Genomic DNA, 57,671 nt, shown 5'->3' with positions numbered 1-57,671 from the left:
TCGTCAGCAATCTCGGGCTTATCGATACGCCGTGGGCGATGATTATTCCCGGGGCCGTCAACACGTGGAACTTGATCATTATGCGCACGGCGTTCCAGGCCGTCCCGGTCAGTCTGGAGGAATCGGCGAAAATAGACGGAGCGAGCGAATGGACCGTGTTGTGGCGGATTATACTGCCGCTGTCGGTGCCGGTCATGGCCGTGATGGTGCTGTTCTACGCCGTTGCCCACTGGAACGCATGGTTTAATGCGATGCTTTATTTGCGCAACCGGGAATTGTATCCGCTGCAGCTCATTTTGCGGGAAATTCTCATTACGAACAGCACGGACAACATGACGACGGACGCGTCCGGCGTAGATAAAATGCCGATCGGCGAAGCGATCAAATACGCGACGATCATGGTCGCAACCGTTCCGATACTGGTGCTGTATCCGTTCCTGCAAAAATATTTTGTCAAAGGCATCATGATCGGCGCGCTGAAGGAATAAATGAAGAGAAGCAGGAAGACGGGCCGGGCTTCCAGAATTAGTAGTGAGGCAGAACGAACCCGTAAGAGGTGAGAGATCATGCGAATGAAAAGCGGCTCTCTTGGAAGCGCATTCACGACGCTTGTGTTGTCTTATTTGGCTGTCTTCCTGCTTCCGATCGTTCTCGGATCGATTCTATATACGAAAACGAACACGATTATGACCGATAATGCGAACCGGGCGAATCTGGCTATGCTCGAGCAGCTCCGCCAGGTGATGGACGGCAAGCTGAAGGATATTACGCTGATGTCGCAGCAGATCGCCTTGAATCCCAGGCTGCGGTGGCTCATGAACAGCACGGACGCGTCAGACGCCGCGAATGCTTACAAGTACGTGGAGTTTGTAACGGAGCATATGCCTCCCTACCAAAATGTAAGCGATCTCATTCAAGGCTATTACGTATATCTCGGCACGAACGATACCGTCCTGATGCCGAGAGCCAAAACGACGGCCGATATGTTTTATCAGCGTCTGTACCATCCGGCGGGAACCGGCTTCGAAGCATGGCGGGGCCAGCTGTTAAGCAGCCCGCATTATCAGGACTATTTTCCCGTCACCTATGAGACGCCGGGCGGCAGGCTCGATACGATAACCTTCGTCCAAACCTTGCCCCTGGGGGAAACGAGCGATATCCGCGGAGCGCTCGTGATTTTGCTGGATATGAACCAGATTCGAAGCATGCTGGCGAAGATCGACTCCGCCTACCGGAGCTCCGTCTATATTCTCGACCGGAAAGACCGTCTGCTGGCTTCCGATGGGCGGCTGTCTCTCCCTTGGGATCAGATCGGGCCTGACGTTCAGACGAAAGGAATCCCTTACGAATACAAGGACCACGGCAAGGAAATGATGCTGTCTTATACCGTATCCGATCAAAACGGATGGAAGTATATTCACGTCATGCCGAAGCAGGTCTATTTGGAACGGGTATATACGATGAAAAACTGGATGATCACGCTGCTATTGATTTGCCTGGCCGGCGGCGGCGCGGCGATCGCCTTCTGGGTGCATCGCAATTACGCTCCGCTTCAGGGCGTGGTGCGGGCTTTGCAGAATAAGAGGCCGGCGCGCGCCGGGCGGCCGTCCAACGAATACGAATTTATCCGGGGAGCGATTCAAATGACGATGCATGAAGAACGGGAGCTTCGCCATATTTTATCCCGGCAGGCCCCGGTCATTCAGGCAAGCTTTCTGTCGCGTATCGTCCGCGGACATGTGGATGTATCCCGGCTGACCGAGGAATCGCTTCAGTTTATGGATATCCGGCTGATCTCCGACCGGTTTGCCGTCATTTTAATCGACATCGCCGATTTCAGCCGGTTTAGCGCCGATCAATCCGAACGGCAGTGGGCTTTGCTTCGGTTCATCATTTCCAATATAGGCAGCGAATTGATTCGCGAGCGGCATTGGGGATATGCGGTAGAGCTGGACCGGCAGCGCGTGGCCCTGCTCGTCAACTTCTCTGAAGAACGAATCGTTGAAGCGGATCAGGAGCTTGGCGCCATTGTCGTTCAGCTTAAACAAATGGTGGAGGAACGGTTCAAGACGTATGTCACGCTAGCGATCGGAGGGATGTACGAGGGGGTGGAGCGGGCGTGCGAATCGTATTTCGAAGCGCTCCATGCGCTGGATTACAAAATGTACAGAGGGCACAGCAGCATCATTCGTTACAGTGAAATCGCGTTGTCGGATCGATATTACTTTTACCCGATTGAAACGGAAATTCAGCTGATCAACTTCGTCAAAAGCGGCGATGAGGACAACGTCGGCAGGCTCATCGGCAATCTGTTTCACGCGCATTTCAGCCAGCGGGTAATGACGCCCGATTTGGGGCGCAGCTTTTTTACGAACATGGTCAGCACGTTATGGAAAATCATGAACCCGATGGATCCGCTGTATAAGGAGCTGTTCGGCGAAGGGTTCGATCCGCTTAAGGAGCTGACCGATTGTCCGACGGCGGAGGAGATGAAGGTCAAAATCCGCGAGTGGTTTCTCGCCATGACCCATTATCGCGGCGCGGGGCTCAGCAGCCACGGAAGGAAGCTGTTCGAACGAATCATCCGGTATATCGAACAGCATTACGGCGACGACAGGCTCAGCTTGACCAGCATCGCCGATCAGTTTGAATTAACCCCGCAATATTTGTCGGCCTTTTTCAAGAAGCAATCGGGGATGAATTTGACCGACTATATGACGAGAGTCCGGATTGACGAAGCGAAGAAATTGATGCGGGACAAAAAAATGACGTTCATGCAAATCGCCAAAAAGGTCGGCTACGCCAACGATATCGGATTTATTCGGGTTTTTAAAAAGTACGAGGGAACGACCCCGGGCAAATACCGCGCATCGCTGTAAGAACGTTTTAACAGAAAGTAAAGAAGGAGCTGCGCCGCCCAGCTCCTCTTTCCATGCCAAACCTGTTAAACGACTGCCGGTATCGTAATGGATTCCAATTGACAAGAAACTTCGAATGTATCCGATATTTCCACCGTATAGTTGACATCCAGAGATATAAAGACGTGGTATCCCTCTTCGTCGACAATCGGAGTCGTTGAAGCGCAGTAATCGCAGCTGACGGATTGTCTTACGGCTGCTCCGGTTATGACGTCCAGAACAAGCTCAAGACATACTTGACGTGTCGCCGTTGATACACAGGACATGGCTTCTTCACCTCCTCTTATTCTAGTAAATGAAAGAAGGACAAGTTTTGAACCGGACAAATGATCAAATGATCGTGAAACCCATCCCCCGGCGGGTGCAAGTCGTGGCGTAATTTTTACTAAGGACCGGTATATTGTAATTGGAGAGATGAATACATATACGGCGCTCCCGGTATGCTGCAGTTTGTCACAGGAGGCATTGAGAGAAGCGATTTCCAGGGGAATGCTGTGAATCTGTTGGGAAGCTTGTCAAGGGAAGCTAAGGAGGAAATTGGAATTGATTTGACCGACTCGAAGCTGGTGTCCAGGGTAATGCCGAAATATATGGTGCAATGGGGATCCATAGCCCTTGTTTATTTGATTGAGTTGGCGATTGAATCGCACGAGCTGAAATTACATTACGGTCTTTTCGAAAGCACGCTCCTCCATAAGGGCATCACGCCGGAATTTGCATCCCTTATTTTGGTTCACACAAGTCAAATGTCCGATTTCCTGAAAAACGACCTGCGGAGTAAACTCGATTTCCTTCCTGTTGTTCTTGAAGAAATATGTAAAGAAGGCCATCGATGAAAAATGGAGGGGGGAAAGTTAAAAAAGGCCGCCGATATCATTCGGCAGCCTGCTGAGCGATCATGTATTTAGCGGGCGGGAACTTGTCCCCCAAAAAAAGTTTCCTTTAGCTTGGGCCTTCTATCGCTAAGCAACCGGCGATTAATCTACGATGGTGGTAACCACGACGAGGTCAATCCCAACACCTTGAAGAGTAGCTTCATCTCCGCCCAGCAGGACGAAGCGGATCCGGGCCTGCAGCGCTTCCGCCGGCTTCGGGGCGGTAGTGGTAATATACGTATTCCAGTTGTCATCCGTCAATTGACTGGTGTTGACAATGATCAGTGTTTCCTCTGAAATCGTGGAATAACCGTCTGCAACTCCTCTTTGCCACCGGATTCTCGCCTGCAGGGGAGCTTCGTTAAGTCCGACCAAAGCTCTTGCTGCGAAGCTTACCTGCAGTCCTACGCTATCCAAAGCGACCGGGAAGGCTTGGCTCAGAACGGCATTGGGTGCCGGTACCCCTTCACTTCCAGGAAGAGGGCCATTGCAGCATAGAAAGTCCCATCAAAAACGGGTGCTCCGGATCCTGCCGTCTGCCAAGGTGGATCCAAGACGCCGGATTCGAAACTAGGATTTTGGATCAGATTGATCGACATGTTCTCTCACCTCCTTTCGGATCGCTCATAATAGAGTATGAAATCAAATTTTATTCGCTTTGTATGTTTGTCCAAATGGGGCCATTTGGAAAAATAAAACGAGAATCGCGTGCAGTGCAGCGGCGAGCAGAAAGACAATCCTCTCGGCGCATCCTTTTTACTGTATCTATTACCTATGAAAGAAAGAAGTCGTCGGGGAGTGAGGCATCGTGGCCGCGTCCAAACGGGTTCGGATTACCGCTTATGCAGCATCAAAACTGATGGCTGCAGGGCTCGTATTTATGGGGTTCCTGGTTATAGCAGCCGATTTTGACGGCTACCGGATGTCCGAGCTGACACGGGAGCTCCCGCTGTGGGAGTATATCTATGGTTACGCCGTCCTATTCTCTGCCTCAGTGGACGCGGCGCTCTGCAAGCTTAAGGCCGGAGCCTCCAAAATTGCGCTTATCGTCCTGCTTTATATGCTCGGCGGTTATGTCCCTTTTCTGATCTGGTTTCCGGGCCAATGGGCGTTAAGCATGATTGCCGGCGGCTGCGGCGCGGTCTGCGCACTTGTTTTTCTCGCCGTGGACCGTCTGTTCCACTTCAGGTGGCCTTACAGCGCTGCCGCAGCCATACTGCTGTTTGCCGGGGCCGTCTGCGTTTCCACCGTCGATTTCACCGTCACGAAACAGTGGAAAGAGAACAGAACCGCTGAGGGCTATCACGCGGAATTCGGTTATTTTAACGGGAAGAAAGAGATACCGGTCGAGCTCGAAGCGGGTCAGACGTTATCCTATCGGATCGACTGGCAGATCAGCAGCGGCGGCTACGGCACGTACCTGGACGCCAAAGACGGAACGTATACGGATGCCGAACAAGGCAGCATCACCTACCGGGTGAAGAAACCGTCCGCCGTACGAATCGTCGTTACCGGCGACCATGCGCAGGGGGCGTTGACGATTGCATGGGAAATAAACAATTGAGGAGGCAGGAATGTTTAGCATAAAAGTTGGAATAAGGGGCGTGCTTCATTCGTTTGGGGATGGGCACGCCCATTTTAATGGCCGCTTTCGCGTTTCGGGACATACTACTTTTCGGCGTTGAGGCGGTTGGGAAATGATTTTTCTTGAAATCCGCCGTCCGATGTCCAAAAATGAAGATCAAGAGCATCAAACCGGATAGGCGGATGATAAGGAGGGTTGTTTCGTGCAGGAGCAGGAGCCGTTCTTCGGCAATTACGACGACTCGGCTGCGCTGAAATCGCTGGCGGATCGCGCACGCCTTGGCGATTCGGAAGCGTTCGGCGAGCTGGTGACCCTGCATCGGGCAAGAATGCTCGGCGTGGCCAAGCGTATCGTCCATGACCGGTCTGATGCCGAGGATGTCGTGCAGGAAGCGCTGGTTCAGGCGTTCCTGTATATGAACAGGCTGTCGGATCCCGGCCGGTTCCTCCCTTGGTTAAACCGGATCGTTCGAAATCAGGCGCTGATGAAACGCAGGAAAGACGTGCGGTTGTCGCGAGAATCGACGTTTACCGCCATCGCCGGCCAAACAGGAGCTTACGGGGATACGGGGCTCGATTGGAGCGGTCTCGATGACCTCTTATTTCGTTTGACTCCTGCGCGGAACCGTAATGAAAAGGCCGCGCCGGAAGCCGAGCTGATGAAAAAAGAATTTTATGAAGCGCTGCGGAGCATGCTCCACACCCTCTCGCAGCGGGAGAGGGACCTGTTCGAGGCTCACTTTCTAAGCCAGCTGACACCGCACGAAATCGCGGGACTGCTCGGCATGACCGAAGGAAATGTGTACAAATCGTTATCCAGATTGAAAACAAAAATGAAAAGGGAGCGGGTGCGCAGCGATTTGCGGGATCGGCTGGACGACGCGGGCGGCGGTGGCGAACGCCGGGCAAAGGTGATGCTGCCGCTGCGTACCGGGGCGGACGCCCGGCAGTCAACGGCTTGTTCGATCGCGACCTGCATCCACCGGATTTTACAGTTCAAGGGGCATGCCGCCTGCAGCCTTTCGGATGTGATGGGCTGGACCGGATATGCTTTCCGGATCAGCCTGGAGCGTGAACGAATCGATGTATCCGGGCCTTCCATGTATTTCTGGGAGCCTGTTCTGGAAGCGGGACTGAAGCGCCTGGGCTTGCAAATGACGCATGCCGGCGATGGGGGCATCGAACCTTCCGCCCATGCTTTGGGCGAGGCCGTCATGCTCGCCAGGAGGTCGATCGCTGCAGGTACACCGGTCGCAGCCTGGGATTTGAACGGACCGGAATTCGGGTTGCTGTACGGCTATGACGACGAGCAGCTTTCGTTTTCCGCTGACGCGCCGAACGCGGGTGCCATAAAGCTGGCGTACGACAAGCTTGGCCGCGGTAAGGACGGGGGACTGTTCGTAATGGCTGTGAACCCTCTCGCACAAAACGCAAAGTCGCCTCAGGATGCGGTGCCGGATTTATTCGCCGGCGTGTTGGCCGCGGCTTATGGCGAGCGGACTTTTCCGGGATACGTGACGGGGCTGACCGCTTATGAGGCGTGGCGCGATTCCATCCGAAACGGGGCCGTCGACCCGATCGGCCAGGCATACTCCCTTCGCGTCGTCCTGCATGCGCGGGAGCATGCGGTCCGATTTTTAAGGGGCTTGAGCAGGAAGCTGGAGGTCGAACGAGCAAGGCTCGCTTTCGAAGCGGAAGGGCACTACTATGCCGCGGTACATGCACTGGCCAAGCTTGCCGTAAAGTTTCCTTTTCCTTCCGGAGGAGACCCGTTGAACCGCAAGAACCGGCTGGAGGCCGAAACGCTGCTCCTGGAAATCAAAAATTGTGAGGAGGCGGGTCTCGAAACGCTGGAACGTCTGGCCCGCCGGTCCTGAAGGAGAAATCGGAAATGAGCCTCTCGGAGCTCTCAAACCATACGGAACAGGTGATCTCGATCCCGGTTTACAGCCATGGGAGAATCGTCGATCGATTGGTTGCCATTCCCGGAAGCAGGCCCGTGCAAATACCGGAAGGAATGCAGTTCACGGATTCATTCGGCATCCACCCGGCAAGAACGGAAGGCGAATACCGGACGCCGCTGTCCGTGGAAGCAATCGTCATGACCGACAGCACCAATATTGTACTGGAGTATGCCAAGGGGGAAGTTATACTTAACTGGGACCGCAGGGAAGATCTGCTTCATGTGCGTCACCCCGCGACGGGGCAAGCCTTCGAATTGACCGGAAAAGGCGACGTTCCTGCCGGCCGCTGGCACCGCCTCGAATGGATGATTGCGGAAGATCGGATGCGCCTGCTGGTTAATGGGGAGGAGCGGTTTTCGCTGGATGGCAATTATCGCGGGCTGCAGGGAAAAATAGGCGTTCGGACCGGCTGGCGCGCCAATCTTTCGGTCGGATCGCTCCACATCGCGGAACATCGCGGGACGGATGAAGCCCCGGGAACGGGTTATCGCGCGATTTCACATCCGGACGCTCTTATCGGGTGTTTACTGGGCGCAATGCGATATTGCAACCGGTATGCAGACGAAATAGGATTCTTGGGAGGCATCGGCTATTGGTTCCAGTCCCTTTCCCCCCGCGAGGCTGAACATGGCGAAGCAGGAGGAGAGATTTGGGGACGGATCAAGGCTTTCGGTTTGGAATGCCGGCGGTTGGTGCCCGCAGAAGGCGGCGGAAGGGATATATTCGGCTTGATCGGGGAAGCGCTTGACGCGCAGGATGCCGTGTTCGGCCGGTTCGGCGGGGAAGACGGTTACGCGGCCGTAATCGGCATGGATGAAGACCGGCTGCAGCTTTCGTTCGCGGACGGGACCGTACGAGCGACAGTCCCCGGCGAGGCGGATCGTGTATTTGCCGTCAGCCCGGGAGCCGAGGAGTCTTTGCGAACGAGAACGATGCAGTCGTTTCAATTCGCTGCGGAGAGCGGAAGGATGCACGGTCCAACCTTTCATTCCGAATGGCTGTCTGAGCCTCGGGAATCGGAAGCGGCAGCGTTTTACCGGCGGGCAGGAGAGCTGGCGGAACGCAGGAAGAGGGCCGCCCGATATGTGCGGGACTGCCGGGATGCCGCCGGATTCGCGCTTTCCGCAAAGCTTGAAGCGGCTGTGTCTTCCTATGATGAGGCCGGAGCCTTGTGGGAACAAGCTGCCGAACGTTTTGACCGTCACGATAGCGAAGCGGGTTCTTTTGCGGCAAAAGCGATTGCGGCGGAAACGGAAGGATCGCGGGTATTGGGCGAAATCGCAGAAGCGCTTGCCGGTGCGAAGCGGCTGGAAGGGCTTCGATACTGGGGAACCAGCTGTATTTCGCAGCACAATACGTTGAAAGGTGTAGCCGATTATTACCGGATTCCAGGTTCGGAGGCGTGGCTGCTTGGGGCGAGCGGCCGTCCGTTCGCCTTCGCGGTTCATGAACGAATCAACGTCCACGATATTTGTTTGCCGATTCCGGACGATCGGTTTGTTCAGTTGTTCGCGAATGTCGGCCTGGATATTGGCAGCGTGGAAGGGAGCGGAACAGAAAACGAATATCGAAATCTGCTGCAAACGGCCTGGAATGAAGCGCGAAAGGCGATAAACGAAGGCTGGGCGTGCTTTGGCCGCTCGATCGACTTCGACCGCGGCGAATACGCATTGATTATTGGGTATGATCAGGACGGGTATTACACGCATGGCTGGCATGGCCCTTCCCGGAAAGCCATCCCATGGAATATGTACGGTTTGGGGCAGTGCATGTGTTATCTATGTACGACGCGTCGTGAAGACAGATTGGAAAGTCCCGTCAAGTCGGTATGCCTTTGCGATGCCTGTCAAAGAACGGCTGCGAACGGACCGGCAATGGAGCCCCAGCGGGAAGGCGAGGTCCGGTTGTATTGGGCCAAACCTGCCGCCCCGGCCGATGACCGGACGATTATCCGCGACACGCTGCAGTTTGCCGTCGCGTTTGCCGACCCGGAGGGTCCGTGGGCGCAGCCCGGTTTATACACGGGAATTCAGGCTTACGACCACTTCATCCGCGCCCTTGAAAAGGGTACGGTGGACGGCTGGTATTTGGGATTGTATGCAAACGGCTGGCAGGAGTGCCGCAAGCTGGCGCTGGAATTTCTTCGCGAAGGAAAACGCAAAATCGGAAACGCGCGGCTGAACGAAACGTTCGATACGGCCATCCGCGAAGCGGAACGGCTGCAAAGCGTTTATGCGAAGCTGTATGAGATGTTCCCTTGGATGCAGCCGTTTGGCCCGATTCCCGATACGGAAAGGCGTTATGCAGGAGCCGATCTGCTGCGCCTAGCGCGGAAGCATGAAATCGCCGCCATCGAGTCTTACCGCGCGCTGTTGAATCGTTTGGAATAGGCGGAATTGCGGCGAGCGCGTCAGTGATGAAAAAAAGTTAACTTTTGAGAGGGGCATTTCCAATGAGAGAACAAACCGCAGAACGGAATGTAAAGGAATGTCGGTGGTTCTGCTGGCTGCCGATGTACAGGAATCCGTAGCGTTTTATGAAACATTAGGTTTCGCATCGGAGGAAATCGGCGGGCATGTCCACATGTCTCTAGGGGCCGCGACATTCATTCTGCATCCGGCAAAACAACCACACGATGTACGCCCCTATTCATCCGTTGGAGGCGGGCTATATTTTGATGCCTTTTGCTACATGACCCCCGAGGGACTGAAACAATTATATGAGCTGGTCCGGTCCAGCGGCATAACAATCGTGAAAGGTCCTCATTGGTCCGATACCTGGAGCGAAATGACCATTCTCGACAATAACGGTTACCGCATTGCATTTGGCGCCTAAAGGAAGCCGCAGAACCGAGAGAGCGGTACAATCAAATGGAGCGGAGGCCGCGGCAGCTGCTCCCAATCGCCTTTTATTTTGGGAAAAACGTATAATCGCTACTGACGAATGGTTTACACACAGTGAACATTTGACCGGGATAGTTTCCGGCAAACTGAAGCAGACTGATTTTTCTTGTAAACGGATGCAAAAGAACATTAAAATGGAAGAAGGCTGGCTGCTGACGGGATGGAAGGACCTTTGGCGGAATGTGGCAGCATAAAATGAAAACGCTTAAGCGAAAGGAGAGAAACGAACCATGAGCACCGCTTACCCGGTAAAAAAGTTTTATACGATAACGCCTCGCATGTCCGAGGTGTTTGCACGGGAGAAGAGGCAATCGGGCTGGCGCGCCGACAATCCGGAGCAATTCGAAGCGTGGAGGAGGGAGGCGCGCAGCACGCTCCGTCAGGTGGCGGGGATCGATAAGCTGGAGGCGTGCGAGCTGCTGCCGGAGCTGCTTGAATCCGAGCAGCTGGACGGCTATCGGCGGGACAAGGTGATCATCCAAACCGAGCCGGACGTCTGGATGCCGATGTTTATCCTTGTTCCGGACGGAACGGTTCCCGGTTCCGACCGCCGTCCCGCCTTTATCGTGCCGCACGGCCATGGGTCGGGCGGCAAATACGGCACCGCCGGGGCGGATGAGATTCCCCCGATTCGCGAGCGGCTGGCCAGATTCGGCGGACGGACGCCGTTTGCCGTTCAGCTCGTCCGCGAGGGATATATCGTCTTTTGCCCGGATGCGCGCGGAGCCGGCGAACGCCGGGAATGGATGCGGCAGTCGGAGAGCGACGAAGATTTTACCGGCAATACGTGCAGGGAGATCAATCATATGGCCATCTCGCTCGGCCGTTCGCTGGCCGGTATGATGGCCTGGGATCTGATGCGGCTGACGGATTATATCGGGACGCGAGACGACTGCGATCCGGCTCGCATCGGCTGCGGCGGCATGTCCGGCGGAGGCATGCAGACGCTTTGGCTGGCCGCGCTCGACGATCGGATCCGCTGCGCCGTCGTAAGCGGTTACTTTTACGGCTTTCACGATTCGCTGCTGAAGCTGCCGCATAATTGCGGCTGCAACTTCGTGCCGAACCTGTGGCGCCACTTCGACGCCGCCGATTTCGCCGCCCTGATCGCGCCTCGGCCGCTGCTGATCGAAAGCGGTACGAGCGACCCGCTAAACGGGGAGAACGGGCTGTCGAACGTGTACCCGCAGGTTGAATCGGCCCGCGCCGCTTACCGTCTGCTCGGGGAGGAAGATCGGCTGGTTCATCACGTATTCGAAGGCGGACACCAATGGAACGGAGAGCCGGTACCGGCTTTTATCGCCCGGTGGCTGTAATTCGAAATCATCTTTTTTTTGTGCGACCACTCTCTCCAGTCAGGGAGTGGTTTTTTAATTCAACGTTAAATAGACCCTTGATTTAGATGCAGATACCAGGTTGAAATTAAGCATGAGACCGCCGGCTGCTTTGCATCGCTATACGCTCCAGCTCGTCCGCCACTTCATCAAGAGGCTTCCGGGTGTCAATTTCAAACATCGCGCCGGCACGCAGGAGAGGTTCGACCGTTTCAACATAATGTATAATCTCTTCACGTTCTTCGGCCGATTTCCCATAATCGTTCGTTGTGCGGGCGGCTATACGCTCAAGGATGACGTCCAGAGGAGCGCTTAACAGCACGATTGCATCAAACCTCGGGTAAAATTCACCTTGATTGGATACCGTACCCGAAAGGAATAAAGCGCCTTCGGTATGTTCATGGAGCAGCGAATCGATCCGGTCCTCGCGCCACAACCACCCGGAGCCATCCGGGTTCTCGCTCCACCCGCCATAATCCGTGTCGATGACGCGATGCCCTCTGCGGCCAAGCTCGGCCAAAACCGTTGATTTGCCCGTACCCGACATTCCGGTCACAAAGACGATCGACCTTTTATTCGATACCGCTTGCGAAGCTCCTGTCATCTTTTTTCTCCTCTCATAACCGATCTCGATGAAAAGTAACGAAACAAAACAAGGAAAGAGGCGTATAAATTTCCAGATGGAGTAAAATCGGGAGGTTTATTGATGTTATCATTCGGCTCTCCGTTCGGCGGCCCCGGTATTCTGTTTACGATCGTCCCCATTATCATTATAATCGTTTTCGCTATTGTAATCGGCGGTATTGTTGTCAACGGAGCGCGCCATTTGAAAAATGCGCGTTCTCCGCGCCAGACCGTGTTCGCCCACGTCGTCGCCAAGCGGATGGAGGTGCGCAGCCATACGAGCCAATCGAGCAATTTCGGCGACACGTCGCGATCCTCCAGAACCTATTATTATATCACGCTTGAATTCGATAGCAGGGAGCGGAAAGAGTACCTCGACGTGAAGAGGCTGTACGGTCTTGTTGTGGAGGGAGACGCAGGCTATGCCGCCGTTCAGGGCGATTGGATCGTCGGCTTTGAACGGGATGCATAGCAATCGCGAATTCAGACGTCCATCGCATTAAAGATGAGTCTTCGTCCGGCAGCCGCGTCGGTGGAATTGTGCTAGGATGAGAGGGATACCTTTTAATGTCTGGATGAAGCGCGCGTCTAATTTCGGTACGATAACGGAACGTAAAGGAGCACGTCGATTTGATTTCAAGTTATCTGGTAAAAGGGGCTGGATCATAAATGTGGAAAGGCGCGGCGGCGGTATGCATCAATTCGGAATTCAAGCTGCTCATGGTTTTGCAGGGGAAGCCGGAAGAGGAGAAAACGTGGTCGGTTCCATCGGGCGGCATGGAAAAGGGGGAAACGTTCGAACAGTGCTGCTATCGGGAAGTCTGGGAAGAAACCGGCTATCGGGTTAACGTACGGCAGCAGCTTCACGAGAAAAACGGCGAGGTTTTCGGTAGCGGGTTCATCGTTCGTTATTTTCGATGCGACGTCATCGGCGGTGAACCGGTCCTCCAGGACCCGGACGGGTTAATCTACGACATTGCGTGGAAATCGGCCGACGAATTGCACGCATTGCCGCTGACCTTTCCGGAAGACCTGCCGTTTCTAAGCAGCATGCTCTCCTCTCGGCAATCGGCCGGCTGATCGGGAGGGCTTCCAAACGTTTCATGATGATGGCACGCACATAAGGTCATGTTGATCGAAACGAGCCAGTCCCTGCAAGGGCTGGTTTTTTCCATGCTCCATGCGGCGGCCCGGGTTCATGCAAAGGCGGCTCTGATGGAGGATACAGGGTTTATTTATCGGTCAAATTCGGGAAAGGAGCATTTTAGGATGAAAAGGGTTTGTTATGCCGTGGTATTCTTGCTGCTGCTCATTTCGTGTACCGGAACGCCGGCGATGAACACGGAGACTCCGGCTCCTTTAGCCGCCGCATTCGCAGCTTCTTCGTCTGCACCGAACACGATCCGTATCACGGGGCCATTCACATTGTCCCGAAACGATCTATTCCCGTTTACAAACAAGCAGGAATACTTGAGTGTGGTCCTGATGAGCGGGAAGTATTCCGAGGATTGGAATCCAGGTCCATTAATGGGCCGAAATTGGGAAGGGGAATTCCAGCTTCAGCTTACGGACGAGGACGGTAAAGTGATAAGCTCCGCCGATTTAAACCGTTTTTTTAAAGAAGGGTTAGTGTTTAATTCCTTTTTCGACATCGATTTCGATGATTATAACGGGGACGGGAATGTCGATTTTACAATCGGCCAATATGCATCGAGCAACGGTAATCTATTTAAGCTGTTTACGCTGGAGAAATCGGGAAAGATCGAAGAGCTGCCCATAAAGGGACATCAGGAATTACTCGTCAGCGCTGCGGAGCGTTACTCCGTGAAGTTAACCAAAACCAAAACCGGATTTTCGAGTACCTATTATGATAATCGCATCGAAAAACACGTGAAACAATCCTTCGTATGGAATGGGAAATCATTCATCGGCACTTCATAAAAACGCAAACGACTTTACCGCGCAGCAAACGGTGAATTAATGGCGCGGGCGGGTATGCTGGGAGGCCGTTTCGAGACGTTCAACGACAACGGAACAAAAGCCTCATGACTCGTCTGGTCATGAGGCTTTAATGCGTTGCATCGATTGCAAATTCCCGATTCCGGGTATTTCGTTACGCCTGCTTCACCACATGATCAGCCGTGCGCAAAGCTAAAGCCAAAATCGTCAGCACAGGGTTGACGCCGCCGTTGGTCACATGCAGGGACCCGTCGCTTACCCACAAATTGCTGTACCCGTGCACGCGGCCCAAGGGATCGGTGACGGATGTCGCAGGGTCGTCGCCCATGCGCAGCGTTCCCGCCTGATGCTGGCCGGCGCTGAGACCTCCGCCGGGCCGGGTTCGCCAAACCCTGCTCGCTCCGGCCGCCCAAAGCCATGTCTCCGCCTGCTCGGCCAGCATTTCGGCGGCGCGAATCGATTCGGGATGTACGCTTCCGGAGAGCTGGACAACGGGAATGCCGAACCGGTCATTGACCGTCGGAGAGAGCCGCACTCTTGAATCCGGCGTCGGGATCTCTTGAATCGGCCCCTGCACATGACCGGTGCGCAAGTAGCTCTCGCGCATCGTTTCTTTGCCCGCGCTCCCCCAGCGCGGCGCATCCGGCGCAAGCGCCCGGTACCAGTGAATGAGCGGCAGCCGGGTAAACTCGTTGGCCAGCATCCCGCCCCCTATAATTCCGCTGCCGTTGCCATGGGCAAATTGACAGGTGGCAATGCTCACCCCGGGTCCGAGACCGTCTTGAACCGGCTCGTCATAGAGGGCATATGCGCCAACATAGACATGACCTTGAAGATTTCGGCCGACCTGCCCGTTCCGGTTGCCTATCCCGTGCGGTTCCGCATCGCTTGCCGATAGGAGGAGCAGTCGCGCGCTTTCGATGGCTCCGGCCGCAACCACCACATGCCCTGCCTGCACCTGCCGGCGCCGGATCGAACCGGCTGTCTCCTGTACCAGGCGAACACCGGTGGCGCGATTGCCCGCCTCGGTGTCGATACGTTCCACTTGGGTATCGCAAATCAGATCGCAGTTCCCGGTCGCGAGAGCCCGCACCAGCATCGTGTTGTGCCCCCCGTTCTTGCTGTCGGTCGGGCAGGCAAAACCGACGCATTGGCCGCACCGCCCGCAGGCCGGCCGGCCGCCGCGTTCGACGGAGTTGATGAGGAGCGGAACCGGACCTGCATCCCATCCCAGCTTCGCCGCAGCCCGAGCCAATCGTTCCGCTTCCAGCGTGTTCGGCAGCGGCGGCATCGGATAAGGGAGCCGCCGCTCCCCGCGCCCTGGGTGCGCATCACCGTTGCCGGACACGCCGACCTCCCATTCCGCCCGTTCATAATACGGTTCGAGGTCTTTATAGCTGATCGGCCAATCGACGAGCGAGCTTCCGTCCGGAATCCCGTAGCGAGTCGCCATGCGGAAGTCGTCCGAATGAAACCGCCATGCCTGTGCCCCGTATACCCGGGTGCCGCCGCCAGCTGTCATGGCGTTATTGTGATAGTCGCCTTCAAAAGGGGCCGTAATCCGTTCCGCGCCGCCGGGCAGCAGGATCGTGCGAGGATTTCCTTCCGGATCAGGTCCCGTGTTGTGTCCGTATTTGCTGAAACGATGATTGCGAACGTGATCGCGGCCGACCTGATCGTACCGAAGCCAGCTTCCGCGCTCGACGACGAGAACCCGAAGACCCGCTTCGGCCAAAACCGCCGCCGCTGCGGAACCGCCGGCTCCCGCACCTATGACGACCGCATCGTACCGGTCGCGGAGCTGATCGAAAGCCCGCTGCGGCAGATCGGTTTCTTGGACCGGAGCGCGGGTTCCCGCAATGGGACCCGCGCGAAACCCGAGCATGTCCCACGACTTGGCTTCCCGATTCCCGCCCGCCTCGGGACTTCCATAATAGCCTTCGATCACCAGGCTCAAGAGGGCGGCAAAAAATCCTTTTGGCGAAACGGGCCAGTCCCGAAAGCGGTCATGTTCAAGATCGTTCAACAAACCGTCCTGCTCGCCAGCCGCCAGCTCCGCAAATGGACGGCTATGCAAAGCGGTCGCCGTCACATCCAATGCGCGGAGTCCGGGTTCGATCAAATCCGCCCAGACGGCGGCTTCCTCGGCGGCGCGGCGTTCCAGGTAGCCCATAACCCCTCCGTCAACTGCCGACGGCCATGCATCACCCGGAATCATCCGGTCGGCTGCCGCCGCCAGGATCGGCCGTATCCCGCTCCAATCATACGTTCCCTCACCGGAATTCATCTGCAGCCACCGCCCTGTAACCGCCGATTTTTTTCGTTCTTACTCATCCTCATGATTGATCGCTCCTTTTGCCCGTCACATCGTGCGTCGGGCGGATGTAATCGCTTACAGTCTCCCGCCAGCTTTTCCGTAAAAAGCGCGAGGAGCCAAGAATACGGATAACTTCTAACGTCTAGTCTATCATGCACATCGGGAGATTCGCTATAGATTTGGTCAACGCATCCATAAAGTTAAACCGGCGGATCCTTGCACGGTTCAACGCGCAGGCCGGCGTTTATCATCTTGATGCCGACCGATAGGGAGAAAGCAAAACAACAGAGGAAGCCGAAACAGGGAGCGATTCTAATGGCGAACGAATGGCATAAAATTGAAAAATAGGGATTGACATCACCTGGAAAATTGACTATTCTTATGTTGACTGAACCAGTCAATCTAAAAATTAGCTTTGATGATGACGAAAAGACAGCTTCGTTTGACACAATATTGACTGGATTATTCAATCAATATAAAATGAGGAGTGTTCAATGTGGAGCAATTACGCGATTTGGGAAAAGCGATCGTTATCGGCGGCGGGATAGCAGGCTTAATGACGGCAAGGGTGTTTTCGGTTTTCTTTGAAGAGGTGCTTATCGTCGACAAGGATGAATTTCCGCTTCATCCGGCCGACAGGCCCGGCTTGCCGCATGGTTTTCATCCCCACCGGTTTACGTTTCGAGGCAAGATGATCACGGAACAGCTGTTCCCCGGTTACGAGGAAGCGTTAAAGGCACTCGGTTCACCATCGTCGTTTAATAAATCCGTTTATATGATGAATCAGCACGGAGTCGTGTCGGGAACCTACGAAAGGAACGACATCAAGTTCAGCCGCGCGGCGCTGGAATACGTCATTCGCGAACGGGTAAAGGCCATTCCTCATGTGCGGATTCTTCCGGCACACGATGTGCTTCATCTGATGATGAACGCGGATCGAACCGCCGTAACGGGGGTTCAAATCCGCAATCGGATGACGAAATCGCATGTCGAGATCAAGGCGGATTTTGTGGCGGATACAAGCGGACGCGGCTCCAAGCTGCCGCAATGGCTGAAAGATGCGGGATATGAGGTGCCGAGTCCCGACCGCTTGAAAGCCGCGATTGGGTACAGCACCCGCCGTTATCAGGTGCCTGCCCATTTGAACCATATCATCGAAAAATGGGATGTCATCAATATTATGGGCCAACCGCAAAACAATACGTTCACAGGCGTTTTTTCCTTCATCGAGAATCAAGTCGCGGAGCTGCTGCTTTACCGTCCCGGCGGCCATTTTCCGCCGACGGATGCGGAAGGGTTCGAACAGGCGGTCGGCGGGCTTCCCACCCCGATGATCGCAGAAATTGTGCGGGACCTGGAGCCGATCACGTCTCCGCGAGGCTTCCGCGTGCCTGAATTATACCGCCATCATTATGAGCAAATGGAAAAATGGCCATCCGGATTGCTGGTGTTAGGCGATGCCTTCTGCATCTACGATCCGATCTTCGGCCAAGGGATGACCGTCGCGGCGGCCGAAGCGGATATATTAAATGCCTGCCTGCAAGAGCATCGGAACAATCCCCAGCCGCAATTCGAGCAGCGGCTGCTCCGAAAAATGCAGGACGAGGTGATCACGCCTGCCTGGTGGCTCAATTGCGCAGCGGACCTGCAGTGGAAAAACGTCGAATACGAGGCGGCGGCCGAGCCGCTTAAAGGGGTCGATTTTGCCCGGAGATTCATGGATCTGGTGCTTAAAGAGGGAACAGCGAATTCGAACGGCGAGCTCTTCGGCCTGTACTGGGCTGTGAATTCGCTATCGGCCCCCCTGCAGCAGCTGTTTAATCCTCAAACGGTCAGGACGGTTCTTGAGGCGTCGGAGGAAGGACGGCAGCTGCTCGAGGAGCTGCTGGATGAACATCAATTGCCGCTTGAAGACGTATTAAATCACATCATACCCGGTTGAAGGAGTGAAGGATCGAGTGGCGCCATTAAACGAGGAGCAGCTGCACCAGATTCGAGATGAACGCAAGGAACAGATTATGAAAGCTGCACTCAAGGTTTTTGCCCGGCGGGGCATTATCAACACGAAGATGAGCATGATCGCCGCCGAAGCGGATATCAGCCACGGCCTGCTGTACCATTACTTCAAATCCAAGGAAGAGCTGTTCACGACGCTGGTCGAAATCGCCATGACCGAAGCGGAAGACGCCATGCGGCAGATTCATGAGCTGCCCGGTTCGCCGATCGACAGGATCAAGGCGTTTTCCCGGGAAATGCTCGATGAAGGCGGGGCGGAATTTTTTCTGCTGATTCATCAGGCGCGAACGTCGGACGGCGTCCCCGACAAGGTGAAACAGCTCCTGGAGCACCATTCCATGGAGCGGTTCGTCCGGCATCTCCTGCCATTATTTCAGGAGGGACAGCAGGCGGGGCAAATTGTCGATGGAGACCCGCAGGTCATGATCGCTTCCTATTTGTCGGTTCTGTCCGGACTTATGATCCTGAACGGTCAGGAGGCGGGAGGCTACAGGATTCCGGAGATCGAAATGTTATTAAGGATGATCGCCCGTCCCTAGCCTTTTCTTCACCTTAACTGAGCCAGCCCTGAGGGGCTGGTTTTTTGTTTGATCGCTCTTGCCCGGATCCTATTACAAATCGGTTACGAAAATATGTACCGGGCGAGCCCGATGTCGTGAATCAATCATTTAAAATTAAGAAATTGTTGATGGTTCGTTAAGCCGTTCTCAATAATGCCCATGCTATACTGAATCCATTCCAAAAACAAAAGCGAATGGAGAGGATTTAAATGAAAAAAATGCTGTTTTCTTTAACGGGCCTGATTGTCGTTTTGTCGATAGTTCTAGCCGCCTGCGGGCAATCGGAAACACCCGCAAGCAATGCCGCATCGGGCAATTCCGCTTCCGCCACGACCGCATCCAACAGTACCGGATCCGATAACGCTTCATCCGGCGATAATGCAGGAGCGAGCAATGCTTCGTCGAGCGACGACATGATGGCGGATGCGGCATCGGGAGACAACATGGCCGACGCGGTTCTGACGGGCACCTTTGAAGGCCAGAACGATATGAAAGCTGCCGGCACCGCAGCGATCGAGAACGGTCAATTGAAGCTTAGCGGCTTTAGTGTATCCGAAGGTCCGGACCTGCATATCTACCTTGCGAAGGGCGACGATGTCGCAGACGGCATGGAGTTCGGCAAAATCGACCTGAAAAGCGCGGATCAAACGTTCGACGTCTCCAAAGCGGACCTGTCGAAATACGATTCGGTTCTGATTTACTGCCAGAAAGCGCATGTTATTTTCGGTAAAGCGGCTCTCGATAGCAAAATGGCGGATCATATGGACAACATGGCTGCGGACAGCGCCAAATTGACGGGCTCGTTTGAAGGTCAGAACGAAATGAAAGCTGCCGGCACCGCAACGATCGAGAACGGTCAACTGAAGCTGAGCGGATTTAGCGTATCCGAAGGCCCGGACCTGCATGTCTACCTTGCCAAAGGCGACGATGCGGCGAACGGAATGGAATTCGGTAAAATCAACCTGAAAAGCGCGGATCAAACGTTTGATGTCTCCAAGGCGGACCTGTCCAAATACGATACGGTACTGATTTATTGCCAGAAAGCGCACGTCATTTTCGGAAAAGCGGCTCTTCAGGCTTAACGCCGCGAAGAGGTGAATGAGGATGAACGTTAAAACGGTTTTTTCCATCGTCTGTTCGATTGCCCGCATCGCCTTCGGTATTCAGTGGATTATGCAAGGATGGTTTAAAATTACGGCGCACTTCAATATTATCGGACTTTTTCCATCCATTGCGAGCAATACGGATTCTCCCCACTGGTACAAATCTTTTATTGAAGTGGCAGCAGCCCCTTATCCGCAGCTGTTTAACGTTCTGATTCCTTGGGGCGAACTGCTGGTCGGCATCGGTCTTGTGCTCGGGCTGCTCACGCTGCCGGCGCTTCTGGCTGGATTTTTTATGGATATCAACTATGTTTTATCCGATATGATTTATATCTATCCGACGCAGCTGGTCATTGGCATGCTGCTTCTGCTCTTCCGAAAAGAAGCGCTGTACTTTAGCCTTGATCGGGCGTTGAAGCATCTTCGTCTCAGGAAATCGGCTGGTTCCAAATCCGCTGCTTACTGATGAATAGATAGTTTGGAAACGAGTCAAGATGGATGAGTATTAACATTTATTATATCGAAGGGACTGCCGGGCGGCAGTCCTTTCGTTCGTCTTAAGGAAGGTTAGCTTATCGCCTTCTTTTCGCTGCAGCGAGGGAGGGGGAAGCTTGTGCCGCCGCCAAAAGACAGCATCGGCGTTTCTTACCGGGTTCTCGTGGAAAACAAGTTATGGTACGATGCAATAACAGTAGATGCCCGGGAGGAACGTGACGATGAACCTGACCATACTGCAGCTATCGATTCCGCAGCTGCAAAATGCGACCGCCATATCCAAAATCTCGAAAGGATTTTCGTTTGACGGAAAATATCTCGTTTACGAGGGAGGCGCCCACCCGGCATACGTGCTCCGCACCGCAGCGCTTGATCAGTGCGAACGCAAGCAGCTTGAATTCGAGGCGGTGAGCCGCATACACAGTCTCGGCGTTCGAACCTCGGAACCGGTAGCTTTCGGTACGGTTGAAGCTCTTGATTTGTGCTGCATCATTTTGCGTTATGTCGAGGGCGAAGACGCGTCCGAAGAGCTGCCGCTGATGACGGAGGACGCTCAATACCGGATCGGTATGGAAGCCGGACGGGAGCTGCGGCTGATGCATGAAGCGGAAGCTTGCGGAGACATGGAACCATGGGCGGAGCGAAAGCTTGCGAAATACAACCGCCAGCTGGCGGAATACCGCCGCTGCGGAGTTAAACTGCCCGAGGAGGATGCGATTGCCGCTTTTATCGACCGTCATTTGCCGCTGATGGAAGGCCGGCCGAACCGTTTTCAGCACGACGATTTTCATCCCGGCAATCTGCTTGTGAAGGATGGCGCTTATGCGGCCGCGATCGATTTCAATCGCTTCGACTGGGGGGACCCGTATCATGATTTTCTTAAAGTGGCGTATTTCAGCCGCGAGGTCAGCGTTCCGTTCTCGGCCGGTCAAGTGGACGGGTATTTTAACGGCAGCATCCCCGGCGATTTCTGGCACCTGTATGCCCTTTATACAGCGATCAATCTATACGGCACCATCACCTGGACGCTCCAGGTCGTGCCCGCTCAGCTCGATTCCATGATGTCCCGCATTCGGACGGTGCTGGAGGATCACCGGAATTTCGAAAGCGTTATCCCGGCATGGTACAGTGGGTACAACCGGCAATCGGCGCTCTGAGCGAATGGAAATGGAATGATTGCTGCCGCGCGAGTGGAACCTTTGGCTGTTCGATCGCGTCTTAATCTGTGCGTTCCTATCTATTCCAATGAGGTGTCGTTCATGAAAAAGTGGACTGTCTTTTTTCCCTTGTCCATCGCTTTGTTCAGCTCGGGGACAAGCTTCGCAAATCCGTCTCATCCACCGATTCGTGTGGAGGTGAACGACCATACGGCGAATTTTAATGCTGAACCTGTCAATTTTCAAGGAACCGTATATGTTCCGGTCCGATCGATTGTTAATGAACTGGGGGGACAAATCGTCTCCTGGAAGAACAACGTCGTTACCCTAATGAAAGATTCCGTGACGATTTCATTCCGCATCGGATCCACGACAGTCTATAAAAATCAGGAGCCATTCGCGCTGAACGCCGTTCCAAAATTGATGAATGGCACGACCTTTGTGCCGGTCCGTTTTTTTTCCGAGGCATTAGGAGCATCCGTCAATTATACAGACCGCCGGATTTCGATCCAAACCGGCAAACCCGCTCACACGGTTTCCGTCAGCGGGAATACCATTGGCAACCTGAACAACGGAGGCTGGTATGCGTCGGATCAAGAATGGATTTATTTCGGAAATTATGATGATAGCGGCAAACTGTATAAGGAAAAGCCCGATGGTTCGGAAAGACAAAAAATAAGCGACGATGAAAATGTAGGTGACCTCAACGTCGTGAATCAGAAGCTGTATTATGTTAGCGGCAGCAAGCTTTACAAGTGTGATTTGGACGGATCGAATCGAGTTCTGCTCAAGAATTTTGGAATGGGGCCGAATTTGATGGCTGTAGCGGGCGACTGGATTTATTACACGGAAGGCACCTATATGTTCAAACCGCTTTATCGCATGAAGGTAGACGGAACATCGAAACAATTGCTTGAAAAGTACGCGGTATCCTCCATCTCCATTGCAGACGGAAAAATATTTTATACGATCGATGGCCGCAAATTATTCGTCATGGATACGGATGGCAGCCATAAGAAGAAGCTGTTGGAAGGGAACTATATCGGCTGGGTCGACGTGAAGGACCGATCCTTGTTTTTGAATTACAATCAGAAGCTTTATTCAATCGGGACCGACGGAACGCAGTTAACCAAAATTTCGGATATTGACTCCCGCAATATTAACGTGCAAGGCGAGTGGCTTTATTACAGCAATTATTCAACCTACGGCAAGCCGCTGTATCGAATCCATCTGAACGATCACACGAATCAAAAGCTGAGCGACGATAAAACCTTCTACCTCCACGTCTTGGGCAGCAAAATTTTCTTTTATAATCCCAATGTCTCCAGCATTGAGGAACTGACGGTTTGATCGACGGAACATGCAGACGCAGTCTAGAGGAGGTTTGAACGATGTTCACAGTTGACGGGAGGGGAGTACGATCGTTTCAATCGTTCAAATGAAGTTTGAAGACGCTTGCAGAATACGGGAAATTGACCGTTCGGAAACGATTGACCTCGTCTACAAATGCAAAGACGGAGTGCTTGAAGAAATTCAGGCCGGACATCAATGCCCGAATTGGCAAGAAGACGATTATGAAGCCATAATCGCACGATACGAATATGAGCTTACTAACGGCGGGACGGCTATCGGCGCGTATGACAAAGGCAAATTGGTCGGGTTTGGCGTTTTGGCTCATCGGTTGAGAGGCAAAGAAAACAATCGGCTTCAAGTCGACCTCATGCATGTGACACGGGCCTATCGAAGACAAGGAATCGGCAGCCGGATCTTAGATGCGCTGCGTCAAGAAGCGATTGAAAAAGGGGCGAAATACTTATACATCTCTTCAACCGAAACGGAATCTGCAGTCAAGTTTTATTTCAGCTGCGGCGCTTCGCTTACCCCGGAAATCGATGAGGAATTGTTTGAAAAAGAGCCTTATGACATTCATATGGTAAAAAAACTTTAATGCGGCGCGGCAGCAGCGTCTCGTCCGTTTGGCATAAACGTAATTAAAGGCAGCCATATGGCTGCCTTTAAACAACGATTTGACTTAACATTACGGGCATACAGGCTTCATACGGTCGCATAAGGCAGGTTCTGCACGTAGTCGGCATAAGCGGCGGCATGCCGTTCAAGCTGCTCGTCGGTAACTTCGCGGATTCCGCTGACGATATACGGAGGACGGTAAATCATACCCACGCGATTGGCGGTCGCCTGGAACGGCCGCAGCAGCTCGCTGTACGTGAAATGATGGAACCCTCCCGCCTGATACATGCTCTCGGAGCCGCCGGAAGAGATCGCGAGGACAAGCTCTTTGCCTTTCAAATGATTGCCGCCGTTGTATGCCCATCCGCGCTGGAGTACCGCATCGAAATATTTTTTCAGCAGGGAAGGCGAGCTGTACCAATAGAACGGAAATTGAAGCACGATTCTTTTGTGCGCGTCCAACAAGGCTTGTTCTTGCACAACGTCGATCTTTTCGTCCGGGTAAACGTCATATAACCGGTGCACGGTAACGGCCCCGCGCCTCTCCAGCTCCTCCGTCAATCTTTTGTTAATTCGGGATGTCTGCAAATCCGGGTGCGCCACGATAACCAATACGTCGTTTTGATAGTTGTCGGACATTAGAAATCTCCTCCTGGGCGTGAAGTGGTAATCTATCGTTCGATTCTAATTTTAGTTGTACATACAAAATAAATAATAAAAGAAAGTACCGCCTTCAACTCCATCCTGGCTGCTTTCCGGGATCGAATCTGCCGAAGCGAACCATAAACCATTGTACAGGAAGCCGTCATCCATTGGTTTTCCTTTATATTTTGTATGTACAACAAAAATATAATGCATACCCGCGTTGAAGTCAATACTGTTTTTTACTGAACTTTATTTCTTGACCGTGAACCGGATGAAGAATACGATTTTGGCCTATAATTCTGCACGCATTCCGATAAAACCATGGTCAAAAGGAGGATCCGTATGGCTCGGCCGCTTAGCACGCCGCAACCGGGGAGGTGGCGTCGGCTGGCGTTGCGGCATCGACCGTCCGGATCGCAAGAAACGCCGGCGTTGCCGAAGGGACGCTGTTTGTCTATTTTCCGAGCAAGGAAGATCTTCTGAACCAGCTATTCGTCTATTTGAAAACCGACCTCATGGGATTCGTGGCCGCCGACTTTCCGGCTGATGCCGGAATCCGGGAGCAGATTCATCACCTGTGGAGCCGCTTTATCGACTGGGGAGCAAGCAACCCGGACATGCGCAAGGCGCTGCGGCAGCGGCGACAATCATCCGCTGCATGTTCCGGTCGGATCTCATGCCGCGTTCACCATTCGGAATGCGTTCATAAACGGATCCGGGAGATCGATGCCCGGGAAAAGCTTTCGGCACTAGCCGAATAGAACGGAACGACGCGTTGCGCAGAAAACCTTCCATCAGGACCGGTCAGAACCGGAATGGAAGGTTTTTTTGTCGGTTGAAGCCGCTATTTATATTGGACGACGTTCACGTTATGGTTAGTTTGCCATGCCTGCTTATAATCTGCTTTTTTTTGGACGGGTCCGCCGGTCCGTTCCTGGGCCGTGCCTGGCTGGCGGTCGTACAATTGTTGCATTACTACATCTATTGTTCTATAATAATGAAAAAATCGAAATCAGGTGGACAAGATGAATCCGGCAACGCTGAGTGAATTTATTAATGAAATTATTATTAAATCGGGAATATTAGGTACGGACAAATCATTTATCGACGGACTTACCCGTAGACAAGTGCATATCGTCATGGAGATCGGCACGAATGTTTTTCGGCACGGTGATCTGGCGGATCGATTGGGAGTCGATCCTTCGACTTTAACCCGATCTTTAGATCCGCTCTATAAACAAGGAATCGTTGATCGTCAATTGAATCCCGATAATCGCAGGGAGGTATTGATCCAGCTCTGTGATAAGGGGTTCGCCGTTCTTGAGGAAATCAATGATAAAATGAATCGAATTTCCTCCCAAATACTTGAACATGTTCCTGATCATCAGACTGAAATGGTGGACACCAGCATCGATTTGCTTTTAACCATCTTGAAGCAGCTCCAATTTAAACACTAATCAAAATCATGTATACGGAATGGAAAGCCACGAGCCTATTTTCCTGGCGGCCGTAAAACTTGACCAAGATAATACATTCAGGAGCTGTAAATCCTCTTTGTAAACCGTTCGAAAATCGCGAATGAGATCGTCGTCGATCTGATAGGGTGAGACTGCGGTCAACAATGCAAGTTTAGCTGCAATTTTCGATGGCCCGGTTAATGGTTTTACAGCCTGTTCCGCCCAATTCCTGCTGATCCCGGGCTCTTTACCGTCCCAGTCTTCGATGTAATGCTGAACCGTCGTACGTGCTTCTAGTGTCAAGGTACTTTCCCCTGCCGCGTTTGCCGCAACGGCAAAACTTGCGAAAGCACGACAGATGACGGGATGGGACTTCGCCCAATAAAGGTCATCAGGCAGGTTGTCTCTCGTCAGGAAAATGAGCGAATCTCCAGAATTTCTTCTTTTTTTTATGGAGGGCGAAAAAATTAGAGCAAGCATCCTTTTTAAAATGCGGTTTAATAAAGAATTATTGATTTGAATGATAGATTTATTCGTCTGCAAAACGTCGATCATTCGGGTGATATAATGATTGATCACAGCGGTTCCGATCATTTCTGGCGCTTCTTGTTCGGTAAAAGGCGTATTCGACAGGATAGGCGAGCGGGGAGAACGAGTAGCAAGCGCCCATTTTACAATGGATTTAATTTTTCGTCCGATATTCCGTCAACTTGACCTTCGAATATCTTTTTTGCCGCTTCTTTATCCCCGGCTGCCGCTATCATAGTGGTGTGCACATCCACACAAAACGAACATTGATTGGCCTTTGCAACCGAGGCGGCAACCGCCTCCTTCATCACTCTCGGCACGCTGCCGACAAGTTCCGTTTCCCTTAACGCTGCCCATAATCCTGCGAGCAGAGCCGGCGAAAAGGAATGCATGATAAAAATATCGGCCACAAATCCAAAGTCTCTCCGTATTTGTTTATACATGTCGGATACGATTCCTTCGGTTGAAGAGACAGGTACCGGTTGAATGTATTTGATCATCTTTTCCTCCTGGATGGATATTCGTTTACGCCCCGTTCAAAATGAACCTTTTTCAAAAATGAATAACGGTATTGAGCCTGTTCTTTGGGTGCGCAATTTTTGTATACAGGGTGAAGCCCATCGTCAAATGTCCCAGTCCCAAAATGATGGCGCCCGTTGTTTCCATCCAAAGGGGCGCGAATAGCTGCAGCCCGAACAACGGTGCGCCGGCGATAATCAGCACACCGGATAATAAGCCGAACTTGCGGCTTCTTATCAACAGGATCCCAGTTGCGATTTGTCCTGCGATAAATAAGATCCACGTGACCGGTAGAAAGAAAATAGACAAGCCGAAAATGGAATAATATTGATGGATAAAATTGTGGTTATGTCCGGATGTTTGCAGCTCGGGCATGAACTTTGCGGCAAAAGGATTGAAATATCCATCCCAAAAAAGCGCACCGACTTCAAATATAGAGCCAATAAGGGTGAGGAAAAACAAAAAAACGATCAGGCGGCTGCTTCGGGCTTCAGCGTATAAAAACAAATACACCCCGATGATCCCCAAACCTAACAAGCTTAAAGCGAGCATTCCCAGATCGTGGATCAGAGCGTACGGATGGTCGAGGACGGAATGGGCGTCCCGATGAGGATGCAGGATCTGATACAGACCCATTGTTGATCCTCCGATGATGGAACAGATGGAGGAAAAAGAAATGATCGACCGCAGCATAGCGAAGCACCACCTTAAGTGTATATATACAACTATTATATTAATACAAATATGAATCGTCAACAATAATTTTAATCATACAGCAATGCAACATCCCGGATTCCCGCAGCGTCGAAAAGAGTAGAGTTTCTTACGATACAGGGGGATGCCGGGTGTTCAAATTCGTTTTGGCGGCCGTTGCCGCTGCTGCGCTGTTAACGTCCTGCGGGACCGCTGCCCCATTGTCCAAATCGTCCATTTCCGCGCCGGAGCGCGAGCGGCTCGCGAAGCGGATCGATCCGCGCACGGTTCAGGCGACAAACGCGTTCGGTCTTGAGCTTGCGGGTAGGATCATGCAAGAATATCCCGGCGAAAACCTGATTCTGTCGCCGGTCAGCATCGTACAGGCTTTGTCCATGACGTTGAACGGCGCCTCAGGTCCGACCCGGGAAGAGATGAAGAAGGCGCTGCATGCGGAAGGAATGACGCTGCAGGAGCTGAATGCCGGACAGCAGGTGTTGAGAGAGGTGCTCGTCAGGACCGGACCGGGCATTACGTTGTCGATGGCCAATTCCCTCTGGCTGCAGGAAGAATGGCCGTTTCGGAAGACTTATCTGGACCGGGTCAAATCCGCCTATGGCGCAGAGCTGAACCAGCGGGATTTAACCGAGCCGGGTGTACGCAAGGAAATGAACAAGTGGGTGGATAAGCAGACAAACGGCCTTATTCCGACGATTTTGGATCAGCCGGTATCAGGGAACACGAGGGCTCTTCTGCTGAATGCGCTTTATTTTGACGGTGCATGGCAGACGCCCTTCGAGCCTGAGGAGACACGGGACGGAGACTTTACGAACGGGGATGGCAGCAAAAGCCGGATTTCCTTCATGCACCGGGAAGGCATGTTCGAATATGAAGAAAACGATGCGTACCAGGCGGTGCGTCTGCCTTACGGGGACGGACAAATGGGCATGCTCGTCGTGCTGCCGCGGCAAGGGGCGGATCAGGCGGCACTGACGGCGAAATGGCTGCGCGATCCGGGGCTGTGGACGAAGCGGTATACATCGTTCCAAGGCCGGCTTGCGATGCCGAAATTTCGGATCGAAGATCAACACGAGCTGAAGAAGACGCTTAGCGCCATGGGAATGAGCTTGCCATTCGATCCGGACCAAGCGGATTTCAGCGAAATGGCCGACACGAGCGGCCGGAACGGGAAGCTTTTTATCAGCCAAGTGGTCCATAAAACGCTGCTCGACGTATCCGAGCGCGGGACCAAGGCCGCGGCTGCGACAATGGTGGGAGTAAGTTCCGGAAGCGCCGGGCCGAAGAAAAGCTTCGAGATGACGATCGACCGGCCGTTCCTGTTTGCCATCGAAGATTTACAAAGCGGGACGCTGCTTTTCGCCGGTCGAATCGAGAAGCTGTAAGTCACCTTCACCTTGTTTCGGTACGTGCGAAAAGAACGTTATTTCCCCGGCCGCAAGGCGAAGGGGAAATAACGTTATTTCGCGATGCGGCCGTGCACGGTTCCTCGCTTCCGGACGGCCTTTGCATTTTCATTTCCATTCCACAAGTATTATGGCCACTCCGCTCATTCGCAATTCCAGGGGAATTGAGTCCCAGCTTTCAACGAACCGTTGAGGACATTTTCAGCTGCTTTGAGGCTGTGGCCGGCGCTAAAAGAAGCGAAAGGCGTCTCCGTATCTTCCCGCGCTCATCAACTCGCGCATTCGGCAGCGAGAATCGTTAATGGCTTGCAAAGACGAAATGGAGCAGGTCCTGAATCAGATGACGAAGCTCATCCGAGCTGGCAGCAACCGATTTAAAGCCGCGCAATGCGCCTGTTATCAGATGCGCCAGTCTCATTGGAGGAATACCGCTCGCGGCGGCAGGGGATACTTCCAGCAATGAGGCCAGCAAGGTTTCCAATTTTCCGTAGCTCTCGTTCATCGCCGCCCGCGCAAATTGGTGAGAACTGTCCGTAATTTCTTTATATTCGGGAGAGTGCAGCGAATCGTCGAAGTTTCGGATTGCCCATACTTCAAAAGCGTATAAAATTTTGTCCTCCGTCGTTTTATGCGATAACAGTCCTTTCTTAATCTCCTCTATGAGGATGTCGCCGTAGCGAACGATCGCAGCGTTAAATATTTCCTCCTTATTCTTGAAGTACAAGTAGAGGCCTGCGCGCGAAATGCCCGCAGTCTCCGCAATATCGTTCATCGATACGCGCTTGTACCCGTATTTGAAGAACACCTCTAAAGCGGTCGCAACAATATGCAGCTTCTTATTATCATCCATATCTCCATTTTATACACTTTACAAACTTTGTCCACTCGTCTATTATAAACACATAGACATTTAATGTTTTTTGTCTAATTCATTTAAAGGAGTGAACTGAACGTATGACGACCGAACAAAAGCCGCTGCAATCGGGATACGGATCCGAAACCACCGCTCAAGAAGTACTGGCTGGACAAGATCTTAGCGGAAAGGTGGCTATCGTTACAGGCGGATCCGGCGGAATCGGGTTGGAAACGACTCGCTCGCTTGCCGGCGCCGGCGCCACCGTCATTGTCGGCGCTCGCGATGTCGATAAAGCGCAGGAAGTGCTCGCTCCGCTAAAAAATGTCGAAGTGATCCGGCTGGACCTTGCGGATCCGTCCTCGATCGACGAGTTCGCCGCCGCCTTTGGGAGTTTCGATCGCGCGCTTGATTTCTTGATTTTGAATGCAGGCGTCAGCTTTCCTCCGACCATTAAAGACGCCCGGGGATTGGATACCCATTTCGCGACAAATTATCTAGGGCATTTTCAACTGACGGTAGGCTTATGGGAAGCGCTGAAGCGCTCGGGGAACGCTCGAGTGGTCACACTTTCATCTATCGGCCATATGACAGGACCGATCGATTTTGATGATCTGCAATTCACCAAGAGGCCGTATGACAAGTTTGTCTCCTACGGCGAGTCGAAGACCGCGTGCTCGTTGTTTGCCGTTGAGCTCGATAAACGAGGACGAGAACACGGAGTGCGCGCTTTTGCTGTTCATCCCGGCGCCATCCTCTCGGGATTGACCCGACATTTGAGCAATGAGGAATTGGCTGCTTGGGGCGTAATACGGAACGAAGACGGCACCTATATGTCTTCCGGAGGCTTCAAAACCGCTGAGCAAGGCGCCGCGACATCCGTATGGTGCGCAGTCAGTCCGATGCTGAACGGAAAAGGAGGCGTCTATTGCGAGGACGTCGATATCGCGGAGGTCGTACCGCCAGAAAGCCCGCTGCAGCGCGGCGTCCGTCCGTGGGCCATCGATCCGGCGTCGGCCGAAAGGCTTTGGACGATTAGTGAGGATCTTCTGCACATTCCTCATGGACAATCAATTCCCCGGAGTCGTGATTGATTCCCGTTGTTAATAGTACTCATTTTGAGAATGGTACGAGATTAAAATGAAATCCGTAGAATGGCAACAGACGTGACGATTTACCCAGGGCTAAGCGGAACGTGTTTTGTATCCCCGGAATGTAGGGGGATTTCGTGAGAAAGAAAGAGCCAGCGGAAGGGGTAACCGCTGGCTTTGCACGTAAAGTCACATGCTAGGTTTCCCCCGTAATCTTTCCCGATTCGAATCCGAACCTCCGCCAAAATAGATTAAGAATCTTTTATTGGCCCTTAAAATTACGTCTCGCCGATCAGCTGCCGCCCATCCGGCTGCGCCGGTTTCGATCAACCGTTCATGACGGCCGGCTCGATCGCCGACATCTCTTTCGTTTTGCGATAGACGGCGCGGGACAGCCAGACGCTGATTTCATAAAGCGCAACGAGCGGAATAAATACCATAAGGTGGGAGATGAGCTCGGGCGGCGAGATCAAGCTTGCCAGCACGACCAGAAACAGGTACGCGTAACGCCGCATCGCGCTGAGCCGTTTCGGTGTCAGCACGCCGATTCGGGTCAGAAACATGACGACGACCGGCAGCTCGAACGCCAGAGCCATCGGCAGGATAATACCGAGCATAAAGCCGAAATACTGGGCGATGCCATACGTTTGGACAAGCTCCAGACGGTGGGCGATCCGGGATGTGAATTGGAAGCTCATCGGAAAGACGACAAAATACGCAAAGGCAAGTCCCGTCAAAAAACAGAGGACCGAGTACGGGATATACCGCAGGGCGGCATCCTGCTCCTCCTTCTTCAGTCCCGTTTTCATAAAGCCCCAAAGCTGGTAGAGGGTAAAAGGCAGGGTGACGCCGACCGAAAAGACGAAAGCGACCTGCATATAAATACGCAGACCGTCCCACGGCGAGAAAGCGTTCCAGGCAATCCCGGAAGCCGGAGGGATGCTTTTGAGATAGAGCAGCACTTTGGGCGACAGAATCATGCCCAGGATCATCGTGACGAGCAGCACGGCAATCGTCCGTATGAGCCGCTTGCGCAGCTCGGCGAGATGTTGGATCAAGCTCATCTGTTGGTCGTTCATGTTACGCGTTCCCCTTTCCGGATTAAATTCGGCCTAGAGCTTTCTCCCGCCGTGCGACCGTTTGTCCAGCATGCTTCTCAGCTCGAACGTCCGGAATCCGTCCTTCAGGCTCCGGTTGATTTCGCGGAGATTGGCCACGTCCTCGAACGAATATTTTCGCACCCCTCCTTTGGTCCGGTTGGGAAAAATGAGCTTCCGCTCCTCGTAATACCGGATTTGCCGTTCCGACAATCCCGTCAGCTCGCAGACCGTCCCGATATACATGACCTTTTCCTCCATTACCGTGAGCCTCCTTTGGAAATGAAATACCTCAGACTAATGTTAGTTTATCTGACACAAATAAGGGTTTGGGACGGATTATAACAAGCGGATTTTGGGTTGACAAGTCTATTAAACATATTTTAAGGGAAAATATTCCTGAATAAAAATCTTTTATGTTAGAAAATCTGACACATTTTGCTTGAGATGACGGGCGGTATGTTACATTCTCCTTGTGGGCTCTAATCTAATCGGACGAGAAGGAGATGTCGCGAGCGTGGAGACGAAAATGAAGCCAAACGATATGACAAGGAGGCAGTTTTTGACCACCGTTGGAAAAATGGGAGGAACGGCCGCCGTTTTCAGCATGATGGGAACGCTGGGGCTGCTGGCGCCGGAAGCCGTGAAAGCTGCCGATTTTACGCCTCCCCGCAGCGGTGACCTTGGCGTGTCCGGCCGCGGAGGCAAATCGGTCATCATTCTCGGCGCCGGCATCGGCGGCATGACGGCGGCTTACGAGCTCGGAAAGGCCGGCTATAACGTGACGATTCTTGAAGCCAGAGACCGGGCCGGCGGGCGGAACTGGTCGATCCGCAAAGGCACGTCATCGACCGAAATCGGCTCTTCCACGCAGGTGTCGAAGTTCGATAACGGGATGTATTTGAACGCCGGTCCGATGCGCATCCCGCAGTTCCATGTCACGATGGATTACTGCCGCGAATTCGGCGTGGAGATGGAGCCTTTCGATAACGTGAACGACAGCGCCTATTATTACAACGAAAATGTAGGCGCGCTTTCCGGCCAGAAGGTGCGCAAGCGAGCGGCTAAAGCGGATATGCGGGGATACGTCGCGGAAATGCTGGCCAAGGCGGTCGACCAGCAGGCGCTGGATCTCCCGCTTACGCCGGACGACAAGACCCTCCTCGTCAATTATTTGCGCCGGGAGGGAGACCTGGACGCGGATTTGTTTTACCGCGGCTCCGAACGGGGCGGGTACAAGGATGAGCCGGGAAGCCGGCTGGATGCGGGCGTCCTGCGCGACCCGTTCGACATGAAGGCGATCATTAATTCGGGCTTCGGCAATTATTTCAGCAACGAATATACGTACGACATGCAGATGATGATGTTCCATCCCGTCGGCGGCATGGACATGATTGCGAAAGCGTTCGAGAAGCGGGTCGGCAAGATGATCCGCTACCGCTCCGAGGTGAAGGAAATTCGCCAAACCGGCTCGGGCGTCCGGATCGTCTATACCGATCTCGACAAGAACACCGACAAAGAAATCACCGGCGATTACTGCATCTGTACGATTCCGCTGTCGGTGCTGAAGAGCATCCCCGCCGATTTCTCGCCGGACATGGCCAAGGCGATTTCCAGTATCAGCTACGCCTCCGCCGGCAAAATGGGGCTGCAGTTCAAGCGCCGGTTTTGGGAGGAGGACGAACAGATTTACGGCGGCGTGTCGCTGACCAATCTCGACATTACGCAAATCTATTACCCGCCGACGCAATATTTTTCCAAGAAAGGCGTTCTGCTCGCTTATTACGTAACCGGAGCGAAAGCCGACACGATCGGCAAAATGAGTTACAAGGACCGGGAGAAGCTGGCGCTTATGCAGGGGGCCAAAATTCACCCGCAATATTTGGACGAATTCGAGGCTTCCTTCTCGATCAATTGGAAGACGATCAAATATAACCTGGGCGGATGGGTATCGTATTCCGCGGACGACCGCAAAACGTATTACCCGACGCTGTGCAAGCCGGACGGCCGGATTTATTTGGCGGGCGAGCATATCAGCTACATCACGGCCTGGCAGGCCGGAGCCATCGAATCCGCCCGCTCGGTCGTAACGGATATCCATCAGCGCGTCATGAAGGAATAAAGGTACGGCTGAAAGTCTGCGTTTAAATCGAACGAAAAAGGAGCGATCCCGCATGCTGCAAAATATCGGGTTTCCCGGATTGATGATGATTTTGGTTGTCGTGCTGATCATTTTCGGCCCGACCAAGCTGCCGGAGCTCGGCCGCGCCGTCGGCCGCACGCTGCACGAGTTCAAATCGTCCGCCAAGGAGCTTGTCGCCGATCATAAAGAGGAAGAGCAGGCGGGCAGCTAACGGCAGGGCCGGAAATTAAAGAATAGTGTATCGTTTCTCTTCAGGTTTGGGGAGATACCTGCATTAAACTTCATTTAACACAGCGAGGCTGCCGATCTACGGCGGCCTCGTGGTCGTGTGCGGCTTTGACCATCAGAGGATGGCATCGAGCGAATAATCTCCCGCCCCGATCAATGCCACACCAATAAATACCGCGATTAGAATCAGGTTAAACTCGATTCCTTTATTGGTGATCCAGAAGCCGTTCTTGGCATGAACCTTCACGATCGCTACGATTCTATTACGCCGACTTTGAGGACTAGACTTCGATAGATATAAGGTGTATGCAATGTTAGCGGCCGTTCGAGAGGACAGTGGAGCTTTTCGCCAATTGAGAGTATGATAGTTTCAATGGAACGCGAAGACAGCGGTTCCGCGAGACGGCGTTAGATCGAGGTTCCGTATGGCGCCGATAAATGAAGGAGGATCTCTCATGAAAGCGATTCAAAAGCAAGGAACGGGCAGGGCCGCCTATGCCGAACTGCCTATCCCGCAGTGCGGGCCGAAAGACCTGCTCTTAAAGCCGCTCTATTCCGGCATTTGTGCTACGGATTTGCACGTGCTGTACCACGACCTGGGGCAGGGCGACAAGCCGTTTCCGGTCGTTATGGGCCATGAGTTTTCCGCCGTTGTGGCAGAGGTCGGCAGCGAGGTGGACGGCTACATCGAGGGCGGTACCAAAATCGAAGCCGGGCACCGGGTTACGGTCGAACCGATTTTGCCATGCGGGAAATGCGAATACTGCCACAGGGGAAAGGTGAACCTCTGTCCGAATATGTCTCATCTGGGCATCTATGAAAACGGTTGCTATGCCGATTTCGTCAGCGTGCCCGCAAACCGCGTGCACCGGCTCCCGGACAATTTGCCGGACCTCGCGGGAGCGCTGGTCGAACCGCTCGCCTGCGCGATCAATTTCGTCGATAAGGCCCGGATTCAGCCGGGCAATTCGGTCGTCATTCTCGGCGGAGGGTCGATTGCCCAGCTCACCCTGCAGGTAGCGCTGGCATCGGGAGCGGGAACGGTCATCGTGACGGATCCGGTGGCAAAGAAGCGCGAGCTTGCGCTCAAAATAGGGGCGCACGCGGCAATCGACCCGATGCGCGAGGACGTCGTTAGCCGGGTTCGCGAGCTCACCGGCGGCGGCGCCGATATCGTAATCGAATGCGTCGGCGTTGCCGCTACCGTCTCCCAAATGGTTCAGCTGGTACACCGGGGCGGCAGATGCGTCATGGCGGGCATCCCGACCGGGAAAATCCCGATGGACCTGCTCGACCTGGTGTTCGGCGAAATCGAGCTCGTCGGCGTTATGGCCACGGTTTGGCAATTCCCGCGGGCGATGCGGATGATTGAACTGGGCCGCGTCGACGTTCGGGTGGCACTCGATAAAGTGGTGCCGTTCTCGCAGGCGATTGAAGGGCTGAAGGAAGCGTTTGAGTCCAGCGAAGTCGGGAAAGTGGTCATCCAGCACGGCGCCTGATCCTCCTCGCGCCGGCGGTTGCCCGCACGCATAGGTCTTCAGCAGGAGACGGCAAGGCGCTCGTCCGATGAAAGGGCGTCGTACCGTCTCCTCGCACTCTGCAGGAGAAGCCTTCATTTTTTCTAAAACCCCCTTGACACCTCAACGATGTGTAAAGTATTATGACATCAACCGAACGAAGACATTCCCAAAACTTCCCACCATTAATTATTCCACTGCGCAAATGAATTCATTTCGAACCAAGCATTTTTTCGCAGCGAAGCCAATAAGATGAAACGACGAGCCGAATCCGAAAGGGGGTGCCGACCTTTATTTAATTATTCCACCGGACAAATTAATTCGAAATACGATTTCTTTGCACCGCATTCGTCAGGCGACGAAAGGAGTCAATGGGGATGAGATGGCTTAGAAAGTCCGAAGCCCGGCGGGAAACGTTCTACCTGTATACGTTTATTTCGCCCTGGGTGATCGGTTTCATTCTCTTTATCGGCGGCCCGATTCTGGTCTCGGGCTATTACAGCTTAACCCGCTACGATATCGCCAATGCGCCCGTCTTTATCGGGCTGCGCAATTATATCGACCTGTTTCAGGACGACCTGTTTTGGAAATCTTCCCGTGTCACCTTATATTACACATTGGTCGGCGTTCCGCTCGGGCTGTTCCTGTCGCTGCTGGCCGCCCTACTGCTGAATGCGGACATTCGGGGACAGCGTCTTTTCCGCACAATCGTTTATATGCCTTCCGTCGTTTCGGGCGTGTCGCTGTCGCTGCTTTGGCTGTGGCTGTTAAATCCCGATTTCGGTGCGGTCAACCTGATCATTTATCGGCTGTTCGGCGTTCAGGGTCCGCAGTGGCTGACGGACGAGAAGTGGGTCATTCCCTCGCTGATCATGATGTCCCTCTGGACGATGGGCAACCATGTCGTCATTTATTTGGCCGGTTTGAAAGGCGTGCCCTCGAACCTGTACGAAGCGGCGCAAATCGACGGGGCTTCCCGGCTGCAGCAGTTTTGGCGGATTACCGTTCCGATGATTTCCCCCGCAACGCTGTTTCTGCTTATCACGGGCGTCATCGGTTCGTTCCAGGTGTTCGTGCAGGCCAACGTCATGACGGACGGCGGGCCGAACTACGCATCGTATTTTTACGTGTATTACCTGTACCAGCAGGCGTTTCACTCATTCAACCTCGGGTATGCTTCCTCCATGGCGTGGATTTTGTTCCTGTTCGTCGGCGTACTTACCTGGGTCATGATGAGGCTGTCGAACAAATGGGTTCATTATGAGGGGGGCGAATAACATGAGCGTTGGATACAAGGCGGGCAACGCGGAATTCCGGACCGTGTACGGCTCGAGAAAATTACAGGACCGAACGCTCGGCGCTTTGGTATGGATCGTTGTCGTGTGCATTTGTCTGCTCATGATTTTGCCGCTCTTCATCATGCTCAGCACCGCGCTCAAAACGAAGCAGGAAATGTTCGTGTACCCGCCGACATGGATTCCGACCCGGATCATTTGGCACAATTTCGTCGATGCGATGAAATCCCGGCCGTTCGGACATTATTTCAGCAACACGGCGCTGTTCTCCGTCTTCGGCACGCTCGGGGAAGTGCTCGTATCATCCTTCGTCGCCTTCGGCTTCTCGCGTTACAGGGGGAAGGGGCGGAACGTCATGTTCATGATCCTGCTCTCCACGCTCATGATCCCGTACCCGGTCATCATGATTCCGCAGTTCGTGCTGTTCAAGACGCTCGGGTGGACCGATTCGTACCTGCCGCTCCTGGTCCCTTCCTTTTTCGGCTCCGCCTATATCATCTTTCTGCTGCGGCAGTTTTTCATGACGCTGCCGGGGGACCTGCTGGAAGCGGCAAGGCTGGACGGCTGCGGCGAGTTTCGGGCGTATTGGAACATTGCGCTGCCCCTATGCAAATCAGCGCTTGCCAGTGCGGCGATTTTCGGCTTCATGTTCCGGTGGAACGAGTATTTGCAGCCGCTCATTTATTTGAATACGGACACCAAATTTACCGTCTCCATCGCGCTCGCTTCGTTCCGCTCCATGTATTCCGTCGTTCCGTGGAACTTGCTGATGGCAGCCTCGCTGGTCGCGCTGCTGCCGCCCATTCTGGTGTTTTTCTTCGCGCAAAAATATTTCGTCCAGGGCATTGTCGTCTCCGGGCTGAAATAGGACAACCGCAAGCGGCGGGAGGGATGCCAGGCGAATAGCGGTTAAACGGGTTTGTTCAAAGCTGGAACGTCATGCGGCCAAAAAAGATCAGGGAGGTTGTTCGATGTCTAGCAAACGGCTTGGAATGGTAACGGGCTCCGTCGCGCTGGCGGCGCTTTTGCTGCAGGCCTGCAGCGGAGGGAGCGGAGGAAGCGGCGGCGGTGCGGATACGGGCGAATCGGCCGGGGGCGGCAATGCGGTTTCCGGCAAGGGAGGCGAGCCGGTAACGATCACGCTGCTTAACGCTCAATCCGACGGAATCCGGGAGAAGTTTTTCGGCGAGACGGCCATCCCGGAGTTCGAGAAGGAAAATCCGGGCATTAAAGTGGAAATCATTAATACGCCTTTCGAAGAATTCGATTCCAAAATGTCGACGCTGGTCGCCGGCGGCACGCCGCCCGACGTCTGGAGCCACTGGGGCCACAGCGGGTTCGTCGATTATATGACGCGCCACCTGACACTCGATCTGACCCCGTACATGAACGATTTCAATAATCCCAATATTTCGGAATCGACGATGAAGGTTTATAATGTGGATGGAAAGCAGTACGGCATCCCGTTGTCCATTTTCCCGTCCCTCGTCTTTTACAACAAAGATCTGCTCGATAAAGCCGGCGTGAAAATCCCGAATTACAAATACGGCGATCCGGAATGGACCTGGGATAAGCTGATCGGCTACGCCAAGCAGGTGTCCAAGGATTACGGCAAGCCGAGCGCCGTGTACGGTTTTACCTGGAATATGGGCTCCCACATGGCGACCTACAGCTGGGACTGGGGGCTGGATATTTTTCAGGACGGGTACAAAACCGGATTTCTGGACAAGGCGGATTTGACGGATCCGAAATTCGAAAGCGCGGTGAAATGGTACCAGGATTTGATTTTGAAGGATAAAATTACGCCGACGACGGCAATCAGCGACTCACTCACCAAAACAGGCGATCCGATGCTGACGGGTAAAGTGGCGTTCGATTTGGACGGCGGCTGGCAGCTGGCCGGCTTCAAGGACCAGCAGTTCAATTTCGGCGTGCTTCCGATGCCGCTTGGACCCGCGGGCACTTCCACGCCGTTCACTTATATCGATCCGCTCATGATTTCTTCGAAATCCAAGCATCCGGATGCGGCGTGGAAGTTCGTGAAATTCATGACCTCGCCGGACATGCAGCTGAAATGGGCGACGATGACGGGCTACCCGCCGGCCGATTCGAAGGCGTACCAGGAGTGGCTGAAGCAGTTCGGCAGCCAGGTCGATTTGACGTACTTGACGCAGGTGATCCAGGATTCCATCGCGCACGGCAAGGAGTCGCCGAACCATTTGATCGCCGGGTATGCGGATATTACGTCGCTGATGAAAAACGAACAGCAGCAAATATTTACAAACGGTGCGGACCCGGCCAAAGTGCTCCCGGAGATCAACGAGAAGTTCAACAAGCTGCTGCAGCAGATCAAGGAGAAGGCCGGCGCCGGAACGTAAAAGAAGCGCCGAGGAAAATCGGGAAGACCGGCAGCGGTCCGGTCTTCCTTGTTGTTTCGGTGAGAAGCCGCGTCTTATGGGGCAGCAGACTATATTGATTCGAAGGAGCTGAATCGACATGAAATACGACGCTTTGCTGAATCCGTACCCTTCCCAGCGCATGACGACCTATGCCCGCAAGGGAATGGTTTCCACGACGCAGCCGCTTGCGGCCGAGGCAGGCCTTACGATGCTGAAAAAAGGCGGGAATGCAATCGATGCCGCGATTGCGGCGGCGGCATGCCTCACGGTCGTCGAGCCGAACTCCAACAGCATCGGCGGCGATTCTTTCGCCCTGGTATGGACGGACGGCAAGCTGCACGGGCTGAACGCGAGCGGGCCTTCGCCGGCGGCGATCAGCCTCGATTATTTTCAGGAAAACGGTTACAAGTCGATCCCGGGCTACGGCGTCCTGCCGGTTACGGTACCGGGCACGCCAGCCTCTTGGGCGGCGCTGTCCGAACGATTCGGCCGCCTGCCCTTGCCTGAAGTGCTGCAGCCGGCCATCGAATACGCCGAAGCCGGTTTTCCGGTTTCGCCGACGATCGGCAAATATTGGGCGCTTGGCTTCGAGAATATCTCGGCGCAGAAGGGAGAAGCTTTCGCGCCTTGGCTCGAAACTTTCGCTCCCGGCGGACAGGCGCCGCGAGCCGGGGAAATGTGGCGTTCGCCCGGGCATGCCGCGACGCTCCGGTCCATTGCGGAGACGAACGCCGAATCGTTTTACCGCGGTCCGCTTGCGGAGCAAATCGATGCGTTTTACCGGAAGCACGGAGGATTTTTACGGAAGGAAGACCTCGCCGCCTATAAGCCGGAATGGGTGGAACCGATCCATGTCCCGTTTCAAGGCTATGACATTTGGGAAATCCCGCCGAACGGCCAGGGCCTGATCGCCTTGATCGCGCTGAATATATTGAAGGAACTCGATTTTGACGCCAAAGATACGGTGGAGACCTATCACAAGCAGATTGAAGCGGTCAAGCTGGCTTTTGCCGACGGCTTGGCTTATATTACCGATCCGGGCAGCATGAACGTGACGGTGGAGCAGCTGCTGTCGGAGCATTATGCGGCGGAGCGAAGAAGCCTGATCGGAGATCAGGCGCTGATGCCGGCGCCGGGGGAGCCGCAGAACAGCGGCACGGTTTATTTGGCGGCAGCCGACGAGGAAGGCAACATGGTGTCGTTCATTCAAAGCCATGCCGGCGATTTCGGCTCGGCCATCGTCATTCCGGGCACCGGCATTTGCATGCAGAACCGGGGAACGGGCTTCTCGCTCGATCCGGCGCATCCGAACGCGCTTGCCCCCGGCAAAAAAACGTACCATACGATCATTCCCGGATTTATCACCAAGGACGGCCTGCCCGTCGGTCCGTTCGGCGTTATGTGCGGCTCGATTCAACCGCAGGCGCATGTGCAAATCGTGCTGAACGCGATCCGGTTTCACCTGAATCCGCAGGCCGCGCTCGATGCCCCAAGGTGGCGGTGGTTGAGAGGCAAGACGATCGAGGTCGAACCGCAGTTCCCGGACGCGATCGCCCAAGCCCTCGCGCGAAAAGGGCATATCGTGCAGCGGGCGCTCGATTCCGGTATGTTCGGACGCGGACAAATCATTTGGCGGGACAACGATTCCGGGGTGCTGGCCGGCGGAACCGAGCCCCGGGCGGACGGGGGTCTGGCCTGCTGGTAGCCTCCCTATACCGCTCGTTTCGCTGGAATGCTGCGCGCTCGTATCGTTCTCCCGGTCCGGATGGTATAATAGGCATTATTTGGGAAAAATAAGGGAATTGGGAGAGGCGATATGAAAAAAATCGGCAACCAGCAGACGATGCGGGAGATCAACAAGTCGATGCTGCTGCATCTGGTCTATCACGACGGACCGATCTCCAGGGTGGATTTGGCCAGACGGACCAAGCTCAGTCCCACTACCGTATCGGTGCTCATCGAAGACGCGATCAAAGACGGTATCGTATATGAGTCCGGAACGAGTGGAACCGGGGTCGGCCGCCGGATGACCATGCTGAGCATCCGGGAAGACAACGGATATGTGCTCGGCATCGACCTTTCCAACGCGCCTTCCCATTTCGTGCTGCTGAATATGAGGGGCAGCGTCATTGCGAAGGAGCCCTTGAAGCGGCTGAGCGGCGAAGAAACGATCCGCAGCGAGCTTGCGGACATGATCCGGTCTTTCGTGAATAAGCAGAAGGTCGAGTGGTCGGCGGTCAAATGGATGGGCGTTTCCGTTCCGGGCCGGATTGCCGCCGATCAAAACACGGTTTCCTCCGCCTATTTGCAAATCGAGCGAATGCCATTGAGGGACATGTTGTACGACTCGTTCCGGATTCCGGTTCATCTGGTGAACGACCTCGACGCTGCCGGCTTTGCCGAACGGTTCAGCGGGGCGGCCATCGGACACCAGACGCTCGTCTATATCCTGATCGATTACGGTACCGGAGCGGGCCTGGTGCTGAACAACCAGATTTATCGGGGCAGCGAAGGGAGGGCCGGCAAAATCCGGGAGTTCGCCGACTGCAGCACCAGCAGCCTGGCGAACCGGCTGACGGCACAGTATACGGATTCGTTCCCTTTTGCAGAACCGGAAGAGACGATCCGCCGCTTTATCGAGCTCGGCTTCCGGGGCGTCGAGCCTTTCGCGCAGGAAATGGGGAGCATCCTGGACCGGGTCGGCAAATATTGCGCCGACATGCTGATGCTGCTTAATCCCGAACAGCTGATCCTTAACGGCTGGGTCGCGGCGGACGAACGCTTTTTCCGCGAGCTGGTCGACCGGATCCACGTCTATGAGGACGACTGGACGAATACGCCGGTCACCGTTCCGTATTGGAAGGAAATCGGTGCCGCGGTCGGAGCGGCGACGCTCGGTTTGCATCAAATGTTCAAGATCAAAACGGTGCAATAAAAGGAGGCAGACCGCTTATGTTTCAAGCGGCTGCCTCTTTGTTTGCATCAATTCTCGGAATCATGGAAGAGCTGGTCGACCAAACCGTGAACGAATGGTTCGTCCAAGGGTGCATGCCCGTTCAGCAGCCGGTACCACATCGGGCCGTAGAGGAGATCGGCGAGGAGCTCGCAATTCGAATCGGCCGGCAATTCCCCGCGACGCATGCCCCGCTCCAGTATGCCGATCAAATGCCGCCGCCGCGAAGCGATGAACGTTTCGCGGAATACGGCTGCGAATTCGGAATTCCATTGGGCTTCGGCCATCAGACAGCGCACGAATTCGCCTGTTCGCCCGGCAAGCGCTTGGCACGTTTGCTGCATGTACCGGAAAACGTCGGTTTTGAGCCGTCCGGTGTCGGGAATGCGAATCTCCCGCTCGGCATGGAGCTGGAGCGTTTCCATGACAATGAACGGAACGCCCGGCCATCGGCGATATAAGGAAGGCTTTCCGACCCCGGCTTCCTTTGCGATTCTTTCCATCGTGATGTTTTTATAGGAAGTTGATTGCAAAAGCTTCAGCGTGGCCGTCGTCACGGCTTCCCCTACCTGCCGGCTTCTGGGCCGCCCCGGAGCGCGTCGATGTTCCTGTTCGGCATCCATAAATCAGAGCCTCCCCTAAATTTATTTACATTACGATACGTATCGTATTATAATTAAAAACATGTTGAAAATCAACGGTTTTGGGAGGGAAATAACCGGATGGAAAATTTGAGCGGTCAGCGCGTTATCCTTATGGGCGGCACTTCCGGCATCGGGCTTGCGGCGGCCGGTTTGCTTGCCGCGTCGGGAGCCGAGGTTATCGTGAGCGGACGGGACCCCGCCAAGCTGGAAGAGGCGCTGCGCAGCTTGGGTTCGCAAGCTAGGGGTGAACGGCTGGATGCCGGTTCCCCGGAACAGGTAAAAGCTTTTTTTGAACGCCAGGGGACATTCGACCATTTGGTCATTTCCGTATCGGGCGCCAAAGGGGCGGGAAGCTTTCGCGAGCTGTCCCTGGACGAGCTGCGCGCCGGCTTCGAAGCGAAATTTTGGCCGCAGCTCCTTTGCGCGCAATCCAGTTTGAAAACCTTGAACGCCAAAGGATCCATCACGTTTATAACTTCAATCAGCGCCCGGAACGTTTCGGAGGGCGTATCCGGGTTGTCCGCTATCAACGCCGCTTTGGAAGCGATGGTGCCCAATTTGGCGCTTGAGCTGGCGCCTCTTCGCGTGAATGCCGTTTCTCCGGGCGTTATCCGGACGTCGTGGTGGAACTGGATGCCGGAGGCTTCGCGAAGCGAGGCTTTTCGGCATTACGCGGATCAATCGGCGGTGGGCAGGATCGGAGAGCCGGAGGATATAGCGAAATCGATCGTTTATTTGATCGACAATTCGTTCGTGACGGGGACAGTACTGGAGGCGGACGGAGGATTGCGTTTGAATAAAAGATAACGAAAGCAAAGCGGCAGCCCGGTTCGAAATGCTTCTCCGTGCTGCCGCTGCTTGCCTTTATGACGCCGGAACCGGCGGAATTTTCAACACGTCGCCGGCTTTGACCGCGTCGCCGTCGGCCAGATGGTTGTATTCCGCGATCGTGTTGGCGTATTTGTCGGATCCGTAGTATTGGCGGGAAATGCTGTACAGAGTCTCGCCTTTCTGCACGGTATGCGTTTGAACGGCGGTTTGTTCGCCCGCTCCGCCGTTTTGACCGCCTTCCGGTTTCGAATCCGGAAGGGCGGGGATGACAAGCGAGCTTCCCGCTTTCAGGCCTTTGGTCTTGTCCAGCTTGTTTTGCTTCGCGAGCAGGTCCGCGTAATCCCCCGAACGGTAAAACAGCTGGGAAATGTGGAACAGCGTATCGCCGGGTTGTACCATGTATGCTGCGGGCAGCGTCACCTTCGAATAATCCGGCTCGTCCTGCCGCTTATCCGGCACCGAGCCGCCTGCGGGCAGCGCCGGAATTTTGAGGGTATCGCCCACGGACATATCGTTGATGAACGCCATATGATTTTGTTGGGCGATCAGGTCGACATACGCCTTGGAATGGTAAAACCTCATGGAAATGGAGGACAGCGTGTCGCCTTTGCGGACGACATAGGTCGCCGGCAGCTTCACCGTCTGGCCGGATTCCGCGGAAGAGACTTGCCCGCCGTTTGAGTCCGGCTTCGAGCTATCATCCGATGCCGGCGCCTGATCGGAATCCGCCGCAGATCCGGAATTCGAGCCGGCAGCCGCCGAGCCGCCTGCTGACGCCGAAGACCCGGTCGTAGTTCCGGCGGCCGATGTCGAACTGGCATCCGGCGTCGCTGTGGAGCCCGAGGAAACGCCGTCCGCGTCTGTCCCCGGCTCGACCGGCTTGGTCGATGAGGCGCCCGCCGCATCGTTTGCGGCAGGCGCATCCGCGCCGCCTGCCAGTGGGGCATTGCCCGAGAGCGAAGGTTTAGAACCCGACGGCTGGATTTTAAATATCGTATATCCGACGACGCCGAGGACCAGCGCAAAAGCCGCGGCTGCCAGTATGATTTTCGACAAGGTTCTGTCTTTCCTCGTGCGGGCGGCTCTTGGCATGTAATCGTTGTCTGTCGAATCCATGTTCAATGGTGATCTTCCCTTCATCGCTTAAGTCTATACGTGCAATCTATTTTACTATAAATTGCCGTTCATAGACGGAGTGCCGGGAAAATCAGGAATTTCGCCCTAGTTCGCCCGGACGAGGAGCCGCCGAAAAGCCGGGCGGAACGCCTGATCCGGGCTTGCGGGTACGTCTTTCGGCCGGATCCGGCGCGGTCAGCCTTTAATCCCGGTCGTAGCGATGCCCTCAACCAGGTAACGCTGGAAAAACAGGAATACGAGCAGCATCGGGAGAAGCGACAGCGTCGACATGGCGAACATCTGCCCCCATTGGGTAACCGACGACGGATCCGAGAACAGGCGGAGCGCAAGCGATACGGTCTGCATGTCCGGATTGTTCAGGTAGACGAGCGGCCCGAGAAAATCGTTCCACGTCCAATAGAACGTAAAGATCGCCACCGTCACGAGCGCGGGCAAGCAGAGCGGCAGTATGATTTTAAGAAACACGCCGAACGCGCTGCAGCCGTCGATGACCGCCGATTCGTCGAGCTCGCGGGGCAGGCCGCGAATAAATTGCACCATCAGGAAAATGAAGAACGGGTTCCCCCCGATAAAAGCGGGCACGATCAGGGGAAGGTACGTGTTCACCCAGCCAAGCTGTTGGTACAGAATATACTGCGGAATAAGCGTCACCTGCGCCGGCAGCATCAGCGTGATCATCATGCACCCGAACAGAAAGCCGTGCAGCCAAAACTTGCGGCGGGCGAAGCCGAACGACACGAGCGCCGACGAGAAGATCGTGCCGGCGACGACCAGAATCGTCAGGAAGAACGAGTTCCGGAAAAAGATGTTGAAGCCGGTTGTGCCGAAGCCCCGCCAGCCGTTGACGTAATTTTCCCAGTGATAGCTGGACGGAATGAGGTTCTCCGCATTGCGGAAAATTTCCGACTCTGGCTTCAGCGAGCTTGCGAAGGTCCATAAAATCGGATAAATCATGAGCACGCCGACCAGGATCGTAAACGCGTGAAACATAAAGCTTCTGCCGTGCGACGTCGTCACCTTAGCGCCCTCCTTCCGACTCGTAATGCACCCACGTCGAAGCGCTCCGGAAGAACAGCAGCGTCACGGCCGCCACGATAAAGAGCAGCACCCAGGCCATTGCCGAAGCATAGCCCATCTCGAAGTGGCCGAAGGCCGTCTGGTACAGATACACGGCGTAGAACAGCGTCCGGTCGAGCGGCCCTCCCGCCGTAACGAGGAAGCTTTGCGTGAATGCCATAAACGCGTCGATCATCTGCATGACCAGATTGAAGAAAATAACGGGCGTCAGCAGCGGCAGCGTGATCCGCGCATATTTCTGAAACCGGTTCGCTCCGTCGACAATGGCGGCTTCGTAAATTTCGCCCGGAATTTGCTTCAGTCCCGCCAGGAAAATGAGCATCGGCGACCCGAACTGCCAGATCACGAGCAGAATCAGGGTGCTGAGTGCCGTATCGGGATTGGTAACCCAGTTCGTGCCCTGAACGCCGAACAGCTGCAAAATGCCGTTGACCGCGCCTTCGTCCCCGAACAGCTGCTTCCACATGACGGCGATGGCGACGCTGCCGCCGACAATCGACGGAATGTAATAAACCGTCCGGTAGATCCCGATCCCCCGGTGCTTGCCGTTAAACATCGTGGCAATAATGAGCGCGAACGCCAACTTCAGCGGAACGGAGATGACCGCAAAAATAAAGGTCACCTTCAGCGCCGTGTAGAAGCGGTCGTCCTCGCCGAACAGCTTGGCGTAATTGCCGAAACCGGCCCATTTCGCGGCGGTTAGCATATCGTAATGCGTCAGCGACAAATAGGCCGACGCGATCATCGGTCCGATAATAAAGACCAGAAAGCCGATCAGCCAGGGGGAGATGAAGGCGTAACCGATCAGGTTCGATTTCAGGCTCGTCATTCGTTTCCCCGCGGCCGTCACGGCGGGATCGGGCTGCCGGACGACGGCGGTTTTAGCCGGATTGCTCATAGGTTGGGTTGCACCTCCAATATGCGGACGGGGCTCCGGACTGCCGCAGCCCCGCCGGGTTTACATGTTTGCGGCTCCGAGCCGCATCGTGCCGTTTATTGTCCCTTCAGATCCTGCGACGCCTGATCGCGGAACTGCTTCGCCGCCTGCTCGGGGGTCGTTTTGCCGTAATTGACCGCCTGCTGGATTTGCGTAAACAGGTCGCCTACCTTCGGCGACAGTTCCGGGTCGGGGGGATTGATCGGTCCCGCAACCTTGCCGACGCTCTCTACATAATCGAACGTCGTTTTCTCCGCCGGAGACAGGTTCGGGTACAGCGCTTCCCTGATTTTGGTCGGCACCGGAACGCCCCGTTCCGCGGCCAGCACTTTGTTCGCTTCGAGGTCGTTCGTGAAATAGTTGATGAAATCGACCGCTTCCTTCTGGTGCTTCGATCCGCTGTAAAGCGAGAAGAACTGCGACGGCTTGATGAAGTGTCCGGGCTTGCCGCCGGGCAGCGTCGGATACATCATCAGCTTGAGCGGACGTCCCGCAGCCGAAGCCAGCGCTACCAGCTGGTTGCTGTTAAAGCTCTGCATCGCCGCTTTCTTGTGCACGATCAGCGAATCCTCGAGCCCCTTGACGCCGAGCTCCGTCTCTTCGTTCGGGACGACGCCCGCCTCGCGCAGCTTGTTGAAGTAATCGAAGTACCAGGTCAAATACTTGTCGTCGGTATAGCCGAGCCCGTCGCCCGCATCGTTATAGACCCAGGTTCCGTTTTCCCGCAAATAATGCTTGAAGCCGCTCATGTCGTCCATGTTGTTGATGGCGTAGGTGCCTTTGGGCAAATTGTCCTTCAGCTTCTTCAGCATCGCGGCGAAATCGTCCCAGGACATGCCGTCGGCAGGCGGCTCGGGGACGCCCGCTTCCTTGAACATTTCCGGATCGTAAGCGATCGCGATGGAGTTGGCGCCCAGATTGATGCCGTACAGCTTGCCGTCGATTTTGCCGCTGTCGAGGTAGTTGGCGTCGATGTCGCTCACATCGAGCACCTTGGCTTCGATGAACGGGTCAAGCGGCGCAATCAGCTGCTTGCTGGCGTATTGATCGATGTATGCGTAATCCATCTGGATGATGTCCGGCAAATTCTTGCCTGCCGCCTCCGTCGCGAGCTTTTGCCAATAACCGTCCCAGCTTAAAAATTCGGGCGTAATCTTGATGTTCGGATGCTGGCTTTCGTACATTTTGATCACCTTCAGCGTCCGGTCGTTCCGGTCCTGCGAGCCCCACCAGGATATGCGCAGGTTAATTTGCTGGCCGTCCGAGCCGCCGCTTCCGCTTCCTTCGTTCGCCTTCGAATCGCTCCCCGAGCCGCAGCCGGCAAGCAGGCTTCCCAGCAGCACGACTGCCGCGCCCAAGGAGAACCATTTTGACTGCCCAAATCTCATCGCATCTACCCTCTTTCTTCACAATCGCAGTATTTAAAATCGCTCTCAGTCGGATTATAATGGGGTCTGAATGCGCTTACAACGACTTTGCCGAAAGCTTGTGAATTATTTAAATTTTTTCGTAATTTTTAAAATCGAGGGTAGGGGGGGATCGTTCCGCCATGTGGAATCCGTTCAAGCGCTTCCGTGTCGACCGGATCTTCTTCAGCGGCTTCTCGCTGCTGATCGTGCTGCTGCTGCTTGCCGCCACCTGGATCACCTACGTCCTGACGATGCGCGAGCTGATGGACAATACGGCCGATTACCAGCAGGATTTGCTGGATAAGCTGAACCGGCAGGTGGAAGGGACGCTGCAGTCGCTCGAGCAGATTTCCCTTTCCGTTGCGGGCAACCAGCAGCTGGACGATTTCCTCAATTCGAACAGCGACGATTATGCGCGGTTTGCGCAGGGGGCGGTCATCGAAGGCATCTTGGCCGATACGATTTATTCCATGCCGATTATCCAGTCGATCTACCTGTACATGGACCACCCGGTGGCCAACAAGCTCGGCTTTGTGCGCTATATCCCGATGAAGGCGGCCGAGGGCGAGAGCTGGTACAAGGATGTGGCCGGCGATCAGTTTGCCTGGATCGGCGAGCATACGATTCAGACGGACAACGGTCCGGCGAGCGTCATCAGCTTTGCCCGAAAGGTGCTTCCGCCGCTGCGGCCGTACAAGGGGCTGCTTGTCATCAATATTAAGTCGTCGGAGCTTCGCAATCTGCTGGTTGGAGAAGGGGGCAGCGATAACGGATTTGCGCTGTATTACAGGGGGAAGCCGGTCGTCTCGGCGGGCAACGCGATGCTGGAGGACAGCGTCAACAGGTTTATAATGGGAGTGAAGCAAAATACCGGGCAGCAGCATTTGGGGAACATGCTGCTCGTGTGGTCCGGATTTTTCGACTCGGACTGGAAGCTGGTGGAGCAGACGCCATGGCGGTCGCTTTCCTATTGGAGCCTGAGGCTGGCGGGCGGAACGGCCTTGACGGGACTGACCGGCATTCTCATCGCGCTGCTGATGACCCTCATGATCTCCAGGCAGTATATCCGGCCCATCAAGCTGCTGCTGAACGCCATGAACCAGTTCTCGATCAGCGGCAAAGAGGTTCGGCTGCCCGACGATTACCGCAACGAGTTCGGCAGCTTGTTCGCCGGCTTCATCCGGATGCGCAGCCGCATCTCCGAGCTGTACGGCTCCCTGGAAAAGCAGTATGCGCGTCAGCGGGTGGCGGAGGTCGAACGGCTGCAGGCGATGATCAATCCCCATTTTCTGTACAATACGCTGGACCAGGTGAACTGGATGGCGATGGAAGCCGGGCAGGAGCATATCAGCGACGTGCTCGAGCTGATGGGACGTATGTTTCGCATCGGGCTGTCCGACGGCGAGAGCTTCATCCTGATCGAGAAGGAGAAGGAGTATCTTGAGTGCTACCTGAACATTCAGAACATCCGGCTGAAAGGCAAAATCGCCTTCGAGATGAATATTGCCGAATCGCTGCTACATACCTATATCCCGAAGCTGACGCTGCAGCCGTTTCTGGAAAATGCCGTCCGCCACGGCTTCCACGGCCGCCCGTCGGGCGTCGTCCGCATCGTCGGCGAGGAGAAGGACGGCGGCGTGCTGTTTACGATCGCGGACAACGGTATCGGCATACGGCAGCAGAACAAGCCGGCCCGCTTCAAGACGGGCGGATACGGCATTCGCAACGTCAAGGAGCGCATCGCCGCGTATTTCGGACCCCGGTACGGTGTCGATATCGTCAGCGAGGCCGGGCAGGGAACGACGGTTCACGTTTTTATACCGAAAATCGCCAGCTTGAGGAGGGAAGACGATGTACAAAATCGCGCTTATCGATGATGACCAGTTTGCGCTCGACGGCATGCGGAAAATGATTGCCTGGGAGGCGCTGGGCGCCGAATGGGCGGGCGAGGGCATCGACGGCGAGCAGGGGCTCGAGCTGATCCGCCGCACCAAGCCGGATATCGTCGTGACGGATATTTACATGCCGGTCATGAACGGGCTCGAAATGCTCGAAACGCTGCAGGCCGAGCGCGCCGGGTGCAAGGTGATCATCCTGTCCGGCTACTCCGACTTCGAATACGCCCGGCAGGCGCTCCGCCTGCATGTGAGCGACTATTTGTCCAAGCCGATATCCCGCCATTCGCTGAACGAAGCGCTCGAGCAGTCGATCCGGCAGCTGGACGAGGAGAAGCAAAAACAGCGCGAAGTTGCGGAGCTCAGCCGCAAAGTGTCCGTATACGAGCCGCTTGTGGAAGCGGAATGGCTGAAATCGCTGCTGACGGGCGCAAATCCGGGCGGGCTCGATGCAGCCGACCTGATCCGGCAGGGGAGCGCCGTCCGTCCGGGCTGTTCGCATGCGGTGCTCGGCATCGAGATTACGCCGTCCGGCCGCTTCGCCAGCCTCACGGATTGGAGCCTGTTCCGCTACGCCATCGGCAACATCATCCGGGAGATTTTGCAGCAGGACTGGGACCGTTCGTGGTTTGCGGAGCTTCACAGCTACTATTTCGCCGTGCTGCTGCCCGTGCAGGCCGAGCTTCCGGACCAAGCCTTCCGGACGCAGGCGGGCCGGCTCGGCCGCAGGCTCGCTTCGGCCGTCGAAGCCTGTTTGAAGCTGAACGTGCGCATCGGATTGGGACGCCGAAAAGAGCGCTGGCAGGACATTCACGTCTCGCTGGAGGAGGCGTTTTACGCGCTTTACGCCAAGCGGGCCGAAGCATCCGCCGAAGCGGACGCCCCGCTTTACGTATTCGACGAATCGGCCGCTTCCCCGGCAGGCGGGCGCGCCCTGGAAAGCCCGTACCGGTTTTATGCCCAGCTGTCGCAGGAAATTCGCATCGGCAACGCCGAGGAAGCGATGCGTATCGTGTGCGATTTTTTCGACACACTTCAGAGCCCGGACGCGGACCCGCTGCCTCCCCGCGACGTGCACCGGCTGGGCATCGAGCTGTGGACCGTGATCGGTTACGTGCTGTACGATATCGGCATTTTGGCCGACGAGCTGTTCCCGAAAGACCGGGTCGAGCGGGAAATCCGGCTGCTGGCGGACCAGAACGGACTGAGGGATTGGCTGTCGGACAAAATCGTCCGCCTGCACAAGCAGCACTGCAAATCGAAGGCGAAACACAAGCAGGCCATCGATTATACGCTCCAATATATCCGCGACCATTACCATGAAGAGCTGTCCATCACCGACCTTGGCAGCAAGGTCTACATGTCCCCTTATTATTTAAGTCAAATTTTTAAAAAAGCGACGGGCGAGTCGTTTACGCATTATCTCAACCGGGTCCGCATGGAGAAAGCGAAGGAGATGCTTGCCGAAGGCCGGCTTATGATCTACGAGATCGCGGAGCGGGTCGGCTGCAAAAACGTTTCCTATTTCTGCACCTTGTTCAAGAAATATACCGGCGTGAATCCGTCGGAGTTTGTGCGGTAACGTGCGCCCGGAGGAGATGTGCGGGCGGTGCTTTTGACTATCCGGCGGCCGGATTCTGCACTATAATGGAGTTCTATAACGGCAAAATACATCGGCTCCGATGGTGCAGCCGGATATCGATTTAATGGGAGCCGAACGGCGGGGGGGAGGTTAACAGGTTGGCGGAACCGATCGGGTTTATCGCAGAAATCTGCCGCTATCCGGTCAAATCATGCGCCGGTGAAAGTCTGCAGTCATGCAGAGTGGAAACGTACGGCCTGTACGGCGACCGGTTCTGCGCATTTTACGACGACAAGAGAACGGGATGGGAGCGCTTCGTTACCTCCCGGGACATCCCCGGTCTGCTTGCGTACCGCGCAGCGCTTCGGGAGGACGATATTTGCGTAACGTCGCCCGATGGACGCGCTTTTGGCTGGGATGCAGCGCTGCTCGCGGACGTGCAGCGGCTGTCGCGGTGCCCCCTGTCGATGTCAAGCCGTCAGGCGGCGCATCCCGAAAACCCCGGCCTCCTGTCCGTCGATTCGGCGGGCATTCTGATCGTCACGGACCGCTCCTTGCGAAGGCTGGAGACGTGGCGGGGAAAGGAACTGGATCATCGCCGTTTCCGGGCCAATCTGATCGTCTCGCTGCCGGAAGGCGCTCCGGACGAAAACGATTGGATCGGCAGACGGCTGGCGGTCGGAGACGTTGAGCTCCGCATCGACGAGCCGTGCGAGCGATGCACCGTGATCGCCCTTGACCCCGATACGCAGGAAGGCGATGCCGCTTTGCTTCGTATCGTGCACGAACAGATGGGCATGAATTTCGGCGTTTACGCGTCGGTTCAGCGAACGGGGACGATCCGGGCCGGGGATCCGGTGACCCTTCCGGATTAGGTCGGCATGGGGAGTGGACCTTATGAACCGAGATACGCCGAAGGCGTTTCAATGAACCGTCCTATAGCAGGTCTCTTTCAACCGCGCACTTTAAAAGAAGGACTTCAAAAAGCCGGCCGCACCGGCTCAAAAGACGTCCAACCGTCCGATAAAATCTGCTGTTCTCCATACGGGGCGCATAGTATAATGAAGGTTGTTTTCCGGCATCTGAGAATGAATTGGGGGACTTAAGGATGAAAGGGTTGGAGGGGGAAGCGGCCGTTTCCCTGCGGAAGCCGCTCCCGCTGCGGACGGGATTTTTTTACGGCTGGCTGATGGTCGCGATCGGGGGACTGGGCATCTTTTTCTCGGGGCCGGGGCAGACGTATTCGAACGCCGTCTTTATCGAATCGTACATTCGCGACTTGAAAATGGACCGGACGGCCGTTTCGACGATTTATTCGGCGGCGACGCTCACCTCAGGGCTGCTGCTGTTCATTATGGGCCGGCTCGTCGACCGGTTCGGCCGGCGCATCATGCTGACTGCGGCGGCGCTGCTGCTCGGGGCGGCCTGCTGGTTTAACAGCGTCATCTCCGGACCGGTCATGCTGTTTGCCGGATTTTTCATGATCCGTTATTTCGGACAAGGTTCGATGACGCTTATTCCGAATACGCTCGTCTCCCAATGGTTTATGAAATACAGGGGGCGTGCGCTGAGCTTCGCCGGGCTCGGCGGACTGCTCGGCGCGGCCGTCTTTCCGCCGGTGGTCAATGCGCTGATCGAGACCTTGGATTGGCGGCCCGCATGGCGTATTCTCGGCATTTTGCTGATCGTAGTGTTTGCTCCCATCGCCTATATATTCGTTCGCAACCGCCCGGAGGATGCCGGTCTGCTCCCGGACGGCGCCGCTGCCGCTCCTGCCGGCTCGGACGGAAATCCGTCCGTCCCGGCGGAGGACAGCTGGACGCTGCGGGAGGCGATGCGCACCCGTGCGTTCTGGCTGATCATGATTTGCGGCGCGATTCCGGCAGCCGTCTATACGGGAATCACGTTCCAAATTTTCTCCATTCTCGGCGAACAGGGAATCGACCGGACGGCGACGTCGTTCGTGCTCAGTCTGATCCCGCTCGTCAGCTTCGGCTGTTCGCTCGTGTCCGGCTTCATCGCGGAACGGGTCAACGTTTCCCGGATGCTCGCCTTAACGTTCGTTATGAATATTGCTGCGCCGCTTGTTCTCATGTTCGCCCATTCGTATGCGGCCGTGCTCTTGTTTGCCGTCTCGTGGGGCATCGCCCAAGGGGTCATGAACATTCCGATGGGTCTGATCTGGCCGAATTATTACGGACGCCGATATTTGGGCAGCATTCAAAGCGTGACGACGACCGCCACGGTCATCGGCTCCGCGCTCGGCCCAATCCCGTTCGGCTGGTCCTACGACCGGTTCGGCAGCTATAACCTGATGCTTGCCGCTTCCATCGTCATCTGGCTGATCGGAGCGGTCCTCGCTTTTCTGGCGGCGCCGCCCCGAAGACGAGCGGCTGGGCAGCCGTAAGCCCAAGTCAATTCAAATCCGCACAAAAAGGCGCAGCCCGAACGGAAATTCGCTTGCTGCGTCTTTACTTTTTCTTGGAAGAGGACGGCATTCGTATGCCGGAGCACTCCGGTTCAAACCAATCGGCAATGCGGCTCGTCTTCAAAATAGAATCGAAAACAAAATCGGGGTGACCTCAATGGGAAGCAGCGTGCAGCTGAAATGGCTGGAATGGGCGAAGCAGATCCAAGCGATCAGCCAGACGGGGCTGGCGTATTCGAAGGATGTCTACGACCTGGAACGGTTCGAACAGCTTCGGGCGCTGAGCATCGAAATGTTAAGCACTTACACGGACGTCGAAGAAGAGAAGGTCAAGTCCTTGTTCGCCGAAGAGACCGGATACGCCACGCCAAAGGTCGATATTCGCGCCGTTGTGTTCGAGGGCGGACGCATCCTGCTTGTACGCGAGAAGATGGACGGCGGGTGGTCGCTGCCTGGAGGATGGGCGGACATCGGATTGTCTCCGAAGGAAGTGGCCGTGAAGGAAGTGAAGGAGGAGGCGGGAATCGACGTGCGGGCGATTAGGCTGCTCGGCGTAATGGACAAAAAGTTTCACGAGCACCCGCCTTCGCCATGGCATATTTACAAGCTGTTTATTTTATGCGAACAAACCGGCGGGGAGCTCGGCGCCGGAGTCGAAACGTCGGAGGCCGGTTTTTTCGCGGAAGACCGGCTGCCGGAGCTGTCGACGGAGCGCATTACCGCAAGCCAGCTGCAGTGGCTCTTTCAATCGGTCCGCAGCGGCGACCCGGCCGTATGGCTGGATTGAAGGAGTCTATTCGAGGGACGCTCAGCCGGCGATCCCCGGTTTATGGTAAAGGCCCAGCTGACATTCCGGTCAAAATCCAGTCCATGTACCTGCGAACGTCCGCTTCCGCGCCTTGATGTATCATAAAGCCAATATAACCGTCCGGCCTGATTAGGATGATCGTGCCCTCGAGAGCCTGATAACCTTTGCGAACATGACCCTCTCGATCCAAAACGATGTGTCCGCCGGCCGGAACGGATGAAACCTCCCCCACCACAACATAAGCTCGTAATCGGCTGCCCCGATAACGCGGGTGATCGGTTTCGGCTTCGCCGCTGGCGGTTGCTGAAGCCGGTTCATTTTTATGGTTGCGCACTTTATCCAGGTAAGTTAAACTTTTTACGTAAGCGATTTCCAAAAGGTTACAGGAGGGATAGTTCACATGGGTTCGCAAGCTATGTTAAATACGGTTAATTGGGTCCGCCAAATGACGCTCGCAAAAATCGAATCGATTGACGAGCATTTGTTCGACGTTCAGCCGGCGCCTTTTAACAATACGATCAGGTGGAATATCGGTCACATCGTCTCGAGTCAAAATGCATTGGTGTTTACGCGCATCGATCAAAAATCGCTCCTCCCGGAAGCGTTCATCGATCTGTTTAAAGGGGGGACACGACCGTCGGAATGGACTTCTCCGGCACCATCGAAAGCGGAGCTCATCGATCTGTTGAAGAAGCAGCTGCAGGATATAAACGATACCTATGGAAACCGGATTGACGATCCTTTGCCGTCCCCCTTTCAGATTCGCGTTTTTGATTTTAAAACGGTTGGCGACGCCATCGGGTTTTCCGTTATCCACGAGGCGCAGCATTTGGCGGTTATTAACGATCTATTGAAGGCAATCCAGCACCAAAGTTAAAGTCCTCATTACTTATTCGAAAAGCTGCCTTCGACCGTTTTTAAAAAGGACAGGTCCTAGCCGGACCGGTCGCGTCAAACCGGCAGTAAAATTCACGGAAATCATGTCTTGTGTTTTCCCATATTCGCCCAAGCATACGAAAAAACGGCCGCTGTTTGATTACGACAAGGCCGTTTTTCATTTTCGCCGAATTGTTTCGAAATGCTGCGAGGTTCGTTTTCCGGAAGAGGCGGGCTATTGCACAAAATAAGTGATGAGGTACAATGTCTTTCCTGATTTCTAATTTCAATCCCCTCAGTTCCCGCTAATAGATATGGAAAATTATTCATCATATAGTCATCCCGCGGGTATCGAACGAATGATTGTTGTATATCATATGTATATACAATTCAAAGGGGATGAGGTATAATTGGATCCTAATAAGGGAAAGGACATGAACCTAATGACGACTGTAACGCTCAGCAAATGGGGGAACAGCAGCGCGATCCGCATTCCGAATCAATTTCTAAAGCGCCTTAACCTGGAAGAAGGTGCGGAACTTCAGATTATCGTCACACCGGAAAACGATCTTCTGATTCGTCCCACGACAAAACCGCAAGAATCGAACGAAGAGCTGCGTGCACACTTGAAAATGCTGCTCTCGAAAATGAAGCCGGATTCACCACGTCATGAAGAGATCGACCTCGGTATTGAAGGAGAGGAATTAATTTGACCATTCCTGCACGCGGCGATCTAGTGTGGCTTGACTTTGACCCGCAAGCCGGACATGAACAAGCTGGCCGGCGTCCCGCAATCGTATTATCTGAAGCGGATTTTAATGATTTGACTGGTTTTGCTCTCGTGTGTCCGATCACGAACCATGTAAAGGGGTACCCTTTTGAGGTTGTTCTTCCGGACGGGCTCCTATTTACGGGTGTCGTCCTTACGGATCAGTTGAAAAGCTTGGACGTGAAAAAGCGCAGCATTAAAATCGTGGGTAACGTCGATGTTGAATCCGAATTTATGAAAGCAGTTCTTCGCAATTCTCGATCTATCTTGGCATAAGAAAATCCCATCTACATCGGCTGCCCGTCGTGCACATCGTTGAGGACCTTAATGTTTGACCGCCGCATCTAGCTGGTAGCCGTCGAAGAGAACGCATGAACCACATGTTCTAGACTCCACTATACTGGTTTATGTAGCCGAGACCGTTTGGCCTATACTAGCATATGCATCAACCCTTTAGACTTTTGGGATATTCACGAAATTTACGTCAGTTATGATAAGGTTCTCCGCGCTGACTGTAACGGCAAGTTCCGAATCTCTGAATGACGCGCCTAACGGAATGGTTTTGCGTCTCTCCCCATCAACGGGGAGCGTTCCAACAGCTTTCTAATCGTCCAGCCATCGCCATCCGCTCGTTCCTTAATCCCTTCCGCTAATTGCTT

The 57,671-nt window shown here is 54.7% G+C and carries 56 protein-coding genes and 1 pseudogene (2 of these 57 only partly in view); 39 read left to right on the top strand and 18 right to left on the bottom strand.

The annotated features are described in order from the left end of the window. The 3 genes from PD282_RS20740 to PD282_RS20730 all read left to right on the top strand — a co-directional run. On the top strand, positions 1–488 hold the 3' portion of the coding sequence (locus PD282_RS20740) for a carbohydrate ABC transporter permease (RefSeq protein WP_274652789.1). The gene continues 391 nt to the left of window position 1, outside the view; only the last 488 of its 879 coding nucleotides appear in the window; its start codon lies off the left edge, out of view; the stop codon is at positions 486–488. A gap of 78 nt (positions 489–566) precedes the next feature. Continuing rightward, positions 567–2,879 carry a helix-turn-helix domain-containing protein gene (locus PD282_RS20735; RefSeq protein WP_274652788.1) on the top strand — a complete coding sequence of 771 codons (2,313 nt, stop codon included), beginning with the start codon at positions 567–569 and terminating at the stop codon, positions 2,877–2,879. Positions 2,880–3,358: 479 nt separating this feature from the next. Further along, positions 3,359–3,754 (top strand): NUDIX hydrolase, encoded by a 396-nt coding sequence (locus PD282_RS20730; protein WP_274652786.1) that lies wholly within the window; start codon positions 3,359–3,361, stop codon positions 3,752–3,754. A 141-nt stretch (positions 3,755–3,895) separates the two neighbouring features. Here the strand turns inward: PD282_RS20730 and PD282_RS20725 are convergent, their stop codons facing one another. Beyond that, on the bottom strand, positions 3,896–4,168 hold the full coding sequence (locus PD282_RS20725; protein WP_274652784.1) for a hypothetical protein: 273 nt from the start codon (positions 4,166–4,168) through the stop codon (positions 3,896–3,898). Between the two features lie 62 nt (positions 4,169–4,230). After that, positions 4,231–4,392 carry a hypothetical protein gene (locus PD282_RS20720; RefSeq protein ID WP_274652782.1) on the bottom strand — a complete coding sequence of 54 codons (162 nt, stop codon included), beginning with the start codon at positions 4,390–4,392 and terminating at the stop codon, positions 4,231–4,233. Between the two features lie 209 nt (positions 4,393–4,601). Between PD282_RS20720 and PD282_RS20715 the strand changes: the two genes are divergently transcribed. The 5 genes from PD282_RS20715 (at position 4,602) to PD282_RS20695 (ending at position 11,560) form a co-directional block, all read left to right on the top strand. Then, entirely contained in the window at positions 4,602–5,357 is a 756-nt protein-coding gene (locus PD282_RS20715; protein ID WP_274652780.1) for a hypothetical protein, read from the top strand. Between the two features lie 223 nt (positions 5,358–5,580). Continuing rightward, a complete protein-coding gene (locus PD282_RS20710) occupies positions 5,581–7,254 on the top strand; it encodes an RNA polymerase sigma factor (RefSeq protein WP_274652778.1) in 1,674 nt (557 codons plus the stop codon). Positions 7,255–7,268: 14 nt separating this feature from the next. Next, positions 7,269–9,731 carry a hypothetical protein gene (locus tag PD282_RS20705; RefSeq protein ID WP_274652776.1) on the top strand — a complete coding sequence of 821 codons (2,463 nt, stop codon included), beginning with the start codon at positions 7,269–7,271 and terminating at the stop codon, positions 9,729–9,731. 97 nt (positions 9,732–9,828) lie between these two features. After that, positions 9,829–10,176 carry a VOC family protein gene (locus tag PD282_RS20700; protein WP_274652774.1) on the top strand — a complete coding sequence of 116 codons (348 nt, stop codon included), beginning with the start codon at positions 9,829–9,831 and terminating at the stop codon, positions 10,174–10,176. A gap of 298 nt (positions 10,177–10,474) precedes the next feature. After that, entirely contained in the window at positions 10,475–11,560 is a 1,086-nt protein-coding gene (locus tag PD282_RS20695) for an alpha/beta hydrolase family protein (RefSeq protein WP_274652772.1), read from the top strand. A gap of 106 nt (positions 11,561–11,666) precedes the next feature. Here PD282_RS20695 and PD282_RS20690 read toward each other — a convergent pair whose 3' ends face one another. Then, positions 11,667–12,182 (bottom strand): AAA family ATPase, encoded by a 516-nt coding sequence (locus PD282_RS20690; protein WP_274652771.1) that lies wholly within the window; start codon positions 12,180–12,182, stop codon positions 11,667–11,669. A gap of 102 nt (positions 12,183–12,284) precedes the next feature. On the opposite strand from PD282_RS20690, the gene PD282_RS20685 reads away from it, so the two are divergent. The 3 genes from PD282_RS20685 to PD282_RS20675 all read left to right on the top strand — a co-directional run bounded on the left by PD282_RS20685 (position 12,285) and on the right by PD282_RS20675 (position 14,143). Continuing rightward, on the top strand, positions 12,285–12,674 hold the full coding sequence (locus tag PD282_RS20685; protein ID WP_274652769.1) for a DUF2500 domain-containing protein: 390 nt from the start codon (positions 12,285–12,287) through the stop codon (positions 12,672–12,674). A 197-nt stretch (positions 12,675–12,871) separates the two neighbouring features. Next, positions 12,872–13,282 (top strand): NUDIX hydrolase, encoded by a 411-nt coding sequence (locus PD282_RS20680; RefSeq protein ID WP_274652768.1) that lies wholly within the window; start codon positions 12,872–12,874, stop codon positions 13,280–13,282. A gap of 48 nt (positions 13,283–13,330) precedes the next feature. Beyond that, positions 13,331–14,143: a hypothetical protein gene (locus PD282_RS20675; RefSeq protein ID WP_274652766.1), complete on the top strand. Its 813-nt coding sequence runs from the start codon at positions 13,331–13,333 to the stop codon at positions 14,141–14,143. A 172-nt stretch (positions 14,144–14,315) separates the two neighbouring features. Here the strand turns inward: PD282_RS20675 and PD282_RS20670 are convergent, their stop codons facing one another. Next, positions 14,316–16,448 carry a GMC family oxidoreductase gene (locus PD282_RS20670; RefSeq protein WP_274652764.1) on the bottom strand — a complete coding sequence of 711 codons (2,133 nt, stop codon included), beginning with the start codon at positions 16,446–16,448 and terminating at the stop codon, positions 14,316–14,318. A 526-nt stretch (positions 16,449–16,974) separates the two neighbouring features. Here PD282_RS20670 and PD282_RS20665 point away from each other — a divergent pair. The 7 genes from PD282_RS20665 (at position 16,975) to PD282_RS20635 (ending at position 23,757) form a co-directional block, all read left to right on the top strand. Next, complete coding sequence (locus PD282_RS20665) at positions 16,975–18,420, top strand: NAD(P)/FAD-dependent oxidoreductase (protein WP_274652762.1); 1,446 nt, start codon at positions 16,975–16,977, stop codon at positions 18,418–18,420. Positions 18,421–18,436: 16 nt separating this feature from the next. Then, entirely contained in the window at positions 18,437–19,033 is a 597-nt protein-coding gene (locus PD282_RS20660; protein WP_274652760.1) for a TetR/AcrR family transcriptional regulator, read from the top strand. A 230-nt stretch (positions 19,034–19,263) separates the two neighbouring features. Further along, a complete protein-coding gene (locus tag PD282_RS20655; protein ID WP_274652759.1) occupies positions 19,264–20,136 on the top strand; it encodes a DM13 domain-containing protein in 873 nt (290 codons plus the stop codon). A 22-nt stretch (positions 20,137–20,158) separates the two neighbouring features. After that, positions 20,159–20,623: a DoxX family membrane protein gene (locus PD282_RS20650; RefSeq protein WP_274652757.1), complete on the top strand. Its 465-nt coding sequence runs from the start codon at positions 20,159–20,161 to the stop codon at positions 20,621–20,623. A gap of 250 nt (positions 20,624–20,873) precedes the next feature. Continuing rightward, the gene (locus PD282_RS20645) at positions 20,874–21,809 is read left to right on the top strand and encodes a phosphotransferase family protein (protein WP_274652755.1); all 936 of its coding nucleotides are present in this window, start codon (positions 20,874–20,876) and stop codon (positions 21,807–21,809) included. Between the two features lie 102 nt (positions 21,810–21,911). Next, the gene (locus PD282_RS20640; protein WP_274652753.1) at positions 21,912–23,159 is read left to right on the top strand and encodes a DUF5050 domain-containing protein; all 1,248 of its coding nucleotides are present in this window, start codon (positions 21,912–21,914) and stop codon (positions 23,157–23,159) included. A gap of 88 nt (positions 23,160–23,247) precedes the next feature. Further along, positions 23,248–23,757 carry a GNAT family N-acetyltransferase gene (locus tag PD282_RS20635; protein WP_338045214.1) on the top strand — a complete coding sequence of 170 codons (510 nt, stop codon included), beginning with the start codon at positions 23,248–23,250 and terminating at the stop codon, positions 23,755–23,757. A gap of 107 nt (positions 23,758–23,864) precedes the next feature. On the opposite strand, the gene PD282_RS20630 is transcribed toward PD282_RS20635, so the two are convergent. After that, a complete protein-coding gene (locus tag PD282_RS20630) occupies positions 23,865–24,416 on the bottom strand; it encodes an NAD(P)H-dependent oxidoreductase (RefSeq protein ID WP_274652751.1) in 552 nt (183 codons plus the stop codon). 383 nt (positions 24,417–24,799) lie between these two features. On the opposite strand from PD282_RS20630, the gene PD282_RS20625 reads away from it, so the two are divergent. After that, entirely contained in the window at positions 24,800–25,183 is a 384-nt protein-coding gene (locus PD282_RS20625) for a TetR/AcrR family transcriptional regulator (RefSeq protein WP_274652750.1), read from the top strand. A 264-nt stretch (positions 25,184–25,447) separates the two neighbouring features. Next, the gene (locus PD282_RS20620) at positions 25,448–25,879 is read left to right on the top strand and encodes a MarR family transcriptional regulator (protein ID WP_274652748.1); all 432 of its coding nucleotides are present in this window, start codon (positions 25,448–25,450) and stop codon (positions 25,877–25,879) included. Between the two features lie 6 nt (positions 25,880–25,885). Here PD282_RS20620 and PD282_RS20615 read toward each other — a convergent pair whose 3' ends face one another. The 3 genes from PD282_RS20615 to PD282_RS20605 form a co-directional block, all read right to left on the bottom strand. Continuing rightward, entirely contained in the window at positions 25,886–26,473 is a 588-nt protein-coding gene (locus tag PD282_RS20615) for a hypothetical protein (protein ID WP_274652746.1), read from the bottom strand. Between the two features lie 77 nt (positions 26,474–26,550). After that, positions 26,551–26,907: a carboxymuconolactone decarboxylase family protein gene (locus PD282_RS20610; RefSeq protein WP_274652744.1), complete on the bottom strand. Its 357-nt coding sequence runs from the start codon at positions 26,905–26,907 to the stop codon at positions 26,551–26,553. A gap of 52 nt (positions 26,908–26,959) precedes the next feature. After that, complete coding sequence (locus tag PD282_RS20605) at positions 26,960–27,619, bottom strand: hypothetical protein (RefSeq protein ID WP_274652741.1); 660 nt, start codon at positions 27,617–27,619, stop codon at positions 26,960–26,962. Between the two features lie 152 nt (positions 27,620–27,771). Here PD282_RS20605 and PD282_RS20600 point away from each other — a divergent pair, with 152 nt between their 5' ends. After that, complete coding sequence (locus PD282_RS20600; protein WP_274652739.1) at positions 27,772–29,022, top strand: serpin family protein; 1,251 nt, start codon at positions 27,772–27,774, stop codon at positions 29,020–29,022. 319 nt (positions 29,023–29,341) lie between these two features. Here the strand turns inward: PD282_RS20600 and PD282_RS20595 are convergent, their stop codons facing one another. Next, complete coding sequence (locus PD282_RS20595; RefSeq protein WP_274652737.1) at positions 29,342–29,893, bottom strand: TetR/AcrR family transcriptional regulator; 552 nt, start codon at positions 29,891–29,893, stop codon at positions 29,342–29,344. Between the two features lie 104 nt (positions 29,894–29,997). Between PD282_RS20595 and PD282_RS20590 the strand changes: the two genes are divergently transcribed. Continuing rightward, entirely contained in the window at positions 29,998–30,990 is a 993-nt protein-coding gene (locus tag PD282_RS20590; protein ID WP_274652735.1) for an oxidoreductase, read from the top strand. 323 nt (positions 30,991–31,313) lie between these two features. Here PD282_RS20590 and tatC read toward each other — a convergent pair whose 3' ends face one another. Together tatC and PD282_RS20580 are read right to left on the bottom strand one after the other, a co-directional pair. After that, the gene (gene tatC, locus PD282_RS20585; protein ID WP_274652733.1) at positions 31,314–32,066 is read right to left on the bottom strand and encodes a twin-arginine translocase subunit TatC; all 753 of its coding nucleotides are present in this window, start codon (positions 32,064–32,066) and stop codon (positions 31,314–31,316) included. Positions 32,067–32,099: 33 nt separating this feature from the next. Further along, the gene (locus PD282_RS20580; RefSeq protein WP_274652731.1) at positions 32,100–32,345 is read right to left on the bottom strand and encodes a MerR family transcriptional regulator; all 246 of its coding nucleotides are present in this window, start codon (positions 32,343–32,345) and stop codon (positions 32,100–32,102) included. 301 nt (positions 32,346–32,646) lie between these two features. Between PD282_RS20580 and PD282_RS20575 the strand changes: the two genes are divergently transcribed. Together PD282_RS20575 and PD282_RS20570 are read left to right on the top strand one after the other, a co-directional pair. Continuing rightward, positions 32,647–34,206 carry a flavin monoamine oxidase family protein gene (locus PD282_RS20575; protein WP_338045213.1) on the top strand — a complete coding sequence of 520 codons (1,560 nt, stop codon included), beginning with the start codon at positions 32,647–32,649 and terminating at the stop codon, positions 34,204–34,206. Between the two features lie 52 nt (positions 34,207–34,258). After that, entirely contained in the window at positions 34,259–34,438 is a 180-nt protein-coding gene (locus PD282_RS20570; protein WP_274652727.1) for a twin-arginine translocase TatA/TatE family subunit, read from the top strand. Positions 34,439–34,570: 132 nt separating this feature from the next. Here PD282_RS20570 and PD282_RS20565 read toward each other — a convergent pair. Next, positions 34,571–34,714, bottom strand: a pseudogene (locus tag PD282_RS20565) (DoxX family protein); the annotation flags it as partial. A 196-nt stretch (positions 34,715–34,910) separates the two neighbouring features. Here PD282_RS20565 and PD282_RS20560 point away from each other — a divergent pair. From PD282_RS20560 to PD282_RS20535, 6 genes are all read left to right on the top strand, one after another. Next, positions 34,911–35,954, top strand: coding sequence for a zinc-dependent alcohol dehydrogenase (locus PD282_RS20560; protein ID WP_274652725.1), 1,044 nt, complete (start codon positions 34,911–34,913; stop codon positions 35,952–35,954). Between the two features lie 395 nt (positions 35,955–36,349). Next, positions 36,350–37,249 carry a carbohydrate ABC transporter permease gene (locus tag PD282_RS20555; RefSeq protein ID WP_274652723.1) on the top strand — a complete coding sequence of 300 codons (900 nt, stop codon included), beginning with the start codon at positions 36,350–36,352 and terminating at the stop codon, positions 37,247–37,249. Between the two features lies 1 nt (position 37,250). Next, on the top strand, positions 37,251–38,135 hold the full coding sequence (locus PD282_RS20550; RefSeq protein ID WP_274652721.1) for a carbohydrate ABC transporter permease: 885 nt from the start codon (positions 37,251–37,253) through the stop codon (positions 38,133–38,135). A 103-nt stretch (positions 38,136–38,238) separates the two neighbouring features. Beyond that, positions 38,239–39,645 carry an ABC transporter substrate-binding protein gene (locus tag PD282_RS20545; protein ID WP_274652720.1) on the top strand — a complete coding sequence of 469 codons (1,407 nt, stop codon included), beginning with the start codon at positions 38,239–38,241 and terminating at the stop codon, positions 39,643–39,645. A 118-nt stretch (positions 39,646–39,763) separates the two neighbouring features. Next, positions 39,764–41,371, top strand: a complete 1,608-nt coding sequence (locus tag PD282_RS20540; RefSeq protein ID WP_274652718.1) for a gamma-glutamyltransferase family protein — start codon at positions 39,764–39,766, stop codon at positions 41,369–41,371. A 111-nt stretch (positions 41,372–41,482) separates the two neighbouring features. Continuing rightward, positions 41,483–42,601, top strand: coding sequence for an ROK family transcriptional regulator (locus PD282_RS20535; RefSeq protein ID WP_274652716.1), 1,119 nt, complete (start codon positions 41,483–41,485; stop codon positions 42,599–42,601). 47 nt (positions 42,602–42,648) lie between these two features. Here the strand turns inward: PD282_RS20535 and PD282_RS20530 are convergent, their stop codons facing one another. Further along, positions 42,649–43,242, bottom strand: coding sequence for a TetR/AcrR family transcriptional regulator (locus PD282_RS20530; RefSeq protein WP_274652713.1), 594 nt, complete (start codon positions 43,240–43,242; stop codon positions 42,649–42,651). Between the two features lie 99 nt (positions 43,243–43,341). On the opposite strand from PD282_RS20530, the gene PD282_RS20525 reads away from it, so the two are divergent. Next, entirely contained in the window at positions 43,342–44,070 is a 729-nt protein-coding gene (locus PD282_RS20525) for an SDR family oxidoreductase (RefSeq protein ID WP_274652711.1), read from the top strand. Positions 44,071–44,127: 57 nt separating this feature from the next. Here PD282_RS20525 and PD282_RS20520 read toward each other — a convergent pair whose 3' ends face one another. From PD282_RS20520 to PD282_RS20505, 4 genes are all read right to left on the bottom strand, one after another. Further along, complete coding sequence (locus PD282_RS20520) at positions 44,128–45,150, bottom strand: LysM peptidoglycan-binding domain-containing protein (protein ID WP_274652710.1); 1,023 nt, start codon at positions 45,148–45,150, stop codon at positions 44,128–44,130. A gap of 255 nt (positions 45,151–45,405) precedes the next feature. Continuing rightward, positions 45,406–46,221: a carbohydrate ABC transporter permease gene (locus PD282_RS20515; RefSeq protein ID WP_274655392.1), complete on the bottom strand. Its 816-nt coding sequence runs from the start codon at positions 46,219–46,221 to the stop codon at positions 45,406–45,408. A gap of 28 nt (positions 46,222–46,249) precedes the next feature. Beyond that, on the bottom strand, positions 46,250–47,206 hold the full coding sequence (locus PD282_RS20510) for a carbohydrate ABC transporter permease (RefSeq protein ID WP_420832316.1): 957 nt from the start codon (positions 47,204–47,206) through the stop codon (positions 46,250–46,252). Positions 47,207–47,301: 95 nt separating this feature from the next. Beyond that, on the bottom strand, positions 47,302–48,633 hold the full coding sequence (locus PD282_RS20505) for an ABC transporter substrate-binding protein (RefSeq protein WP_274652708.1): 1,332 nt from the start codon (positions 48,631–48,633) through the stop codon (positions 47,302–47,304). Positions 48,634–48,794: 161 nt separating this feature from the next. Here PD282_RS20505 and PD282_RS20500 point away from each other — a divergent pair, with 161 nt between their 5' ends. From PD282_RS20500 to PD282_RS20465, 8 genes are all read left to right on the top strand, one after another. After that, complete coding sequence (locus PD282_RS20500; RefSeq protein ID WP_274652706.1) at positions 48,795–50,531, top strand: cache domain-containing sensor histidine kinase; 1,737 nt, start codon at positions 48,795–48,797, stop codon at positions 50,529–50,531. After that, positions 50,506–52,131: a response regulator transcription factor gene (locus PD282_RS20495; protein ID WP_274652704.1), complete on the top strand. Its 1,626-nt coding sequence runs from the start codon at positions 50,506–50,508 to the stop codon at positions 52,129–52,131. The genes PD282_RS20500 and PD282_RS20495 overlap by 26 nt, the downstream gene beginning before the upstream one ends. 158 nt (positions 52,132–52,289) lie before the next feature. Then, positions 52,290–53,006 (top strand): MOSC domain-containing protein, encoded by a 717-nt coding sequence (locus tag PD282_RS20490; RefSeq protein ID WP_274652702.1) that lies wholly within the window; start codon positions 52,290–52,292, stop codon positions 53,004–53,006. A gap of 233 nt (positions 53,007–53,239) precedes the next feature. Continuing rightward, positions 53,240–54,538, top strand: a complete 1,299-nt coding sequence (locus PD282_RS20485) for an MFS transporter (protein ID WP_274652700.1) — start codon at positions 53,240–53,242, stop codon at positions 54,536–54,538. Positions 54,539–54,728: 190 nt separating this feature from the next. Further along, the gene (locus PD282_RS20480; protein WP_274655388.1) at positions 54,729–55,346 is read left to right on the top strand and encodes an NUDIX hydrolase; all 618 of its coding nucleotides are present in this window, start codon (positions 54,729–54,731) and stop codon (positions 55,344–55,346) included. 421 nt (positions 55,347–55,767) lie between these two features. Continuing rightward, positions 55,768–56,244, top strand: a complete 477-nt coding sequence (locus PD282_RS20475; protein WP_274652698.1) for a DinB family protein — start codon at positions 55,768–55,770, stop codon at positions 56,242–56,244. Between the two features lie 409 nt (positions 56,245–56,653). Beyond that, positions 56,654–56,956: an AbrB/MazE/SpoVT family DNA-binding domain-containing protein gene (locus tag PD282_RS20470; RefSeq protein ID WP_274652696.1), complete on the top strand. Its 303-nt coding sequence runs from the start codon at positions 56,654–56,656 to the stop codon at positions 56,954–56,956. Continuing rightward, a complete protein-coding gene (locus tag PD282_RS20465) occupies positions 56,953–57,288 on the top strand; it encodes a type II toxin-antitoxin system PemK/MazF family toxin (protein WP_274652694.1) in 336 nt (111 codons plus the stop codon). Before PD282_RS20470 ends, PD282_RS20465 begins: the two co-directional genes overlap by 4 nt. 272 nt (positions 57,289–57,560) lie before the next feature. On the opposite strand, the gene PD282_RS20460 is transcribed toward PD282_RS20465, so the two are convergent. Then, a protein-coding gene (locus PD282_RS20460; RefSeq protein ID WP_274652693.1) for a phosphotransferase crosses the window boundary here: on the bottom strand, positions 57,561–57,671 show its end. It continues 795 nt past the right edge of the window; 111 of the gene's 906 nt are visible here — the last part of the coding sequence; the start codon falls outside the window, past its right edge; it ends in the stop codon at positions 57,561–57,563.

The sequence above is a fragment of the Paenibacillus humicola genome (assembly GCF_028826105.1).
In the GTDB taxonomy this organism is placed as follows: domain Bacteria; phylum Bacillota; class Bacilli; order Paenibacillales; family Paenibacillaceae; genus Paenibacillus_Z; species Paenibacillus_Z humicola.
This window is presented reverse-complemented; position numbering and strand designations above follow the sequence as displayed.

Coding starts and splice junctions, on each gene's coding strand:
- PD282_RS20495 (WP_274652704.1), top strand. CDS start 50,506: ATGTACAAAATCGCGCTTATCGATGATGACCAGTTTGCGCTCGACGGC.
- PD282_RS20630 (WP_274652751.1), bottom strand. CDS start 24,416: ATGTCCGACAACTATCAAAACGACGTATTGGTTATCGTGGCGCACCCG.
- PD282_RS20525 (WP_274652711.1), top strand. CDS start 43,342: ATGGAAAATTTGAGCGGTCAGCGCGTTATCCTTATGGGCGGCACTTCC.
- PD282_RS20550 (WP_274652721.1), top strand. CDS start 37,251: ATGAGCGTTGGATACAAGGCGGGCAACGCGGAATTCCGGACCGTGTAC.
- PD282_RS20620 (WP_274652748.1), top strand. CDS start 25,448: ATGAATCCGGCAACGCTGAGTGAATTTATTAATGAAATTATTATTAAA.
- PD282_RS20605 (WP_274652741.1), bottom strand. CDS start 27,619: ATGCTGCGGTCGATCATTTCTTTTTCCTCCATCTGTTCCATCATCGGA.
- PD282_RS20545 (WP_274652720.1), top strand. CDS start 38,239: ATGTCTAGCAAACGGCTTGGAATGGTAACGGGCTCCGTCGCGCTGGCG.
- PD282_RS20515 (WP_274655392.1), bottom strand. CDS start 46,221: ATGTTTCACGCGTTTACGATCCTGGTCGGCGTGCTCATGATTTATCCG.
- PD282_RS20650 (WP_274652757.1), top strand. CDS start 20,159: ATGAACGTTAAAACGGTTTTTTCCATCGTCTGTTCGATTGCCCGCATC.
- PD282_RS20670 (WP_274652764.1), bottom strand. CDS start 16,448: ATGAATTCCGGTGAGGGAACGTATGATTGGAGCGGGATACGGCCGATC.
- PD282_RS20615 (WP_274652746.1), bottom strand. CDS start 26,473: ATGATCGGAACCGCTGTGATCAATCATTATATCACCCGAATGATCGAC.
- PD282_RS20635 (WP_338045214.1), top strand. CDS start 23,248: ATGAAGTTTGAAGACGCTTGCAGAATACGGGAAATTGACCGTTCGGAA.
- PD282_RS20655 (WP_274652759.1), top strand. CDS start 19,264: ATGAAAAAAATGCTGTTTTCTTTAACGGGCCTGATTGTCGTTTTGTCG.
- PD282_RS20595 (WP_274652737.1), bottom strand. CDS start 29,893: ATGGATGATAATAAGAAGCTGCATATTGTTGCGACCGCTTTAGAGGTG.
- PD282_RS20540 (WP_274652718.1), top strand. CDS start 39,764: ATGAAATACGACGCTTTGCTGAATCCGTACCCTTCCCAGCGCATGACG.
- PD282_RS20640 (WP_274652753.1), top strand. CDS start 21,912: ATGAAAAAGTGGACTGTCTTTTTTCCCTTGTCCATCGCTTTGTTCAGC.
- PD282_RS20485 (WP_274652700.1), top strand. CDS start 53,240: ATGAAAGGGTTGGAGGGGGAAGCGGCCGTTTCCCTGCGGAAGCCGCTC.
- PD282_RS20475 (WP_274652698.1), top strand. CDS start 55,768: ATGGGTTCGCAAGCTATGTTAAATACGGTTAATTGGGTCCGCCAAATG.
- PD282_RS20675 (WP_274652766.1), top strand. CDS start 13,331: ATGTTGATCGAAACGAGCCAGTCCCTGCAAGGGCTGGTTTTTTCCATG.
- PD282_RS20705 (WP_274652776.1), top strand. CDS start 7,269: ATGAGCCTCTCGGAGCTCTCAAACCATACGGAACAGGTGATCTCGATC.
- PD282_RS20730 (WP_274652786.1), top strand. CDS start 3,359: ATGCTGCAGTTTGTCACAGGAGGCATTGAGAGAAGCGATTTCCAGGGG.
- PD282_RS20720 (WP_274652782.1), bottom strand. CDS start 4,392: ATGTCGATCAATCTGATCCAAAATCCTAGTTTCGAATCCGGCGTCTTG.
- PD282_RS20685 (WP_274652769.1), top strand. CDS start 12,285: ATGTTATCATTCGGCTCTCCGTTCGGCGGCCCCGGTATTCTGTTTACG.
- PD282_RS20500 (WP_274652706.1), top strand. CDS start 48,795: ATGTGGAATCCGTTCAAGCGCTTCCGTGTCGACCGGATCTTCTTCAGC.
- PD282_RS20610 (WP_274652744.1), bottom strand. CDS start 26,907: ATGATCAAATACATTCAACCGGTACCTGTCTCTTCAACCGAAGGAATC.
- PD282_RS20560 (WP_274652725.1), top strand. CDS start 34,911: ATGAAAGCGATTCAAAAGCAAGGAACGGGCAGGGCCGCCTATGCCGAA.
- PD282_RS20530 (WP_274652713.1), bottom strand. CDS start 43,242: ATGGATGCCGAACAGGAACATCGACGCGCTCCGGGGCGGCCCAGAAGC.
- PD282_RS20555 (WP_274652723.1), top strand. CDS start 36,350: ATGAGATGGCTTAGAAAGTCCGAAGCCCGGCGGGAAACGTTCTACCTG.
- PD282_RS20690 (WP_274652771.1), bottom strand. CDS start 12,182: ATGACAGGAGCTTCGCAAGCGGTATCGAATAAAAGGTCGATCGTCTTT.
- PD282_RS20505 (WP_274652708.1), bottom strand. CDS start 48,633: ATGAGATTTGGGCAGTCAAAATGGTTCTCCTTGGGCGCGGCAGTCGTG.
- PD282_RS20700 (WP_274652774.1), top strand. CDS start 9,829: ATGTCGGTGGTTCTGCTGGCTGCCGATGTACAGGAATCCGTAGCGTTT.
- PD282_RS20590 (WP_274652735.1), top strand. CDS start 29,998: ATGACGACCGAACAAAAGCCGCTGCAATCGGGATACGGATCCGAAACC.
- PD282_RS20645 (WP_274652755.1), top strand. CDS start 20,874: ATGAACCTGACCATACTGCAGCTATCGATTCCGCAGCTGCAAAATGCG.
- tatC (WP_274652733.1), bottom strand. CDS start 32,066: ATGAACGACCAACAGATGAGCTTGATCCAACATCTCGCCGAGCTGCGC.
- PD282_RS20580 (WP_274652731.1), bottom strand. CDS start 32,345: ATGGAGGAAAAGGTCATGTATATCGGGACGGTCTGCGAGCTGACGGGA.
- PD282_RS20510 (WP_420832316.1), bottom strand. CDS start 47,206: ATGAGCAATCCGGCTAAAACCGCCGTCGTCCGGCAGCCCGATCCCGCC.
- PD282_RS20695 (WP_274652772.1), top strand. CDS start 10,475: ATGAGCACCGCTTACCCGGTAAAAAAGTTTTATACGATAACGCCTCGC.
- PD282_RS20735 (WP_274652788.1), top strand. CDS start 567: ATGCGAATGAAAAGCGGCTCTCTTGGAAGCGCATTCACGACGCTTGTG.
- PD282_RS20570 (WP_274652727.1), top strand. CDS start 34,259: ATGCTGCAAAATATCGGGTTTCCCGGATTGATGATGATTTTGGTTGTC.
- PD282_RS20680 (WP_274652768.1), top strand. CDS start 12,872: ATGTGGAAAGGCGCGGCGGCGGTATGCATCAATTCGGAATTCAAGCTG.
- PD282_RS20535 (WP_274652716.1), top strand. CDS start 41,483: ATGAAAAAAATCGGCAACCAGCAGACGATGCGGGAGATCAACAAGTCG.